Genomic DNA, 57,671 nt, shown 5'->3' on the forward strand with positions numbered 1-57,671 from the left:
TAGAAATGAAATGTCTGGAAATAGCTCCGTAAGCCGGGTACTTATTTTTCTGGAAAGATCAGCTTTTTGTTCTGTACTGCGTCCCTGCATAATATGCCCAAAGACATGCAGGAAATTATTTTTTTGCTCTCCTAATCGATAATATTGATAAGGATGAAGCCTTACTTTAATATCATTCACAGCAAACAGACTTGTGGATTCAGCTGCATTGTATACAGTATCCATGATTTCATTGGGAGTTCTTAGCTGGAGAATATCCTGAGAGCATTCTATAATGAAATGTGGCATGTGATATGATTTTTATCATATAAAAGTAAGGAAAATATGAATTTGTATTTCAAATAAAAACTCGCTGTATGATGAGCGAGTTTTTATATTTATTTTAAAGAGCAGATTTTTTTATACTGTATTGAGGTTTCATAGGATTAGACATATCCAATATAATATCATACTGACCATCTTCTGCTATGGGGAAATCATAGGCATTAAGAGCAACAGTCTTACCATCACTATTTAAGCCAAGATTATATCCCCAATCGTTATCGACTCTGAATTTTAAATTCCCTTTTTTGAGATGAAAATTTTTGAGGAAATAAAGATTAGGTTTTTGGGAATCTGTTTGCAATGGAGTATCTTTTCCATCCCAGCCGCCTGGTGTTGCATTTCCAATAATTCCCCATAGATAAGGACTTGTTGTTCTTGTTCCTGTTTTTATACTTCCATCACGAAGGGTTACCACTACAGAATTAATTTTTCCTGTTTCGTCCGGTTTAAAGATGAAGCTAAAATTTTCATCCAATTGAAATGAAGTATTACTGATAGGAAATAAAGAACATATTGAATTTCCTGTTTCCCTGAAAAGAACCTGACCATCTACAACTGTTACATAAAATTTAGTATCTCCTGTAGAATAAATACCTTCCAGCTTTTTTAATTCCTGAGCATTCACTTTTGGGACAGCAGGAATCTTATTCAGCTTATTGTACATTATATTTTCAATCTTGGGAATGATGAGATCTGTATGTGATAAAATAGAATTTGACATTGCTATGAAAGAGATATCATCATCCAGAATTCTATAGTAGATGCATCGATAGCCTGGCCCACCACCGCCATGTCCAATCCTTTTTTTGCCATCAACACTAAAAACATCACTGCCTAATCCATAGTGATCATTAAGATAAGGGGTAAACATTTTTTCGATGGTTTCGTGTTTAAGAATGGTATTTGTTTTAAAAGACTCATTGAATTTGAAGAGATCTTCCACAGTAGAATACATTGCTCCGGCAGCAAAAGGATGATCGGTTTTAAAAAGGAATGCTTCGTTGGAGGTGTTTTCTGACAAAAACTCATATCCTAAAGCTTTATTTTCATCGAAAACGGTATTAAAATGAAATCCTGTATGATTCATTTTCAGTGGCTTCAGGATGTAGCTTTCAATAGCTTTGTCATACTCCATGCCAGTGGCTTTTTTTATAATATATCCAAGAATATAATATCCGGAGTTGGAGTAGTCCCATTTTTTGCCCGGTGAAAAATTTAATGGTTTTGCAGAAATGAATTTGATAAATGTTTCTTCATCTACCGTATTTTCTGAACCTGTTTCATTGGGGATTCCTGAGGTGTGAGAAAGCAGGTTCGAAATGGTGCTACTGTCTCCTTTGGGGAAGTTTGGATAATATTTGGAAAGTTTGTCGTTGATCGATAATTTACCCTCTTCTTCCAGTTTCAGGATAACTGTGGCGGTGAACATTTTTGTGGTGGAGAAAATACGATAAAGGCTGTTATTTGTGTTTTTTTCTTTTTTCGGGCCATTTTTATAGCCATAACTTTTTTCAAAAATAATTTTTCCTTTCTCAGCGATAAGGATTGTTCCATTGAATTTACCTGCCTTGTCATAAGCTGCTAATAGCTGTTCTATTTGCTTAGCTTTTTGTGAAAAAACAGGATTGACTGCCAATAATACAATAAGGCAGGTTAGAAGAGTTCTCATGTATTTTTTTAGATAAGACAATTTTAAGATATACTTTATTACATCATATCTGAAGAATAATTGTATTATTTAATATGGTTTTGATGTAAGTGGTTGTAGTTCAGTGTGTAGTTGATTTTATGATGATTTTTAAAAGATATGCTATTTTTAAATTTTTCAGCATACGTATGTGCAAATTTTTCTTTTTCACTTTTGGGAAGGCTGAAATAGAGATCCATTCTTTTTTCTTTTTCATCATCTTCCTCGTTTTCGTTTCCGGGACGTTCTACAACTTCCAAATAATGAACATAATGCCCAAATTCATGAGGCAAAGTTCTGTAGAGCTGTGTGTTTCTTACCAAAGCAGGCTTGAACTCAGTCGTGAAATTTCTTTTGGTTTCGGTAAAAATATGTCCGTCTGTTTTTAATCTTTCAAATTCCTGCTGATCTTCAATACTTTGCTTTTTAGGCCAGGATAACTGTCTATCCAGATCAATGGCATCTAAAATAATAGCCGGATAATATTCATCTTCAAATTCATAACTATAAACGAGTCTTCCCCAGACAGGTGAAAGAATTTCTTCTTTTCGTTTTGGCTGTCTGAGAATGATAAATCTTAGGTCTCCATAATCTTCGGAGGGAATCTGTTCAATAATTTTCTGAATATCATCAATAGAGCAGGAATGAATAGAATGTTTCCGGGTTTCCTCAACAATAAATAAAAATTCATGGTTGTTGATTACTCGTATTTCTTTTCTATAATGGGTAAGCCGCTCGTAAAATGATTGTAGAGTTCCATAAGGTGAAGCAATCTTTAGTTTGTTATTCTGGCCGTACCCTTGGTTTTCGATTCCGATGTTTCTATTTCTTCTTGTTGGGTTGTACATATTAATGGTTATTTCGCCAATAAAAAATATTTTATTTTGAGATGCTTAATTCCAGCACCATTCTTTTTTTATTTTATCTACTATTTCATTGGCTTCTTTTTCCGTAATCCAATCTACAATTCTTGTTTCTCTATTTCTGTCTGCCAATACAACAGAATAGGTTGCTCCTGTCCATGAAAAATGATAGCGGACTCCGAATTTGTAGCTTTCCATTCTAAGATCTATTGTTTCAATTTTCTTAATTTCTTGTTTGTCAAATGTTTTTGGCTTTGTAAATAATTTATTTTTATATGTTATGATGATAGAATCAGACTTAATATTGAGAATGGTTTTTCCAAAGGTATTCCAGAGCCAGAAATATAATAAAAGGGTAAAAAATCCTGCAAAAGGAATGACTTTAATGATATAGCTGAATATAGATAAGAAATAACTTTCTTCAGCTGATATCAAAGGGACTATAATTAAAATAATAAAAAGACATACTATTAATGCTAACCCTATAATAAAGGTTATCAACCAATTCGTTCTATTTTTTATTTTAATAATCTCTAACATTTTTTTATCTTTTTTGAAGAATTGATGGAAATAAATAAAATATTAATGCAGCTAAAAGATTGTTATTTTTTTTCAAAATATTTTCCCGTAAACTGATAACGGATTTTTTTAGGAGTTATCTTAGAGTCTGTTTGTATTAAAGGAATACTGATGATTTTATTTTTAGGATCATATTCAATCTCATAATCTCTGCCTTCATAATTTCTGTTGGCTGAAGCCGTAAGATCTACTTCATATCCCAATTGGTTTTTTATTCCGCTTTGCGTTTTTATCAACTGAGCTTTATCATTCAATTGGCCGTTATCAATAGAAAAAACTTTGATGGCATGATAGCTCATTCCTGAACTAAGGATCGCTTTGCTCTGAGTAAGGTAGTAGCGTTTGTTTTCAGAAATAATATCATTAATCTGATAATAATAACATCCCGGATCACCTTCACTTTGAGTCTCCACGGCTTTAGAATGTATTTTTTTATCACTGGTTTCATACTGCAAGACATTCTTAAAAAAATGCATGGAGCCTCCTGTCCAGGTATCCCAGGAATAAATCCTGAATTTACCGTCTTCTGAAGTGGTAATAGAAAGTCTGCTTTTCTTCAGAGATTTGAAATCATGACTGATGGTTTGAGGATGAGAAGAAGTATACTGTACTAATATTTTTTCAAATTTTGTGTTGGCAGCACTCAGAGAGTCATAAGAATTTTTATCATCTCTGCCTTCTGAAGCCCAATAATCAATTTTTTGAAGGGCAGCATTCAGCTGTTTCTCTATGATAGAAATATTTTGCCCAAACAAAAAATGAGCGATGAATATTCCTATCAATACAAATATTTTCTTTGTTTTCATGGTATTAAACTTAATGGATTTTGAAAATAATAGTTTTTCAAAAAATTAAGTGAATTTTTTGGTTAAAAAAAACAGTTTCAATGGCTATTTTTTACATTTTAACTGAAATACATTTCCTTCAGGATCTGTTCCGTCGCATAACCAGAAATTATAGTTTTCAAAAGTTTTAATGGCTCTCATCTCAACTTTTTTTGACAGTAATTCATTCCTTGCGGATTCTATATCTGTATCTACTTCAAAAACAAGTTTAGTATTGTTATCGAATTGGTAACCGGCTTCTATTTTTTCCAGATATTGATCTCCAATTTTATGGAGTCCTATATTGATGGCTCCGGCGTTCATCAAGACCCAAATAGAATCTTCTTCAATCACTTTTAAATTAAAATTTTCAACATAAAAATTCTTGAGTAATGTAATATTTTGTACATATAGGATGATGGAGTCTAGTTTGATGTTCATGGCCTGTGAAGATATTTTATTTAAATTATATGCTATCCAATTAATTGTGTCGTTGGCTGTCATTGTATTGCCAAAGGACATTAATAATTTTCCATGATCCGTTTAGTTTTGTAAGATGCATATAATCTATCCATTCATCTGCAATTAATTTAACAGAAGCTGTTCTGTCAGAAACATCAAGCAATTTTATTTCTTTTTTTGGCGAAGCAGGAAATTTATCTCCGTTTTTATTGTAGCTTTCAGCCAGTAAAACCATAGATTCTGTATTGGTCTCCCGTACATAGTCTTTGCCTGTAGCTTTGTCTTTCCAAAAGGTGCGTTTTACCATTCGGGGATGTAAAGCGCGTTCCATTCTGCTTGGAGAGGGTGAATGTTGTGATTCTATATAATCAAGAGCTGCTTGTTTTATACTCAGAGTATCTTGTCTGGTTTGTGCCGGTATCCAATGAACCAATAAGAACAATAGAATAAAAAATGTATAATATTTCATAGTTGATTATAATTTATGGCTGATAAATAAGTTGTACTACACCGGATTTAAAAACATTTGTTTTAACGAGTTTTAGATTTAATCTTTCTTTCAAATCTTCAAAAAGAGGTTTTCCATTTCCTAAAGCCACCGGATGTACAGATATTCTGTAAACGTCAATCAAATTGTTTTGAATGAAAGTTTTAATAAGACTTGCACCACCATACAGCCAAATATCTTTTCCGCCTTGTTTTTTTATTTCTGAAACTTGTTCTATAAGATCAGAATGAATAAATGTTGCTTTATCATCTTCTCTATGTTGGCTGGAGAAGACAAATTTATTCTTTGTATGAATCGTTTTCCAGAATTCTACTTCTTCTGGTGCTGCATTTTCATCAGGCTGATAATTTCCCCATGCATCATAGCTTACCCGGCCATAAAAAATAGTGTCAATACCGGAGATAAAACCATCAAAATCCATGTCGTCATCCATAATACACCAATCGATTTCACCATTGGAACCTTCAATAAATCCGTCTAAAGTTGTTGCTAAATCCAGGATAATTTTTTTCATAATAAGAGTGAATAATAATAGGTGTTCATAATTTTTTAAGAGTAATGAAAGATAGGCATAATTTATTTTTTTGTAATTCCTATCATCACTCCAAAATCTCCATCGGTCTGTATCCAGTTTTTTTCAGGAAGATAGGTTCTGGAAACATAACCATCAAGGTATAGTGCATTTTTACAGTCCATTTCTTCAAAAAGTTGAGCAAGGCTATAGAAATTCACTTCCTTTTTAGACATCGCAAAAATAATGTCTCCATTTTCCAGAATGCCAACACCGTTTCTGATGTTTAGGTTTTTAGAATCTTTTTGAAAGAGAGGATTTATTTTACCGTCAATTAGCAACATTGGGCCGGATTGGGTGGCGTATTTGATTGATGGATTATATTTATATTTTTTTGTTTCAGAAATTTCCGGCTGATTGTTTTGGGTTAAATAAAAAACTCCGTTAGGCTGAAGGTAGAAATTTCCGGAACCTTGTAAGGTATCAATAGGTTTCAGAATTTTGAAGTTTTCAATATATAATCCTTTGGGAGCATTATTGGGTTCAAACATTCCACCGTTCATGGCGAAAATTAATTTTTCATGGTTGGATGCTGTTTCATTTTTGAGATTTCCGAGACTTTTCAGAATTTCATCTTTACTGTTTTTCCAATATAATTTTACTGTTTGCTTTTTAGGATTTACCTGATAGATGACAAAGTTATTTTTGTCCTGTACCTTTTTGCTACAGGAGATGGTAAGAAGGAATAAGAACGCTAGAAGATAGGTGTATTTTATCAAGATGTAAATTTTGTGTTGGTGTCTAGAATAAAAAGGAAATTAAATTTTAATGCCCTGTTATTCCTCTTTTTTAATACGTTTCCATTCTTTGTTTTGATACTGATAGGTTAACAATTCACTTTGAGCATTTACAGTACCCAAGTTATATAAAACAGCTGTTTTTACGATGTTGTCAACATGATTGCTGAATGTAAGATAAATGGAATTTGTATTTTTTAATGAAAAAGGTATTCCGGTGTAAGGCAGATAAAAATATTTTTGCTTATCAGCTTCTCCATGAGTTGTTGATAAAATGTATTGATAAACTTCTTTATTGGAAATTCTCATTTTTTCATTGATGAAATAGACGGTGTTGTTCACATCGCCTCTCAATCGTTTGAAAATAATATTTTTATGAGTAATATCTCCCAATTTCTTAATGGTTTTGATATCCCAAAAATCATTTTCACTATAATTAGGGTTGGTGATATTCAGATCATGGTGACATTCTTTCATGTAGTCAAAAGCACAGCCTCCGGTATTATTGATGATTCCAGTCATGATAATGATCAGATTATCGGAAGGAATATTCTTCAGGTTAATATCTTGTAAGACATATTTACTTAATGTACTGTAGTCAATGTTATTTTTTTCAGCAGTGAGCTTATCATAGTATATTTTCCCTTCTCTATAAAATTCAGTACAGTCAGGCATACCCAATGTATCTTTTGACTTTCTTTGTGCAAAAGAGAGCATGCTGATCAATAAAAATAAGAAGGTCAGGTTTTTCATAGGGATCTTGAAATTGCTAATCTACTTATTTTTTAATAGGTTTACTTTCCTGCGTAGAAACAAAATGATTATTAAAAGAAGAAGAGTAGCTCCTAAAGAATATACTATCATTTTTAATCTTTCATTTTCAATAGTAAGATCAGAAAGTTCTTTTTTAAGCTTCTTTATAACAGGATTTGTTACTTCGAAACTTGTATCAATTATTTCAACTATTTCAGTGGAAGTATTCGGTTTTGTTAATGCTCTTTGATAATCGGTACTAAGCTTTTGTAGTTCTTTTAATTCTTCAGAAGTAACCTGATCCCATCTTTTTTGTACGAAGCAATGAGACGAATAAAGGAGCCCGTTGTTTTCATCAATATAAGCGAATATCAAATATTTTCCCTTCTCCGAAAATGCGACATCACATGAGTTGTTGGGAGAATGAAAAAGGGTAGCATTCTCATTGTAAAAGTCATTATAATTATTAGACTTGTATATTGTAGTAATTTTAACTTTACTCAGGATATCTTGGGCTGTTTTGTAGCCATTGGGAACTTCAACAACATCATAAATCTCACCGATAAAAACAAATGAAGCTTCATCAAAAGAATTTTTTATGGCTGGAGTATAAGCACACTTACAGGCAAATATATGTAACGGAAGTAGAATGGATAGTAAAAAAAGCTTGTATTTCATTGGGTTTATTGCCTGTCTATAAAATGTTTTTAATTTCTTTTTGTAGAACTAAAACTTTTTGTGGAGTATCTATATGTTTTTCCAGATCTTTTACTTCTAACCGGTTGGTTCTGCTTTTATACATAAACCCTTTGAAAAAATATTTTTCAACTTCAAGAGGGAATGTATCCGGATTTTTTTCAATAATAGAGCGGGTAAGATCATCAATTATTGTTTTTATTTCCTTCAACGAGTTTTGTAGTTGATCTTTCCATTCCTTTAAATCACTCAGAAAACCAACGATTTCCTCTTCTTTAATATAGGAAAGTTTTGCGAGTTGCTTATCAATTTCCGTGAAGGTCATTTCGTTCCAGTTTTTATTTTTTAACACCGGAATTTGCCATTTTTTCTGCTCTTCAATCCAATAATCTTTTTGGGCTTTTACCTGATGAACCTGAAATGAGGGAAGTTCAATTGCTGTTAAATAATTTCCATGGCAGCTTCCTGTGTCTATTCCGTAAGTATTATTCAGAATTTTGGGATGGTCTCCTACTACATGATGACCGTAGATAACAGGTTTTTCACCTTTATAAAACTCGTTCCAATAAGTATTTTCGGGATATTTTTTCTCCAGATACCGATCTCCGGAAGTGGTGCCGGATAAAACTTCGTCTTTTTGTTCTTGCAGTTTCTTATCATGTTCAAAAAAAGCATGAACGATGATGGCATCTTCTGTTTCGTAATAATATTTCAGGTTTTTTACCCAGTCAATAAATTCAGAATATTCCTCTTCAAACTGTATTTTTACAATTTCCTGAGCGTAGCTTAAAGTTCCGTTCAGATGTTTTCTTTCATGGTTACCCATCAGAACTACTGAGTTTGGACGGTTTTTGAAATATTCGTAAACTTCTTTAGATTTATTGCCTCTGTCAACGAGATCTCCAAGGGAAATCAGCAGGTCTTCATCTTTTAAATTAATTTTTTTTGTCAGGGTTATGAGTTCATCATAACAACCGTGAATGTCTCCAATTACAAAGGTTCTCATGGGTTAGTTTATTGTTTTGCAAATATAATATCAATATATATTCCGATGGTATTATAGGTTTCAATTTTGAACTGTTGGGGTGATTCTATTTTATATTTTAAGGGATAAATTACATCACCTGAGTATACATCAATAGAATTGGTATCTAAAATATAAGGATATTGATGATTTTTTCCATTTTTTAAATGTATGGTAAAGTTTTCCTGATCCAGATCAATGTGATTGATCGAACTGATGGGAATATATAGCAACTTGTTAAATTCCGTACTCTTTAGAAATTCCTGATTAATAGGATCTTTTTGATCAGCATCACTGCGAAGTCTTTTTTCCAGTTTTATTATTTTCCAGGTTCCAATAAGTTGTTTCCTGTTTTTCTGAGCCTCTTCGAATTCGTTGATGGTAGAATCAATATTCTCCGGCTGAAACTTTTCTTTGATAAACCTTCCATAATATTCATTTCCTTTTACTTCAATAGTGAGGCTGTCGATAAGGTTGATGGAATAGATTTTTCCTTTAGCATCTGTAAACTGGTTTTTCTGAATATTCAGGTTTTTATTAAGGACATAATTTTGTCCCCACCATGTAGTTTGAGCAAGTAATTTTCCATTTTTAAAATATAAAAACTCACGCCAATGATCGTCATTTTTTACTTGTAAGGAATCAGATATCCATTCTCCATTCAGAAAAGATAAATCAGAATTTTTTTGGAGGCAGGAAATCTGAAATAGGGAAATGCAAAGGACAAGCATACTGGTTTTCACGGGATATTATTTTTTTCAATGTACAATTATTTCTGTTATTGAATAAAACAAAAACCGTTCAATCGTTCTGAACGGTTTAAGGAAATATATTTTTTTAGTTCTTCTTGGGTATTTATTGAGCTTGCAGTCTTATCCAGTTCAGTATAAAAAGCAAAACGAATGTTCCTGTGATATAAAACTGTACTTTATTGACTTTTTTGGTGCCAAATTTCCAGACACAAATTCTGTCTATAATGAGAATGAGAACTACTGGAATTAATCCCAATAATAGGTACATTCCTGTAAGTCCATCTGCTGCAGAAACACTGGTAAGGGCAGTGTAGGAAAAAAATAATCCGATAATAAGGGATACTATTCCTAAAATAAGGAATAGAGTAATTTTACGGGTAGTTTTATATGATGGCTGCATGGCTGGTATTAATGAAATTCATCCTCAAATTATAACTTTTGTTCATAACCATATTGTATAGCTGCTTCAAGGGTTTCGATGTTGATTTCTTTGAGATTTTTAAATTTTATACAATATCCTGTTATGTTTGCTTTTCCTATTTTGTCGCCAAAGGTTTTAGCTAAGTAAGTTTTATCTTCAATCCCTAAAATATAAACAGAAATTCCCGTAGTATTGGCACTCAAACCTATTTGATAAAAATCTTTTGTTTTTCCATCAGCATATCGAATAGTGGATAATCCATATCCAATATTAGGGTTGGAAACTGTCTTTCCTTCACTGTTTTTACCATCCAAAAACCACAATTTAGCATCTGGCATAAGCTTCTGAATGAGCCCGTGAAGTTCTTGCAGATCTCTACGCTTAGTTTCAGGCTGGCTATTGATATATTCTGATATTTGTTCCTGAGTGGTCATATCAATTTGGATAATGAAGTGAATTTGAAAGTAATATAATAAAAGAAATATTAATCTAATAAGTTGTTATTGTGTAAATAATCAAAAATTATTTTATCAACTTCCGAGATTTTATCTTTATCCGAATAACGAAGCCATTTTACTTCTTCAATTTCAGAATTTGCCTGTAATTCTCCTGAATATTCTCCTGAGTAACAGGTCATTTTTACAAGGATACCTTCTGCATGACTATGGGCTTGTGCTTCAAAGGTTCCAACATAATTAAGTGTTTTAGGGTCAATAGTAACACTTAATTCTTCACTTATTTCGCGAATCAGAGCCTGTTCATCAGTTTCTCCATCTTCTCTCTTTCCTCCGGGGATATAATATTTATCTTTTCCATAACTTTTTGTTGAAAGAATGGATTTGTTTTTTAATTCTATCCAGGCAAGCTTGTCAATGATTTTGTTGGTCATTATAGTTTAATATGTTTTTTTATTATCTACAGAATTATTTTATAAATGTAAAGGTATTTTTTATTTCTTGAAAATATCCTGTCTGTGCAATATTCCGATGATCGGTTTCTATATTTGTTGCAATTTTTGTATTCATTTAATAGTCTCCCGATATAAGGATATTGGTTTCTATATCTGTATTGTTTGGAACCATAATAGACACACCATATTTATTCTGAACAAATTTTAAATGGTCTCTGTTTAAGAAAGGTTCAATTTTTTTTCCGCATTGTTCTTCAGTGGTACCTTTACCACAGGGAATTCCATAAAAGTCAACTTCAGTTTCAACTTCTAGAGGTAAATTGTCGGAAAATATTTCATCTGCATAAATATGGCAGGTAGCTTTCATCTTTACAATGATCTTATTCCCTTGCTTTTTAAATTCAATTTCTGCATTTTCCACCTCATTATGTTCATAAACATAGAACAGTGCGTGGGGCTCTTGCTCATCTTCAGGATATTCTTTCCATTCAATTTTTTTTCCTGCAATATCCTGCCATTCTTTGATTTCGCCCGGATTGATTTTTAATAAGATTTCAGAATTAAAAAATAACTCATCCTCCGGAAAAAATAAACCGTCAGCATCATTGTCATCATCAGGACTTGAATCTGTTCCTGTAGCTTTAATCTGCAGCCCGAAAACCAATTGATGATCTGTATTGACAAAAGCGTCCAAATAAGCGTATTGTATGTCAAATAACTTGTCTTTAATTTTAAACATCTGTATTGATTATTTGTTTCCCTTTTTCAAAATAGCTGTAATCGCATCAGAAATGTCAAATAACTTTCCGTTATAATTATTCCCCAATAAAATAATGGTTGATTTTTCATTCAGGTCAGAAACTAAAAGAGCTTCATAATTTCCGGCTCTTCCATCATGAGAATGCTCTACTAATTTTTTATTTTTAAATATTGCTTCTCCCATGGAAGATTGAGTATCCGGTAAGTCAAAGTGCTGTCCCAATGTAAACAATGAGTTTTCATTGATTAGTTTTTTTGAATGAAGACAGTTTATGAATTTTAGTAAATCTGTTGTCGTTAAGAAAGTTCCGCCAACCAAAAAATCAGGTTTATCTTCTATTAATTTGTTATTAAATCCTTTTGCAATCAATTTTTCATCAACAATAGGTGTGATCTCAGACGAATTCATTTTACATGGCTTGAAAATATGTTGGCTGACATAATCTTTGTAAGCCACTCCTGTAATTTTTTCAACAATAAACTGCCTTAGAAAAACATTGTTCATGTTGTAATCGTATTGAGTTCCCGGAAGAAAATCAAGCTTGTCAATTAATTTTAAATCATCAAAAACATCCTGATTACTTTTAATTTTTTTCCAGTTTACATTGGGAAGTCCGCTTGTGTATTGCAATATATCTTTTATAGAAACTTCATTGGCCCATTGTGGTAACTCAGGAAAATATTGAGAAATAGGATCTTCTATTTTCAATTTTCCCTGCTCTTGTAATTGTAATAAGGCTACGCCGCTTAATTCTTTGGTAATAGAACCAATATTGAATTTGTAATCGGGTGTAAGTTTTTTTGTTTTTGTAGCATCGGTAAACCCAAAAGGAGCGTTGTAAATGATTTTATTATTTTTTGAAACTAAAATATTTCCATTAAAAACTCCGGATTGGTTTGCGGATCTCATTAAAGAGTCTATTTGTGCGATCTGCTTTTTCTGGGCAGATACAGAATTGAAGAGAAACAAAAAAATGGTAAATAATAAGGAGATCTGTTTGTGATAGAGCATATTGGGTTTTTTGTTGAGTTATTAGTTTTGTCTTGTAAAAGCAGATGTTTTATCTCAATACATCAAGAACATCAATAAATTTTTTTAGAACAGATTTATTTATTCTTTTGTCCGGGCAATTTTCATAATAATATTGGGGGGCATAGTAATGATATGAACTGTATTTATTATTCTGAACCAACATAAGTTTAGCTCCATTTTGATCTGAGATCATACACATGGGAGGAAAATCCTTTAATTCAGGAATTTCAGTCTTGAAATCTTCCTGTTTGTATTTTAAAAGTTCAGTTAATTGTCCAGAATTGATAAGGGTAAGTATTTTGTCTTTTAAGGCTGGAGTTGGTTCAATTGTTTTTATGGTTCTTTTTAATTGGTTGTTCTTTACATAAGCCTGTGGCCGCTCTTCCTTGTAAGCATTCAGCTCTCCATTTTTCTTTATAAAATAATAGTAAATAAAGTCATAAGCAGACCAGCCTCCGTTAATTTCATAGATCAGACAAATTTCATTCTGATTTAAACTTTGAGGAAGATCTACGACAGTTCCTTTAATTTTATTTTTGAGATTAAGATTTGGAATCTGTGCATATCCAATGAAACAAAAGCCGATAAGTATAATAAATAATATTTTTTTCATTTTTTACTTCTGATAAATGATGATGGGTATATTGGTTTTTAATCCCCATGTGTTTGCTGGGTTGTTTTCTTTATTAAAAAGTAATCTTTCATCAATTTTAGAAATGAATTTTTCCCAGCCATGCATGGAGTCATTGAGGATTATTTTTCCAAATAGGGTTTCAACCAATAATTCTGTGTGAATATTTTCCAAAACAGAAGTTTTCTGAACGGTTATTCTAAGGATTTCATACCATTCAATCATGGTTATGAAATCGTTGCTCCAAATATAGAAACCGGTATCAGTATACTCGAAGATTCCATCATCTTCTGATGTCTTGAGGAAAACTTTATGCTGACGTTTGTTTTTATCCGGATTTTTATCAGCATTTTTCGCGATCAACGCAAACAAAGAACATCCCAAAAAGTAGAAGCACAACCATATAAGTATATTTTTCTCAACCTTAAAGATGAGGATTGTAAAAATAACGAGTAAAACAGTATTTATTAGAATTAATTTTTTGGTCAAAGTCATATCCTTAATTATTGACTATTATTAGGTTTCTCAGGGCTTTTAAAATGGTAAGACTATACAAGAAACAGTATTTTTTTAAAGATTTCCATATACTACAATATACTCCGCATATACCAATTTATCATTGAGCCATTCAATCAGTTCATTTTTAAATTGTGCAACTTTCAATTCATCTGTTCTCACTTGGTTTATTCTATTGATGATTATTCTACAGGTATTTCTGTCAAAAAAATTATGTCCACAAGCATCAAAAGCATTCTCAATATACCCGTTCCAAGGGTTTGTCAAAGGGAAAACAGACTTAAATTCGTTGATAACATAATCAAAATCGGCGGTTGGAATGAAGGCATCGTTTCGTTTTACTGTTTTGTAATATTCTCCCTCTTTATTTTCTGGCCATAGAATAAATCCAATTTCATTTCTTGGAGAAAGACTATCCCTTGTAGTGATGATTATGGGTCTTGAATTGATTCTTTCAATCGCTTTTGTGATATCAAACAGACAGATTTCATAATTTTCTCTTGCTGTGTCAGGATCGCATTCTGTCGAAATACTGATCTCTCTTATGTTGTTATTGTGAAATTCCTGTTCACTGGCGTTGATATTACCATTGTTTTTCTTCAGTAGTTGTATGGCAACACTTAATGGAATTGTAATTTTATTTCGAAGTAATTTTATTTTCTCGTTATCCATTCTACGCGATTATATTTTTTTGCATTTTAGATTTTAGCCAATACTATTTTTATTCCTTCTAAAAGGTCACTTTTTAGTTTCCGTTTTTTTTAATCGAGAAACAACAAGAGCAATTCCCCAGACCAAAAATCCTATTAAAATACTGAATAGATAAGCATTTGAGGACGAAAAATTAAAAGCTGTTGGTCGCCCAAGTCCACTAAAAATAAGGATACCCAAATAAATGATATTATAAATTAGGACAGAAGTAGTGAAAGTAACGGATTTTTTAATTTTAATAATGAGTATAACTAGGAGGGCTGCCACTAAAGAAATTCCAGCTGCCATCATAAGACCGAATGGCATCATTCCAAATTCTCCCCCCGGCAGACGGGCAATGTCCATATAGCCGATAAAAATTAAAACATTGAGAAGCCCAATCAGGAAATAACTTCCCAGTATTTTTTCTATTTGTTTCATCTAATTTTGTATTCGTTTTTTTTTAATAGGATGAGTTAAAAAAATGAAAGGTTTCTAAAATATAACATTCTCTTATTTCTTAAACTTTGAATTTTTAAATGCTTTTATAAGTTTATCTGATTCTGAAGTAGGATAAACGTAGAAAATGGTAAAACCCGCTTCGTATCCATTTAATATGGTGCGGTATATGATAAAGTTTTGCGAGATGTTATTTTCCAAGTTCATTTTCAAATCTGTTTTATAAAAGTTGATATCATCCACTTTTTCTTGTATAGTTTTGCTCTCAAATTGAGCTTCAGGCTGACCTTTTTTAAACGACTCTATAAGCTCATCATTTTGTTCTTTTACGGTAGACTCTGTGAGAGCTTTATTTCCAGATAATGTTTTTTTGTAATGGACTAAAAAGTAGGTGTAATTTTTTCCTTGAAATCGAACTTCTTCGGATTTTTCTCTAGTTTTTGAAGCGTTGTTTACTTCCTTGTTATTTTTTGCGTCTACTACTTGAACTGGTTGCTTGATCAGGTTCATATTGGTGAAATTGTTGGGCATATCAATAGTCCAGCCTAGTTGCTCAACTTTGTACGTGTTAGATTTTTGTGCCTTGTAAAAAGTGGTTATAAGGAAAATGAATAGAATAGTCATTTTAATTTTCATGATCTATAGCTTCTTATAGTTTATGATACTCGGATTGAGCCTATTAGTTTTGTCTTTGTAAATTTAATTAAAATAGCTCATCTTTTCCCGAAAATGAAATGAGCATTATAATTTTGAAGCAAAAAAATACCGCTCTGTAAAACAGAACGGTACATTCAAAATTTATTTTTCGCCCATTATCTTATCTTTCTCCTTCTGAAATTCTTCTTCAGATAAAACACCGGAATCTTTTAATTCTTTAATCTTTTTCAGCTTATCATATTTGGTTTCTGAATTTTGATTTTGAGATTTTTCTTTAGGTAAAAACTCTTCAGGAATGATCAGCTCGCCGGATTTAATGGCATTCTCAATATCAATTTCATAATTCATAAGCCCACTTCCTATCTTAGCATAGTACACAAAACCATTTCGTTTGTTTCCTCTGGGCATGATTTTTTTAACCTTGAAAGTCAATCCTGAATTACTTCTTTTAAAAGAATTTGCCTGATTGGCCAATCCCTGATAACCTGTTGTAGAAGTGTAATTGAACATCGAGGATGCGTTGGTTCTGATAAATTTAAAATCACCATCATTCATGGAACCTGTCCCGATTTTTAAGTCTAACCCTTCATATACTTTAAACCCTGTGGTAGTGGTTAAGGTATCGTTCTCAAATTTTGGTGGATTTTGAGCAAAAGAAACCCCGAAAACTAAAAGGGTCAATAGAAATACTAGTCTGTTCATTGTTTTATTTTTTAATAATCAAATTGATCGTCAAAAGTAAAACAAGCTGTAGGAGCTACCTTACGGGAATCCTTATCTGTATATAATTTGTTTCAATACAAAATGTCTGCATCCGAATCTATAAGAAACAAAGCTTCAGAAAAAGTATCTGCAATCAACTCTGGCGTTTCACCACAATTCTTAAAGATTCCTTTTTCTCCTTTCAGAAATCCGATATGATGAGAATTGATTAAATAGTCTGCAAATATGATGAAGCTCTTATCAGTTTCGTTATGATATTCTTCCTGAATTCTTGCTAAAGGCCAGATCGAAAACATATTTTTTGTCCAGTCCCAGTCCATAAAACCGTCCATTTGTAAGTAAAATTCTTTAAAGTCATCAGGGAATTGAAATTGGATTATTTCTTCTGTTACTTTAATAGATTCTTCTGTTGCAGGCGGGCTAAGTTTTATATTTTCACTTGCCCATGTTTCTTTAAGCTTTTCAATCTTAATAATGATCATTCTAATGATATCGTCTAGAATTGATAATCAATTATTCTTTGTTTAAATTAAAGGTTCGCCATTGAGATCCGTAGTAAGAACTTCACTCATATAATCAAAGAAAGGTCGCATAGCTAGTAAGGTTTGTACCACTTCCTTTTGAAAATTTTCTGAGAAAACTTCTTGATCGGTAAACTGTCGCATGATGATGAATTGTTTTTTCCTGATAAGCTCTATAGCCGGATGATTTTTATCAAAACCTCGCGGAGCTGTTTTTACAGAATCTCCTTTGAGCTCTCCGAAATACTTTATAAAGGTTTCATCAGAAGTAATTTTGTTGATTTCTTTGGTGCCGAGTTCAAATTCTTGGCGGATGCGAAGTAAATCTTTGGCTTCAGGTCCCCAAAATCCACCCCCAACAAAACTGTTTCCAGGCTCCAGTTGAATATAATATCCACCTCTCAGCATAGGCTTTGAACGGGAATATCCAACTCCGAAATTGGTTTTGTATGGAGTCTGATCCTTAGAAAAACGAACATCTCTGTAAATTCTGAAAATATGGATCCCTTTTAGTTTATCGTATTCCTGAAGTTCAGAATAAATAGTATTAAAAAAAGCTTTGTTTTCTTTTACGATCAAATCATATTCAGATTTGTGTTGGGCAAACCAGTCCCGATTGTTGTTTTCTTTTAATTGCTTGAGGTATTCAAATGCTTTTTGCATATAGGTTTACAAGTATTTGATGTTATAAATCTTTACTCAATTTACATAAAGTATCCCGGTTTTGAGTAATAAGCAGCACATTAAAATACTGTTGGGAGACTTTTATTGCAGAAGATTTTATTTAAATGAATCTAGATCTTCATATACCATAAAATATATTGTTTCCTTTCCTTTTGAAAAGACATCAATTGTTCCGGTTTTTTGTAGCATTGTGCTTCTTTTGAATGTTCTGATATTTTTACCAAGAATACTTGCAATGAAATATTCTTCACCTATCGAATTTACTTTAAAGGCGGTGGCTTCTGTTTTTCCATCACCATTTTTTAAAATACAATCTACAATTGTTTTTGCTTGTAAAGAATATAATAAGATATTTTTGGATTCTTTATCCTTCTTTTTGTATGCCATTTCCATATAGGCAAGAACCTCCGGATTGGTTGGATCTTTTTCCAAATATTTTTCTCCGGAAATGATGGCTTTTTTTAAATTTCCCTGTGAGAGACTTTTAGTGAAATCTAAATAATCTGTATCAAAAAAGGAAGGTTTATATTTTGAGAATTTTTTTCCATAATATAAATTTTTTACTTCTTCATCTGATAAGGTTGTGGGGTCAAATTTAAATTTATAGATCAGCTTTTCATAATAGAAATCCGAATTTTCATTCTGAACATTGACCTTGATGGAGTCCAGATTTATATTTTGTCCGAAAATACAAAATGAAAAAAGAGAGAAAATTGTTGTTAAGTATATTTTAGATGGTATAGTAGAAAGAAAGATTTTTTTCATAGAGTTGTTTATTTCACAAAAGTTTGTTCAAGAAGTGCAATCGCTTCCGTTTCTGTTAATGGTGGTGTTTTATCAGTATTATTTGTTAGGTTTAAAGAAATAAGGTTATTATTTCTTACGGCATAAAGTAAATATGATGTTTTGTCTTTATTAGAATCCTGACTATTTTTCAGGATGATTTTCCAAACGATATAATTTTTTTCTTTGTCCCGTTTTATTTCAGCAACTTCAGCTTTTATTCCATTGGAAGTTGCCCAATAATCATATTCCCACTTATAAAATTTTTCCAGCAATTCTTCTTCAGATAAACCTTCTTTATAAAACTCAAATTTTTCAGGTTTTCTTACTGAAATTAATAAGTTTATTTTTTCGTTTTTATTGGTGAGGTGAAACTGTCCCGAATTTTTCAACTGATTTTTATATTCCCATTTTCCAGGAACCTCAAATAATTCTCCATTGATTTGAAAAGGAGTTTTCTTTTGTGCAAAAGTAGAAAAAGAGATTAGGAAAAGGATTAAAATCGAAAAAAGTTTAATGTTTAATTTCATTTTTAAGTGTAAGTTTCTTGATAGATTATTAGTTTTTGAATCAATCGCTCCAGTCTGGTTATTATTTTATTTTTTTGTTTTGCATATTTGTGTATGCTCTAGAAACAAATATAGGTAAAAGTTGGGGATAGGAAGTGGAGTATAAATAATCCAAAGTCGGGAGACTTTGTGTAGTAGAGAATTTTGATTAAAAAGATTTTAATCACGTTCCATTATCCGGTACCAATTTTTTTCTAACTTCCAATTATGTTCAGGTTTTACTTTTATTTGTTCTTCGTATTGCTTTTTTGTCTCGTTATTATTTGTAAATATAAAATAAGTTTGTGGGGCATCGAAAAAGCCACGAGAAATCCAAAATTTGATTGTTTTTGTACCTTTTGTTTTATTTTGATAGATCCAAATATCATTTCCGCCATTTGAAACAATAGGGAAGTCAAATGAAAGTTTACAAATACCATTATTCATTTTTGTATTTGGTTTCAATTTTTCGGTCAAAACTTCTTTTACTATTTGATTACGTTTATGGTAAGAAATATTCCAGTCTATTTTTTCAATAATTGAGCTGGGAATTTTGTTGAAATTGTAAAATGTTAGAAATAATAAAACCAATGTTATTAAAAGGTTTACTATTCTGTTTGTTTGTATGTTCTTCCTTTCTTTAAATAATTTTATTATTTGTCTTACTGCTAAAATTAGCAAGATTATACAGACTAAAAGCCAAGAAAATGGTTGAACAAAATAGGGGAGATAAAAGTAGTCAGCAAAAGCGAAAATTAGCCAGATGATTACCAAAATTGCTATTTTTTTTGTCATTCAATTTTTATTAGGTTTTGTCTACAACGTTGACTCATTGGATTACCAATAACTTCCATTCTCGGCATCATTGATTTTACTTTGGAAATTTAGACTTTTTAATATTCAAGGCTTTCTGCTTTATCCATTGTACAGCAATATCAACAGGAGCTGTATCATTGCTGGAAGAAGTATTGTGACCCAGGTTGGAAAAAAAGGTATATTCAAAAGGTTTGCCTTGAGCTTTAAGTGTATTTAATTGCTCTATACATAATTTTACCGGAATCTGTATATCTTTTTCACCAAAAAGCCAAAGCCCGGGACTGGAAAGGGTATTTAAATAAGTCTTGGGATCAGTTGCCGTAAATTGGTACTTGTCCGGATCGTTTTTGGTGTGTTCAATGGCATCTGCTTCTGTATGATTTTCCCAAAAACTACTGTTTCCATTAGTATAAAACTGAAATCGAAGCTGCTCCAGAGTTGTAATGGTAGGGCAGCTGAATAAAACCATAAATTCAATTTGTGGATTTTTACTTGCCGCAATGGGGATTATCCATCCTGCCTGACTGAATCCTACTAACCCAATGGGTGTTTTTTTATCTTTCAAATAGGTCTGAAATGTTTTTACGGCTGCATTGGCATCCTGAGCCAATAAATCAAGATTTGTCGGGTCAATATTATTGGTGCCAACAGACGGCCCTACATACACTCCTCCAGATTCTCCAACGCCACGTTTGTCGTATGTTAATACGGAAATTCCTTCTTTAGCAAGACGTTTTGCAAACTCCATTTCTCTTTTTACAGGATCAGACCCGTGAACAATTACAACAGCAGCAACGGGTTTTTTAGGTTCTAAAATTGAGCCTGCAAGAGTGATACCCTGACTTTCAAATTTTATATCCTGAATGGTAAAATCGGCAACTTGTGAAAATACCATTTGGGGAAAAGCTATTAATAATAACCAAATAAATAGGTTAGAAAAGAAATTGATTTTCATTTTGGATTTTTATTTTGTTTGCTAAAAGTCGGGAGACTTTGAGCAGCGGAGTAGATGATGATATATGGAAAATAGATATTTTACTTAAAATTTTCCCCCACTTATTTGTTTTCTGCCAATAATTTTAGGGAAATTAAATAATCTGTATCAAAATCAATTTTTCTTACTTTATCCTTCATAAATTCTCTGTTTCCTGTCCAATTTGCATTCAGATCAATCCAGGTTAGGACAATTTTCTTTTCAGTAAGTTTTTTTAATTTTCCAGGATACATGACGTTATCTTTTTTCTTAAACAAACTAAAAATACCGAAGTTTTTGTTGACGTTGTCAATTATTGAATCAAAACTTTGGAGTGGTAGTTTCTGTATTTTTTTATCCACTGAAACCCCTTTTAATTTCATTGCTTTTTCTATAAATTCAGTTTCATCATTGGTCGAAATATTCTTGATGTTATGATTCTTTACCGCACAATATCCATCCAGAATAAAATCAACAGGATTAGATTTTAGCAAGATCCAATCTTTACTATAATTAATTAAAATTCCTTTTTCAGATTCTTTATCTTCAAATTCAATGATAATAAGCTTATTTAATAATTTTTTCATGGGTATAATTTAGGGAAAATGTGAAAGTAAGTTATTAAAAAAAGTAAAAAGGTTAGATTATAATGAAAGGTAAATCGGTGCGGTAGCGAGGTTTTTGCAGAGAGTACATTTTAGTTAATATCAGCCACTTGTATGTTTTTAATGGCCGAGCTGGTGAGAGACGTTGCACTTCCGCCGATGATGTAGAGTTTATTGTTATAGACTTCCGCAGTAGCATGTCTTCTGGGAATCATATTGGATGATAACTGATGCAATGTATTGGTTGTAGTATCAAAATAGGCCAGAAAACTTTGATTATTCACCCCACCTGCAATAAAAATCTTATTACCGGATACGGCTAATGAGTGTCCGTATATACCAGCAGGCATTGTATATTGACTGACCCAAAGATTAGTTTTGAGATCGTAAACATTGATCAGGCGAGATGGAGTACCGTTAAAACCACCAATGACATACAGTTTATCATTCACAATTTTGCCCTTTGTTTCTCTGGCTGTGGGCATATTGGGTAAGGAATTCCATGTATTGGAAGCAATATCATAATACTGGAATTTATCAGAGAATACAGTGGTTTTGGCTCCGCTTAATCCGCTGCCCCCAAACACATATATTTTACCATTATAGAGGGCGGAACCTGCATTTCCTGTATAGAAACGATTAACAGCTCCCTTCGTTACGGTATTGGTGGCAAGGTCTACAATTTCAAGATGGCTGTTTCCCCAACCGTTAAAAATATAGATTTTATTATCGTAAGTCTCCGAATTAGCAAATTTTTTAGTAAGTAGGGTAGAATTGAGAATACTCCAGCTGTTACCAGTAATATTATATTTTTCAATATACTTTGCGTCACCTCCTTTTTCCTGATATCCATTGCTCACATAGATATTATCATTCACGATTACACTGCTTATGCCACCTCTGCCCGCAGACATATTGGCGAGACTTTTAAAATAAAGTGTTTGTGCGTGGGCTAAGAATGAACCCAAGAGTGAAAGGAATAATAATTTTGTTTTCAATGGTGTTAATGCTTAATATTTATTTAAGTATTGAATAGCGTGGTTTAAAGATAGGAAAAAGTTGTAGAGTTTTTTTGGGGTTTATTTTTAACTAGATTAAGCTCTATTTAAGTTTTACTCTGTATTTTAATTCTCACGTTGTGTAAACTTTTTTAAGGTTCAAGATCGAGCTTTTTATTTTTCATTTTTAACTTAATCACTTTCCCTTCTTTGTCTTTTATCTGTTCAGTTTTTAAAGGAATGAATCCTTCAATCTTTTCAGTGGCATTAAAGAAATTATTTTTATCAACAGCATATTTATAGTTTCCATCAATAATTTTAAAGGTATTGACATCCGCGTGCTCTACTTTTGTAATTTGCCATCCTCCGCTTGTAGGTCTGGAATAATATATATTTTTATGGTCTTTTGCAAACCAGGAGTTTCCTATCTGTTGAAATGAATTCGGATCAATTTCCTGTGAAATAATCCCATTAAAATATTCAACATCTTTTAATTCTCCGTTAAATTCTCTTTGGGCGGTAGTTTTTTCGTATAGAAACCCAAATTGGTTTCGGTAGAACTCATTTTTAATAGGAGTGAGGTGTATGCTGTCTGGTAATTCATATTGTGCGGGATATTTTTCAGATTTTCTATGATCTTGCTGCGAAATGGTTTCTGTAACGGGTTTTGAATATTCAACTTTAGATTTATTCTCAAAACAGGCCACGAAGAAAAATAATAAATACAATTTTAAAATACCTCTGAAATGCATAGAATGTGTTTTGAGGTAAAAGATATAATTTATATTTGGTTTCACCATAACCTCTGTATACCTGCTATTGAACGATTTTATTGTATGGTAGCAATGAAATACAAAGTTACTTTTGTTATAAACAGGACGGTTCCTACTCATATTCTGCATTTAATCATCAGATACAGTTACCCCCTTACCTAAGGGGGTAGAAGGGGTTGCATAAGGGGCTATAGGCAATTATCTAACAGCCTGCAGGCTATACTGAAGGCCATAAAACCACTTATGTAAGTGGTTAAAGCTACTTATATAAGGGTCTAAAGTGACTTTATAAAGTAGCTATAGGGAGTTAGGAAGGGGCTGGAACCCCTTGGTGAAGTTGTAGCAGAGGGGTATGAAAGAGGGTAGAGGTACTTTATTACCCAAAATATGAGATTTTAGATGATTTATTGTATTTCCGCAAAGTCGGGAGACTTTGCGGAGCAGGTTACTGTCTTCTACAATAGTGCAAACTCATGTTTGTAACAGGTATTATTTTAATTGAATTTCAATCTTTTTATCTTCCATAAATAACTTTATCCAATTCGGATCCTCATTATTTCTTGGAATGCATTCAATTAAGCTTTTATTCTTTTTATAATTTTCTATAGCTTTTTTCCCGAACTTGATTTTCATTTCATAAATTTCATTGCCACCATATCCAATCCAAGCTTTTGTTATTATTTGCCTGTTTTTTTCAATATTATTATAAAGCAGAGATTTTGTGTCTTCTGGTAAATGTTTTATACCATCACACCAAAAAGTCTTCGTATAATATTTTATATTTTCATTTTCAATGTTTTGAAAATCTAAAGACCATTCTAAATGACTGCAAAATTCTGAATTAAACATGGGTTCATTAAGATTATAATTAAAAGCACCACACTCTGGACATTCAATATATTCTCCATTCAATTTTTCAAACTCACATTCTGCACATCTGCCATTTCTATTGTTTAAATGTTGAATAATAATTTTTGCTTCATTTTTGTCTAAATTGAATTCGTCAATTAATTTTTTTTCAGCCAATACTTTTAAATCGTTTTGCATCAAAATATAAAGATCAAGCTTTTGTTCTTCAGAAAAGTTTATAGTAATAACTTCATTTTTACATTTGTTGCAATTAGTTTTCATTCTTAATTTGTTTTTTGTTATAGCATCTAAATTTAGATATTAAATTAAGATTATAGAGTATCTATATGTGCAATTTTAAATAGAGAGCATTTGAAAAAAGTTGTTCTTTTTAGAATAGCTTTTATATTTTCCCTTTCCTTTCAATAATAAGATACGCCGCATCCAGCATTTTAAGCAGATGAATATATGGATTTATCATATTTCTTTCTGGTAGCTTGTCATAGATTCCCATCGAGAAATAAACCATTCCGGAAATAAAATAATCAAATTCTTTGATGCTGTATTCTTTGAATGCTTTTTTAAAGACCAGCAGAGGATTTTGGTATTCTTTCTCCGAAAGCAAGCCAAGAGCCAACGGAGAAACCTCTTCCCACTGAGTATTAACCACCAATTTCTTTTCCTTCAGCATAATGAAGTAGCCTGCACGAACAAATGAACGCATCTCCTGATGAAAATGATAAATAACAGACGGATCTTCTTTTATCCAGCTATTTCTCTTAAGAGCATAGCTCATAACGTTGTTTAAAAGTTCTTTGGATGCTGTAAGATTATTTAGCTGAAAAAATGTTTCCATCCGTTGTAAGCCGTAATGCTTTTTCCGGCCTTTCCCAAGCCGGGGTTGAATGTCTGTTCTGATTTTTTTCATGAGTGTGTATTTTTAATAATTTTTTTAAACCATTAAGAGCTTTTTAAGTCATTAAGAATAGTTAAGATCATAGCTGAAGCTATGTATTTATCAGGCTGCTTCATCCATCTTTGATGGATCTTAACTTATCTTATTCTCTTCATTTTTCTTAATGGTTTTATTTTTTTGTTTTATTGTACGATTTTACCGGCCATAAATGAAAAAGTCCTTAACAAGCCGAATGAATATGATAGAATTTGTGTTTTCTAAAAGCCCTAAAGCCGCAATGGATTGTACACCCCATTGTACCGTATCATGATACTTTATGTGGTAAAGCAGGCTTAGAAAAAGATGATTGTAGAAAAGCAGAACAGCATGAAAATAAAAACGGCATGAGACTCTACAATATCTGTACTAGAGGTACTGGTATACCGTGCAACAGATAAGAGAGCCCACGCCTAGGTCGTGAGCTTCATACTTATCATCTTGTTGCTTTAAAATTACCAGTTTTCTAGTACAAGATTCTAAGCAATAGCTTCTATATTTCTTTGAAGTATCGCAAAATTACTCTAATGAGTAATCTTTTCCAAATATAATAATATTTTCAATATACAGGACTATAGTCCTTAGTTTTTTATTTTGTTTTTAGCTCACTTTGTCATTATGCATGATTCTTTAGACGAAATAGAGCGATATATAATTTCAAAAGTGAAAGAAATAAGAGAACAGAGAGGTATTAGTCAAACTTCACTTTCGTTAGCTATTGGTAAGAGTACAAGTTATATTTCAGATATTGAAGCACATTCCAAAACAGCAAAATATAATATTAAAAGCCTCAACTTAATATCAAAAGCTTTGGGATGTTCTCCAAAAGACTTCTGGCCAGAACAGCCAGTTTTGGAAGAGAAATACGAATTTGTAAGAGAAATAGAAATAAAGAAAAGATCCTAGCGATAGCTAGGATTTGTCTTTATTATTCTATTATAAAATAACAGATTACATATTGGAGCTGATGAGCATTTGTCAATATAATGTTACTAGTTGGATTTATTCATTATCTTCAGCTAATCTTTGTCTAGCTTCTTCTAACCATTCTCTGTCAATATTAATTATTGTAAAAGGAGCTTCTGGATTATTTCTTTGGTTAAAAACAAAAATCTTAGAGAAGAACTCCTGCTTTATATCAAGAGCAACTGATTTGTCTAAGTTGAATGACTTCCAATGACTAAATATTCTTTTAGGAATATAGAAGTCGAAGTCTGTTGATTGCCTCCTATCTCGTGGATTGTAAACAGTAAGTCTCCAAACATTCGCACTGTCTCCATTCCAATGAATTTCTGCTTTTAACGTAGAAAATGTTCCGTAATTATTTTGGCTGTTTAGAATGTTTTCTTCTGTCCTTGTTCTTGAAAATAAAAAAATCATATCGCCAGTTTCCAACAATCCAACATAAGAATATCTTAAAACTGTATTTGAAAATGTTACAATATCACCAATAATGTTGTCATCTACCAACAAGTTATAAGCTCTGTTGTACTTTTCAGCGTGTAAGTCACCTTCTCTATCCTTTAAAAAATCATATAGATTTTGAATCTCTTCAGTCTGAAAACTATCAATTAATGGTTGGTCAATTCTATTAAAGTCCCGAATTGTATTTGCACTTAAAAACCAACTAAGTGAAAGCAATGGAATTTTGTTGTTAGATGCGAACTCTACAGCTGGTTTACTAAAGTCATTTACAGAAGCAACGCCTACTTGATATAAAAATCTCGTTCTTGTATCAATCGCATAGGCTGCTCGTCTATTATTTTGCCTTTTAAGAATACTGTCTCTAGTTACAATTTCAAAATCATTCAAATCATTTCTTAAGCCAATTGCATTCCTTACAAATGGCAGATTTGCAATTGACCCATAAGCTTTACATTCAAATAGTAGTTGGGTTGGATAAGCAAATGGCATTTGAATAGGAGGGTTCATTATTATGTCTGCATCATGAGCTGCACCTTTTCCATTTATGAAGAAAAGTCCACCTCTTTCAAATGAAAATAGATTATCAGCTCTGACATTTGTAAATCCGCAATTTTTCAATAATTGTCGAACAATATATTCAAGTAATGCCCCTTTTATATTTCCTGCTTTCATTTTGTTATTGTTTTATAGTTTTTACAAATGTTGAATTTTGTGTTTACCCTCACATTTTGCGAATACAGTGTTATTAACTAGTTGCTCCAATGTATTTTTACATTTTGAAAAATCTTGTGGACAATTTAAAATTGCTTCTCTATATAAATGATGTTCATTTTCAAATAAATTTTCTTTTCTATATAGAGTTGGTTTTAGTTTAAAATTTTCAACATCTGAATGATCTCTGAAAAAAAATATTTGCTTTTAGATATATATAGTGTTAAAGCATCAGTAAATTCGCTTACGTGATCTATTATCATTGGTATTGGTTTTATAATTATATATAATGTTTTCGAGCTTTGCATTCGAGCGGGTTTCGGAGCATAAAGTTTCAACTTATTATATTCATTAGAAGCACAATGCTCCAAGTTTGTATGTCAGCCCTTCTGACGCAAAGTTCGTGTTATCTGCCTGTTTTTCTTTTTGCTTTGTAATCATTTCTAGTTTTTGAAAAATGCCATCTATAAAACTTAAGTGTCCAGAGTTCATAAAATCTTGGTGTTCTACCACTTAAATAACACTTACGAATACAATTATCTAAACTGTCTCCCAATCTAGTCCCTCTCTTAACAACTTTCTTTGCAACTTCAATATCCTCCAATGTGTAAAGAGTAAAGTCTGGAAGTCGTGTTAAGTAAAGAATATTGTCTTCAAGTCCCCAAAGAGGATATCTTATTTTAGGTCTAATATCTTTCAATTTATCCTTTGCATCTTCCGCCTTTTGCCTCCAGTTTCCTCGGCTTTCTTCTGTTTTGTTTTTGAGTAGTATATTACTAATTGCAATCAATTGGTGAATAGTGTCTGATAAGTCAGGAATATAAGCTTCAAGTGTTTTCCTATTTGCTGCTCTTATTTCTGTTGGTCTTGTTGATAGTAATGTCAGTAAGGAAAATATAGCAGCGATTATTGCAGCAGCTAAAGTTGCAGTTCCTTCGTCAATATTTATTTGCAGTATTGTTATCATTAAATGGCTATTAGCTTTCTAATTTGCGTATTGCGTCAATAATGACAATAGATGTTGCGCCAATGCTATTTTGATTTTAGCGATCTATTGTCAATCATTAAAATTAAAATATAAATATACTATTTCCTTATGGGAAACCATAATCCAAACAAAAAAACCTGTTACCGCACGAATCCTTTCGTGTGGTTATAATATTATAAATCAAACATTCTAATGATATAATGTAAAATCGGAAGCCATACTATACAATCGTGCGGTAGCGGGGGCTTACACCAGCGGGTTATTTTAAATAAAAAGCTGTACAAAAATATTATTCCAATCAGCTTTTTGAAAATTTATATTCAAGTTTATATTTGAAACTGCCCATTTTTTTAACTCTTCAATTTCAACTTCTCCCGGGCTTACCTGCCAATTGCAAATTGTATTTCTTAAATATTGTAGTTTTTCATTATTTACAATTAGCCATTCAATTACCTGATTTGTTTCATTATTATTTAATTCAATATCCGCAGTTTTTGCTAAATTTTTAAAATATTCAAAATCCATCATATTATAATCTGGTGAATAAAGAACATCTACTAATAATTTAACATCAGAGAAAATAATATTTTCATTAGTCTCATCAAAAAACTCTTGTTCTAACCAAGGGGCTATATAATGGAATTTTGGTTCTATATTATTGTTTATAAGATTTCCATTTTTTATTATCTTTTGTGGGTGGTAAACCCAATCTCTTTTAAGGTCAAGAGATATGAATAGATTTTTTTCGGATTTTTTTTTCTTACAATTTAGAATTATATCTTTCCAGATTAATAAATCACCATATTTATTGCTTATTTTTGTGTTGTCTTCAAATCCAGGTGGTATTTGGTGAGAGAATCTAAAATCAAAATTTTTAGTTTTATTTAAAAGGTCTTTTATTTTTGTATTACTACAATTTTTTGTTATAAGTTCTTCTATGTATTCTCGTCGTTTTTCATTTTTGAAATTATTTTTGTCATTTAAAATTCGAATCTTCTTTTTCAATGACTCTGTTTCTGATTGAATCTCTTTAATGAATTCTCGCTTATTAGGGAAACCGTGCTTTTTGGAAAACTCATTGTCCGCTAATAACCTTGCTATTTCAGTTAAATTATTTATATCCGAATCTAAAGTCTTTAAACGCTTTTTGAAAGGGAAGAATACTATTTCTGAATTGGTAATCAATAAATTATTATATTCATGAACTACCCATGTTGGAATTATTAATGATTCTTGTGAAGATAGTTCATTAAGGAATTTTGAGAATTCATTAAAAGATTCATTATTTAAACGATAAAGCCAAATTAGAATATTTGTATCAATAAATACAAGGCTATTTTGATCCGGATGAATTATTATTTCAGCTAATTCATGATAATATTTATCTACATTAATGGTTTCTTTAAGGACTTTCATTGGTTATTGGTAGATTTTAATTTAACAAGAAATTTGTTATTATCAAAATATATAAAATTTCCTTGCTAAATTAAGATATTCTTTTGTATTTCTTTACGGAAAACCATAACTCAAATAAAAAACCGCTCCACAAAAGCAGAACGGTTTATATATTAAATTTGTCTTAGCGACTTGCTACTACATCATTCCTTGCATTCCACTACCCATTGGCATAGCTGGTTCAGCGCTCTTTACCTCAGTGATAACACATTCAGTTGTTAAAAGCATTCCAGATATAGAAGCTGCGTTTTCAAGGGTAACTCTTGTTACTTTAATCTTTATAAATTGCTAATATTATTTGATCGAACCCACCTTTTCCCTTAAAACGAAATAGATAGGCATTCAATTTTTGACTCTTCCATTTTATATCGTCTCTTACTGTTTCTTCTTTAGATTTTTCTAAATCTTCATATCCTTCCAGGTATGGTTGCCCAAGGTTTTCAGTTAAATATTTTTTTATTTCGTGGAACTTTTCGTTAAACATTTCATGAGAAGTTTCAATTTTTTCATTTTCATTCCATTCATAAAACTTGAATTTGACTTGCTCATCTTTTGTGAAAAAATAATCTACTTTAAGAATGAAGTTATTTTCGTTTCTTTGAAATGATCTGGGAATTTCAAACTTATATTTTTCAAAAGCTGGATAGATATCTTCTCCAATTCCCCAAAAATACCCAAGGGTGATATCTTTTGATTTTTTATCAATTTCTTTTTTTTTAATTTCACTGAAGCTTTTAAAGGAAAGATCAATTTCATTTTGAACTGGAACGTTATTGAATCTACCAAATGAACAGCTATAAGATATTAGTATAATAAGGACAAAGAGAATTGTGTTTTTCATTATTGCCTATGTTGTTTTGATTTTATATATAGTTTTTTGCACCTATAATTAAAGTTACTTATGATAACCCAATATACAAAACAACTTGATATAAATTTAAAAATAAAAAAACCGTTCCACAAAAGCAGAACGGTTTATATATTAAATTTGTCTTAGCGACTTGCTACTACATCATTCCTGGCATTTCACCATACATTGGCATAGCTGGTTCAGCGCTCTTTACTTCAGTGATAACATATTCTGTTATAAGAAATATTCGCGCTGACTTTTATTCATTTAGTTTAACCAAATGAATCTTTTGCCTTACAATTTGAAATTATGGACAATAGAAAAGTGAATAAAAACTCTCATTTTCTAGTTTTTTAAAGCACAGCATTTTTAAATTCTGAAGTTACTTTCCACAGTCTATATTCTACAGTCCACTTTTCAGGAATATAGAAGGGAATTGCAAAATGTCCATTGTATTCTTTAAAAATGTTCTGGGAACTTAAAACTTTCTTTTTTACCTTTTTGCTTTTATCACAATCAGATTGTTTATTAAGAGAAATTATATCTACCGGGATTTCTTTGGGTAAAACATAATAAGGGAATCTATAAGGAGCAATTGCATATTTCTCTTCTAAGTTTTTAATATTAAAACTAAAATCATTAATTTCTGAGCACTCAGAAACTTCCATTTCCATGGCAAATTTTATTTCCACTTTATAGTCTTTGTCATTCTCAATTTTAGGAAGTTTAAGGTCAACTCTTTTCATTCCTTTGTCAGGCTCTGGATAATTGGGGTTATTTTGACCCGATAAGAATGAAAAATTCAAGACTAAGAAAAATATTAGATAGGGTAGTATTTTTTTCATGGTTAGATTTTTGCGTCTATTATTAATAGTTTCTGATAACACCCAAATATACAAAACATTCATTATAAATCTAAAAACAAAAAAACCGTCCTACAAAGCAGAACGGTTTATATATTAAATTTGTCTTAGCGACTTGCTACTACATCATTCCTGGCATTCCACCACCCATTGGCATAGCTGGTTCAGCGCTCTTTACTTCAGTGATAACACATTCAGTTGTAAGAAGCATTCCAGATACAGAAGCAGCGTTTTCAAGGGCAACTCTTGTTACTTTAGTTGGGTCAATGATTCCTGCTTCAAGCATTTGAACATACTCGTCAGTTTTAGCATTGTATCCGAAGTCTCCTGTTCCTTCTGCTACTTTAGCAACGATTACAGAACCTTCACCACCTGCGTTAGCAACGATTTGTCTTAATGGCTCCTCGATAGCTCTCTTAACGATTTTGATCCCTGTGTTTTCGTCAGCGTTAGCACCAGAAAGTTCGTTTAATGAAGAGATTGCTCTTACTAAAGCAACACCACCACCTGCAACAATACCTTCTTCAACAGCTGCTCTTGTAGCGTGAAGTGCATCATCAACTCTGTCTTTTTTCTCTTTCATTTCTACTTCAGAAGCAGCACCTACGTACAGTACAGCAACACCACCAGCTAACTTAGCTAATCTTTCCTGAAGTTTCTCTCTGTCGTAGTCAGAAGTTGTCGTTTCCATCTGAGCTTTGATCTGAGCTACTCTTCCTTTGATTTTCGCTTCGTCACCACCACCGTTTACAACAGTTGTGTTGTCTTTGTCGATTGTTACTTTCTCAGCAGTTCCAAGCATATCTAAAGAGATGTTTTCCATAGTGAAACCTTGCTCTTCAGAGATCACTTGTCCACCTGTAAGGATAGCGATATCTTCTAACATTGCTTTTCTTCTGTCTCCGAATCCTGGAGCTTTTACAGCAGCAATTTTAAGAGAACCTCTTAATTTGTTTACAACTAAAGTAGCTAAAGCTTCACCTTCAACTTCTTCAGAGATAATTAATAGAGACTTACCACCTTGTGCAATTGGCTCAAGAACTGGAAGTAATTCTTTCATTGAAGAAATTTTCTTCTCTACTAAAAGGATATATGGGTTTTCTAGTTCAGCTAACATTTTCTCAGGGTTAGTCACGAAGTAAGGTGACTGGTACCCTCTGTCGAACTGCATACCTTCTACAACATCTACTGTTGTATCGATACCTTTAGCTTCTTCTACAGTGATTACACCTTCTTTTCCAACTTTTCCGAAAGCTTCAGCGATCAAAGCACCGATCGTTTCGTCATTGTTAGCAGATACAGAAGCAACTTGCTTTACTTTATCTGTAGAATCTCCAACAGCCTGAGACTGAGTTTTAAGGTTTTCAACAACAGCAGTTACCGCTTTGTCAATACCTCTTTTAAGATCCATTGGGTTAGCACCAGCAGCTACGTTCTTAAGACCTTCTCTTACGATAGCTTGTGCTAAAACAGTAGCGGTAGTAGTACCATCTCCTGCGATATCATTAGTTTTGGAAGCAACTTCTTTTACCATTTGCGCTCCCATATTTTCTACTCTGTCTTCAAGTTCGATTTCTTTTGCAACAGACACACCATCCTTAGTTACGTGTGGAGCACCGAAAGATTTTTCGATAACTACATTTCTCCCTTTAGGACCTAAAGTTACTTTCACTGCATTAGCCAATGCATCAACTCCTCTCTTTAGAGCGTCTCTTGATTCAATATCGAATTTTATTTCTTTTGCCATGTTTGTTTAGCTTTTGGCGATTTGCTTTTTGCCTTTAGCTTTTGCAATTCGCGTGTTTAACTTTAATTTTTAATTTCCATTGAGCCTGTTCCACAAAGTAACAAGCTTCTTTTTTAATATTGTTAGCTCTTCTAAAGTATTTTGATATTCATTTTCATGAATATATCCTAAATCTTTAGCAAGAATTAATTGGTTTTCGGCTTCATTAGAAGATCCTAATGCAATATTGATGAAGTTGGCAAATTCTTTATCTGAATTTCTGCCGCTTCCTTCAGAAATATTATAGCCTATTGATGCAAATGACCTTCTGATTTGAGAGGTGAGCCCAAAAATTTCCTCTTTTGGAAAACTTCTGGTTGAAGTATAGATTTTCAAAGTCAATTGATGACTTAGTTGCCAAACTTCAAATTTTTTAAAATCTCTCATATATTAGTTTTGATGTAGAAAGAAGCCATTTGCTAGAAGCCAATAGCCAGAAGCTTACCCAATAACTCCTAATAAATCAGCTTCTCTTACGATCAAATAATCTTTACCTTCCAACTTCAATTCAGAACCTGAATATTTTCCATAAAGAACTTTGTCACCTACCTGAACAGTTGTAGGCTCGTCTTTTTTACCTGGGCCTACTGCCACTACAGTACCTTCTTGCGGCTTTTCCTTTGCAGTATCCGGGATAATGATTCCTGAAGCTGTTTTAGTTTCTGCTGCGATTGGCTCTACCAGAACTCTGTCTGCCAATGGTTTAAAGTTTACTGACATAATATATTTATTTTTTAATTATTTCTGTGTTGTAATTCTCTAAATGTATGCCATGAGACGGTGATGGCTGAAATGGCAGACTTTTATTGAGGAATGTGAAAATTTGGCAGAAAAATTATTTTTTGCGGGCTGGAAATCCAAAGAGATAGCTTGTTGCTACAGGAACAACAAATAAAAGAACAGTGATAATGGAAACCAAAATCTCCATAGTATGGCTGGCTAAAAATTGAGCAAATGCCGTAGTAGGGTAGAAGTGTTCATATAATGATAAACTTAGTTTAACTCCTAAAATAGCAATGACAATAAAAGCTGCCGTTTCCAGAAAAGGAAATACCTGCATAAGACGAACAAACCATTGCGCAATAAATCTCATTGCCAAAATTCCTATAAAAACGCCAATGGTAATCAAAAGTAAATTGTCGGAGAAGGCTACTGCCACAAAAACATTATCTATGGAGAAAGCAAGATCCATCACTTCTACAATCGCCACTGTTGCCCAGAATTGTCCCAGCAGACCGATTGAATTTTTATACAGCCAACTGGATTCTTTGTCCGGATTTTCCTCTGCATTTTCTTCATTGTCTTTATTTTTAATCTTTTTAATAAACCAGTCCAAAGAAATATAAATCAAATACAATCCTCCTAACGGCTTTAGCCACCATACAGAAATCAGTACGGAAGCGAAAATAAGAGCCAGTCCGCGAAATACATAGGCTCCGATAATTCCGTATTTCAGGGCTTTTTTTCTTTGATGTTCGGGCAAATCCATTACGATGGTAGCCAGTACTGCAGCATTGTCTACAGAGAGAAGGCTTTCGATAAGGATAAGATTGCCGATAATGGCTATTGATTTTGCAGGGTTTTGTAATAGATCATTTAAAAGGTGGGTAAAATCAGGAAACATCATTTTTTAAAGGAATAGTATTGTGGTTAAGTTTTGAGATAATAGCGGCAGAAACTGAAATACCGATGAAATTGGTCACCGATCGAGCTTCATTCATAAATCGGTCTATGCTGTATAAAAGGGCAAGATCTGTGGTAGGAATTTTTCCAAACCTACTTAAAGTAAACATCAAGGCAAGGAAGCCCGATCCAGGGACTCCCGAAGCTGTTTTTGAAGCAATGGAAATGGTGATGAAAAGCCAGAAATAATCTGTTATCGTAAGCGGAATATTATAAAACTGAATCAGAAAAATACATGAAATGGAAAGATAAATGCATGCCCCCGCCAGATTAAAATTGTACCCAAGAGGTATCACGAGTCGAAGAATCTTCCGGTCGTAACCCTGTGATTCCATTTTATCAAAGATCATTGGGAATGCCATTTTTGAAGAAGAAGTGGCCACTACAAGAATGATTTCTTCTTTAATGCTGATCAGAAAATCCCAAAGATTGATTTTAAAATATGCGGTGATCACTCCTAATATTCCGAAAATAAAAAACACACTGGTAAGATATACCGTAGCGACAACCTTACTTAGCGGCAATAATGTATTAATTCCGTATACTGAAATTCCGTAAGCGATATTGGAAAAAATAACAATCGGAAGAAATATATAAACATATTTGATAAGCTTGAAAAATAAATTTCTTCCAGAGTCTAAAACTTTAAAGATCACGTTTCTTTTCTTCGAAAGACCAATCAGGATACCCGCCGATATTGATAGGAAAAGAAAAACGAGATAGTTGCTAATGTGTAAAGGATTTGTGGTCTTTGCCAGAAATCTTTCGGGAAGTGCTTTATGTGAAGAAATAATAATTCCCGTATTGGCTCCCGGTTTTAAGAGTAACCCGGAACCAATCCCAAGAACAATACTTATAGAGGTGATGATTAAAAAATAGACAACCATCTGGGTTACAATTTTAAAAACATTTTTGGTGCTGAAAATATAGCTTATCCCATAAGTGACAGCAATAAAAATAACAGGAACAATTAACACTTCAAGAAGCATGAAAAAGTAACTGCTTACTTTTTCCAGATTTTTACTGACCTCCGGAAAATAATAACCGGTTAATGCCCCACAGATGATCGCTGTAAATACATAAAGCGTAAGGTTTCTTAAATAGGAGTCTGTAAATGTTTTTTGCTTAAAAGGTTTCATCATCCACTTTTTATATGATAAGATTGAGAAGTTCAAAGATATAACCTTATATAATACCGAGAATCAAAGCACCTAGTAACATCACAATGGATGATCCTATAGCCCATTTTAAGGTAAATTTCAAATGGTCGGAAAATTCAACACCTGCAAGTGAGACCAACAAATATGTGGAGGGCACTAAAGGACTTAATAAATGAGAAGCTTGTCCCACAAGACTAGCACGTCCCAAAATATCAGGAGGTATATTCAATTGGCTACCTGTAGCTGTAATGACAGGTAATATTCCGAAATAATAAGCATCATTAGTCAGGAAAAAGGTAAGTGGAACACTGAATATAGCAGTGATTATATTCAAATAGCCACCCCAAGTTTTAGGAACAATACTGATAATACTGTTTCCCATAGCATTCATAATTCCGGTTCCATTCAGGATTCCTGTGAAAATTCCTGCTCCGAAGATCATTCCCGCCACCGATAAAGCATTTCCTGCATGCTTTGAAATAATTTTCTGCTGGTCTTTCAGTTTCGGATAATTGATCAGGGAAGCAATACAGAACGCAATCATAAAAGCAATTCCCAAAGGGATAATATCGAGAATCATAACAGTCAATAGAATAATTGTCAGGATCAGGTTGATTATGATAAGTTTCGGTCGTCTTAATGCTGGGTCATCTTCACCGGCAATATCCTGTCCGCTGTATTTAGTGTATTTCCCATGTTTGGCAATTCTTTTTTTCTCCCGCACTCCCAGAATATAGGCAACGAAAAATACCCAAACGAGTCCGATCAGCATAACCGGGATCATAGGGACAAATATTTCAGTATGCCCCAATTTAAGAGAACTCATCACTCTCGCAGTAGGCCCTCCCCATGGTAAGATGTTCATAATACCTCCTGCAAGCATAATGATACAGGTTAAAACCAAAGGATTCATACCCTGTTTTTTATAAAGTGGGAGTAATGCAGCCACTACAATAATGTAAGTGGAAGAGCCATCACCGTCTAAAGAAACTAAAGTGGTGAGAAGAGCAGTTCCGATGGTTGTTTTTACAGGATTATCCCCTACAGCTTTTAATATAGCATTCACAAGAGGTTCAAAAAGCCCGGTGTCAATCATCAGACTGAAATACAGGATGGCAAAAATCAGCATCACCCCCGTAAGTGCTATTTCTTTTACGCCCTCTTTCATCATTTTACCAAGATCTGGCCCGAATCCTGCGACTACGGCAATAAGAACAGGTACTAGAACCAAAGCGGTAAGCGGAGTCATCTTTTTGTTCATGATGAGAATCATAAAGATGAATATCATTAAAAAACCAAGAAATGTAAGCATAGTGTAGTGTAAATAGTATTGAGGTTATTGTTGTTTCTTTTTTCTCCAGTCAAAACTGTTTCTGAAACCTATAAATCCATAATTACTTGTTTTTTGGGTTTCCATCTGATTGATAAAAGCAAGTTCTAAAGCAGAATTTTTTCCCACCTTTATCCCCAAACCTGCTGTAATACGGTTGCTGTCGAAAGGCTCAAGTCTATCAACATTCATCCTGATTTCATTTTTAAGAATACCATAGAGCTTTTCTTTTTCTCCTTTTTTATTGAAAGGAATTCTGACAGAGATCAGATATCGGATCCTGACTTCAAACTCATCAGGATTGCTGAGAAAACGCTCCTCCACTCTAAGGCGGTTGGAGATGGAGGTTCTGCCGATAAAATAATCAGCGGTTACTTGTTGGAACGGTCTTTTTTCATATCTTATCTTTTTAGAATCGTCTGCATTATAAGATTCGAGTACCAAAAACATAAAACCTGCGGCAGGTCTTATATTTTCTGCTACTTCATAATCTACATAAGCATTGACAAGGAAAAGCCTTGTGTCGTAGGCCAGATCGAAGGAACGGTATTGGGTAAGTGCTGTTAAATTACTTTTATCAGTAAGCTTTGCCGACATGAGGTACTGGAACCACATATTGTAATTGTCTTTACTCTGACCATATAAAAGACCATTAAGCAGGCAAAATGATAAAATAAGGGTTAATTGTATGTTAAGTTTCATGTAATATTTGATTAATATTGCGATTTCTCAAATATATTTATTCGAAAGAGCGGAGTTGGATTTTTTCAATCAATGACAGTTTTTCTCAACGAACTGCATTTTGAGACAAAAAGATATTATATTTGATGCGTTTCAAAATAAGGTATGGGCTATGTTTTTAATCATTAATTTTATTATTATATTATTGATTATCAGAATTTTATTTAGTGGTAAGATTCTGAAAAGCCTCATGGAGTACCGTTGGAAATTTTTGTTGAGGTTTCAACATATATTTTTCCTTTTTATCTTCATTTTGATGACTTATTTCACCGAAAACTACTTCCTGGATTCCACTCAGTTGGTGATAAGCATTATTTTGAATACAATTTTCAATGTGGGAATTTACTATCTGGTCTACTATTATCTGGTACCCAGATTCTATTTATCCAATAAGTATCCGGAATTTATTCTTTATGCTTTAATCTGTTTTTTGGTATCCAGTCTTTTCAGAATTCTATGGGAACCGGCTGTTTTTCAGATTGATTTTAGCGAAAAAAGTTATCATGTTGGTTTTCTGTACAACATATACATCTCGCAGGGCGTAATTATTCTTGTGGCTTCTTTTTTGGGAATTACGAAAGACAAATTTTTAATAGAACAGGATGTGATCAACCTTGGTGAAGAAAAAGATCAGCTTTACCTTGATTTACTGAAGTCTAAGCTGAACCCTCATTTTTTACTGAATACTCTTAATAATATATATGCCAACAGCTTTACTCATTCTGAGAAAACCTCGGATTCTATTTTGCAGTTAAGCAAGCTTCTGAAATATATTATTTATGACAGTGGAAAAGAAAAAGTAGCGGTTTCTCAGGAATTTTCTTCATTGAAAGCCCTTGCCGCTTTGTATCAGCTTAAATATAATAATCAGCTTGATATTATTATGGGTATTGAAGATCAGGATGAATTTGACATTGCAGAAATTCCGTCCGCAATATTTCTTACTTTATTTGAAAATGCTTTAAAACATTCAGCAATTGGAGAAGATCCTCATGGTTTTATAAAATTATTCTGTAATATTGAGCGCTCTGAATTGTATTTTGAAATTATAAATTCTGTAGGGAAAGATAGAATTCATGTAGTTGAATCTAATTATCATGGATTGGGCAATGAAGCAATTATTCATATATTGGAAAAATTTTATCCGGATCAGTATGAGTTTTATTCAGGGCCTAAAGAGAATGATCAATATAAAATTGCTTTAACAATTACTATCAATGGCTAATCTGACTATCGTTAATGTAGATGATGAATATCCTGCATTGCAGCTTATAAAACAATATTGCGATCAGCTTGAGGGGGTTGAATTGCTGGCTTCATTTCAGAAACCGGAAGAAGCACTGGCTTTCCTCAAAGCAAATAAAGTGGATCTGGTTGTGTTTGATATCAATATGCCGGGAATCAATGGTGTAGAACTTTTACAGCAGCTTCCCGATCCGCCGTTATGTATTTTCGTTACATTAGAAACAAAATATGCAGTGAAGGCATTTGAATTGGACGTTGTTCATTATCTTATCAAGCCTGTAGATTTTGATACCTTTAAAAAAGCAGTCAATAAAGCAAGAGATTTTGTTCAATTTAAAAGCTCTGCCAACAGTCAGCATCAGGAGGATTATATTATGTTCAAATCCAATTATGTGATGAATAAAGTCTTTCTTAAAGATATTCTTTGGATACAGGGGTTCGGTGAGTATATTGTTTTGATGACCCCTCTGAAAAAATACATGATTTTGGAAAGGATGTCCAATTTTGAGGAGAAATTTCAACATTTTGGATTTATCAGAATTCACAAATCTTATATCGTATTGTCAAAACATATCAACTCTTATAACTCCGGCCATGTTTTTTTGAAGAATGGAGAAGAACTTCCATTGGGGAGAACATATAAAAAGAATTTGAAAGCGTATTTAGGCTAATGAATAAAGCCGGAAAAACTTCCGGCTTTATTGTGATTTGTTATAAGATCTTTTAATTAAGGGCAAGATTGTCCATCAGTAATCCAGATGATACATTGTCCCTTGTAGTTGTATTCACAACAATAGCGTCCTGCAGCTCCGCCATTGATTGATTTCTGAGCGTCTCTGCTTAATGATTTAGCATTTTTCATAGTTAATAATATTTTGATTTGTACATCCCTGAACATTTAAAGTCAATCAGGATTTTGACATTTGGTGTAAAAGAAGTGAATCAAAGATACTATTTTTCCTTTTTGTGTGATATAATTTATTTGCTTTTTTTTGAAATAAATTTTTGATTATCAGTAGATAATGGTGTGTGTGATAAAAATATAAACAGATAAAGCCGGAAGATTCCGGCTTTATTCTTAATAGTTATCAGGTCATCGAACTAAGGACAGTTGTATCCCGGGCCGATCCATAAAATACATTTTCCGTTGTCATCGCGTTCACAGCATACAAGTCTGCCCGCAACTCCACCATTAAAGGTTTTTTGAGCATCTCTGTTTAGTAATTTGGCATTTTTCATAAGTAATATTTTGATTTGTGCGTTCCTGAACATTTATAGTCAATCAGGTTTTTGACATTGGGTATTTGTTGTGATTCAAATATAGAACTTTTTAAGCCAAATTGGGATGCTTTATATAGACTGGATTGAGTTGTTTGTGTTTGATTTTCAGTAGATTATTGAATTGTTTCCATGAGCATTTTTCTTCCGCCCATGTCTATGTCCTGTTTTACAATTTTTCTCGTTATAGGATCAATATAGTAGGTTACTATAGTTGATTTGTTGTTGATGTCATCAGTTGTTTTTACCATCCATACTGGTTTTCCTTTATATTCAGATTTCTGTGTTTCTAGAATGTAAGCTTTCATCATTCCTTTTTTCTCGGATTTTGGATTGTAATCAAAAATGGAAATTTCGGAAGTGTAGTGTTCTTTCAGAGGAAGAAATCTTATGAGCATGACATAACTGCTGCTGTCAAAATAATGGGTGGCCGGGAGATCGATAATATCTTTTTTCTGCGATTTTTTATCAAGATAATATCCTGTAACCTTGTCTTTACCGGATTTGAGCGCCATATCTCTCATAGAGTTGTAAGAAGAATGATATATAGGACTGAAGTCTGACGATTTTACAATGGTAGAATCTGTCCATTTAGCATCCGGAGTTTGTTTCAGCTTAACCATTGTTTTGATGAGGAGTTCTGTCTTATTCAGTTTCTTGAGCTCTGTGGTAATACTTCCGATTTCTATTTTTGTGCCGGCATTTTCAGCATACCAGAGCATTTCAGAAGTTTCATCTTGGATTAATTTTGAATCAATACCTGAATTTTTAGGAGTAAGCAGGTTTTGTGAAAAAAAATGAGTACTGCTTAGTAGTAAAAGGCAAAGAAATGTTCTCATGGTTTTTTTACTAATAAGTAGAGGAATACAGATTAAAAGTTACAACCTTTTGATATTTAATTGTTTTCGGTTTTAAAATTAGTGGTTATAAAAAGAAAAAGTTCACCATGTGGGTGAACTTTTGATTTAAGTTTATTGACAAGTTTGTTTATAATCATCAATGAGCTTTTTATACATTTTAGTATATAGCTCAGTTTTGTAATGCATATTGATTTTTGCGGCTTCTGCACCTTTTTTTCCTTTAACTAAAGCCTTTCTTTCAGCATCAGATTCCTTTTTATTTTCTTTGAAGGTCTTATTGGAAAAATAATCGTTTTTTCTTGCTTCATCTACCTTTTTCAAAAACTCAGGACAATCGGCACCAGCAATTTCGTACGCTTTATAAAACTTTTTATAGAGCGTTTTCATATTAAATAGAGCCAATGGACTTAATGAGCTAAAATCTACAGGTGCAACTGCAACCGTTTCATTGGGTTTACTAAGGTAAATCATGACATACATCAACTGGCAAGTATCTTCGTTTCCGTCAAATCCTGTAGCAAAGTTATTTCCAAAATTTGCTCTGCATGTCATGCTTCTGTAACCATAGAGGTTGATCGGGCCTTTTTCCATTAGAGGAAGCATTAATACTTTCCCTTTTGATTCCATTTCCAAATCATTATTGATTTCCTTTACAACTCGCTTATCCAGTTGAAACGTCTCATTAGTATCCTCGTTGGTATAAATAAGACTTTTAATGTCTGATACCGGAACCAGTTGTATATTTTTATCATCCTTAGATGATTTGAATTTGACTTCTTTTCTGTCTAAATGAGCATTTTTCTCGCTGTTTCCTCCTATAAATTGAAAAGTAGCAACATCCGGAAGCATAAAATCCTGAGCAAATCCTTTTTTGGTACTTCCATCCTCCATAAGAATTTCAATAGGGAGGAAATCTCTTTTGCCCGTGTAAAATTGTAATGATTGGGCACATAGAGTAGGAGCTGTTGCAATAAACAGCAATAATGCAGTAAGTTTTTTCATGGTTATTGTTAAGATTGTATTAGCTTTTTCCTGCCGCCTGCATTGGGTTTACCTTTCCGTTTGAACTTCCTCTTGCGGAGTTCCCTTCTTGTTTTTGTTTAAAGAGTTGGAATTTTGAAGTCTCACCACCAGAACCATTGCTTGTCCATAAATTATTGGTAGTATCAATATCAGCTGTTTCTCTCATTGGGTCTAGCTGAATTGATTTTAACTTCTTGTCAAAATAATAAGTTTTAGAAACTTTTTGTTCGTTCAATCTCCAGATTTGTGCAGAGGATTTATCATATAATTTTGAACCATCTTCAAAGGTGAATTCAAGGATGATAGGCATTACCAATCCGCCTTTGTTTAGGAAGTCTATCTGATAAGCAGTAATGTTTTTGAATTTCTCTTTATCCTTAGCATCTAAAGGAAGAGTAGCATCTACTTTAGAAGTAAATTCTTTAGTGTTTATTTTTTCCTGGCCTCTGTCATATCGGTAATAAAAGTCTTGTGCTTCTTTATCCTGATCAACATAGAATGTAATATTCTTATCTTCCCTGTTTCTGATTTTCGAAAGATCTTCAAAACTGCTTACCAAAGGTTTATCCACCTGATACTTTACTTCAGTAGCTGCTTTTGGATCTGTATCAAGATTTGGGATTGCTACGGTTACTTTATCAATGGCAATATCTACAGGGTCTGTTCCATAGAACCATCCTCTCCAGAACCAGTCAAGGTCTTCGCCGCTGGCATCTTCCATGGTACGGAAAAGATCCGCAGGTTCAGGATGTTTGAAAGCCCATCTTTTAGCATAAGTTTTAAAAGCTTTATCAAAAAGTTCTCTTCCCATAATAGTTTCACGAAGAATATTCAATCCTGTAGCAGGTTTTGAATAAGCATTCGGGCCATATTGAACAATATTTTCCGAGTTACTCATGATTGGCTCAAGTTGATCTTTCGGAAGTTTCATATAATCTACAATTGTCCATGCCGGGCCTCTTTTTGAAGGGAATTTGTTGTCCCACTTTTCTTCCGTAAGATATTCTGTGAAAGTATTTAGCCCTTCATCCATCCATGCCCATTGTCTTTCGTCAGAATTAATGATCATTGGAAAGAAGTTGTGTCCTACTTCATGGATAATTACTCCGATCATTCCGTTTTTAGTTCCTTCAGAATAAGTTCCGTCTTTTTCTGTTCTTCCGAAATTGAAACAGATCATTGGATATTCCATTCCACTGGCAGCTTCTACAGACTGAGCCACTGGGTATGGATAAGGAATGGTAAATTCGGAGTACGTTTTAATGGTATGAGCTACAGCTTTTGTGGAAAACTTTCTGTAAAGTCCGTAAGATTCCTTAGGGTAAAAGCTCATTGCCATTACTTTATTATTGTTTTCAGGAATGGTAACACGCATTCCGTCCCAAACAAATTTTCTTGAAGAAGTCCATGCAAAATCTCTTACATCATTCGCTTCGAAAACCCAGGTTTTTCTTTGTTTTGAATGATTCTTTTCTGCTTTTTTAGCTTCATCTAAGGTGACGATTTCTATAGGTTCAGAAGCATTTTCTGCTTTTCTATATCTCGAAAGCTGATCGGATGTTAATACCTGATCATAATTTTTACATTCTCCCGTTCCTCCTACAATATGATCTGCAGGGACATTCATAGAAACTTTAAAGTTTCCGAAAACCAAAGCAAATTCCCCTCTTCCTGTGAACTGATGGTTTTGCCAGCCCTGGAAATCACTGTATACACACATTCTTGGATACCATTGAGTCATGGTGTACAGATCATTACCATCTTCAGGGAAGTTTTCATAACCACCACGGCCGCCCATCTTCATTCTGTTGGAAATATTGTAGTTCCAGTCTACTTTGAAAACGAATTTTTCTCCCTTTTTCAAAGCTTTTGGAAGATCAATACGCATCATGGTTTTGTTGACAGTATATTTTAGAGGTGTTCCTGAAGCATCCGTTACTTTTTCCAGAATGACTCCATAACCGTTATCCTTTACAGGAAGTTCCGTTACCTTAAGCTGCTGATCTGTTGTAGAAGGACGAAGGATTGATGAAGTATCATATCCCGCATTCCTTATACTTGAATGCTCGTTTTCATCCAACTGAAGCCAGATATAATCCAGTTCATCAGGAGAATTGTTGTAATAGGTAACCGTTTCCGATCCTTTCAGATTTCTTTTATCCTCATCAAGGAAGGCGGTAATGTTGTAATCAGCTCTGTTTTGCCAGTAGGCGTGTCCTGGCGCTCCGGAAGCTGTTCTGTAGATATTGGGTGTTGGTAGAATAGTTCCCAGTTGCTCAAACTTGTTTCCATGATTGCTGCCCGGGTTATTCTGAATATTTTGTGCGGTGAAACCTGTATATGCAAATACAGAAAGTGAAAGTATAACAACTTTTAGTTTCATAACCGAAATGATTTAATAATTATCAAAGATAGTAATAAGCTGTTGAAAAAATGAAAATATTTCACGTTTAGAAAGGAATTCTTTCCAAAGTCATTTTTAAGGATAGTGCAAAGACTCCGGATGAGACAAACAGAATCCAATCTTTCTTATTTACCTTAAAAATAGTAAGCAGAATAAACAATAATATAAGGATAGCACTCACAATGACGATTTGCCCTAATTCTAATCCGATATTAAAGCCTAATAGTGGAACAGCAATGCTTTGGCTTTTAGCAATCATCACTCTGGCTGTATTGGCAAATCCCATTCCATGAACCAATCCAAAGATGAGTGCCAGGTAGTAATTGGCCCGCATTAATGTCTGTTTCTGGTTTTTCATAATGATATTATCCAGGGATGTCAGAACAATAGTGAGAGGAATTAAAAACTCAACCCAATCGGAAGGAACTCTGAAAACATCAAGAATACTTAATGCTAATGTAATCGAATGTCCAATGGTGAATGCGGTGACAAGGATCAGAATTTTTTTCCAATCACTATAAGAATAAACAGCGATCAGAGCCAAAACAAAAAGCTGATGATCTAAAGCATCCAGGGAAATAATGTGTTCCCATCCAAGGTTTAAATAAAATAGAAAATCCTGCATCATAAAGTAAAATATAATGCGTACGAAAATAATGATTAATTTCGTACACATTATTTAAATGTCAGGGTTTATGAAGAAATTATGGCTGTTTTTGCTCCCGATTGTTTTTTTACTGTCTTTTACTACTGCGTGGCACCCTTATCATGTAGGTTCTGTGGAGATCAACTATAGTTCTAAGTCTAAAACATTTGAAGTCACAGGCAGATTTTTCCTTGATGATCTTGAGAATGGTCTTGGAAAAAAATATGGTGGAACTTTTCATTTCAATGATGATAAATATAAAGTAAAGCTTAATGAAGCATTACAAAAATATTGTCAGGAATATTTTAAATTAAAGACAGATAATAAGTTTCTTAAAGTAAATTATGTGGGCTATGAGGAGGATCAGGAATCTGTAAATGTCTATATGGAATCTGAACCTGTTGCCAATCCTAAAAAAGTAGAAACTGCCGTAAGTTTTTTGTACAATCTTTTCGATGATCAGATTAATATTGTTCACATTATTGTTAACGGAGACCGAAAAAGTGAAAAATTGACATATCCGAACCGTTATCTCTATAAACAGTTCTAATTATCCAGCTGAATCAGTGTGTTGATTCCTTTAGCATGTGCTAATAAATCAGGAAAAAAATCATCATAACATTCCTGAAGGAAAGCTTTATTATTTAAAAAAGCCTCAAAAACGGGAATATCTTTATCCAGATATTTTGCTTTGTTCAAGACATTTTGAATACTGAATTTAATTCCCCAGTCTTCACGGTAATTGTAAAGCCAGTCATCCTGTTCCATTTTGATCAGCATTTTTTTGAAATTTTCCGGTAACCATTGTTTATGAGCGTTCAAAACGCTGTAAACCTTTAGGGAGTGAGCCTTCCATTCTGCTAAGGAATGCAGAGAAAGATCATTGGCAACAAAATAATCCATAGAAACATCTACAAATGCTCCGGCATAGAGTCTTACCAAAGGAGTAAAAACTTTTTTAGCTTCATGAATAGCAGGGTGGGAATCGGTAAAAGTATCAATGGCTCTGTGTAAGGTAATTCCATCCTGAATTTCCTTTGGGAAGGAAAAACGATCTCGGTTTCGGATAAAATCTTCCAAAAACTGGCCGACAATTTGTCCGTCAGTAAAAGTGAGAAAGGAATGAGCCAGATAATTCATAAACGAATATAAAAATTTTTAAACAAAGTTTGGCCATTACTTAGCGTTTCTACCCAAACCCCTTTTTCAATTTCATGGTATTTAAATTCAATCTCATTTAAAATTACTTTCTCGGGGGTAATAAGGCTGAGATGCAATTCATCATCGTTGATAAGACACTTCAACTGAATAGGAAATGAAAAAGAGTTCTGAATTTGAAGGTCTTTATAGCCATAAACTACCGTACAATCCGAACCCAAAGGAGTAAAACGTTCATCTTCTTTATAAATATCCATTGAATGTGGATATCTTTCCAAAATCTTTAATCCCGATTGAAGTGATACATAATAGAGAATAGACGAGAACTGGCAGATTCCACCACCAAAATCGCTTGAAATAGTACTGTTGATGAGGTTTCGACCTTCTTTAAAATTGTTTTTTTTATTAGGTTTTCCAATCATCTTCCAGAAAGAAAACACCTCACCAGGATGGATGACCAGATTATTGATTTTACTCCCAACTACTTTTAAATTGTGAATTTTATTATGATGAAAAGATCCGTTTTTAATAATCTGCCGGAGTTGAACTGAATGTTCTCCGATATGTTCCGAGCAATATTCCTTAGGATAAGTAGGCTTGTTTCTTTGTTCATGAAGATATCGCTGCAAAAGTTTTATCTGCAGTTTCCACGAATGAGGAATCCAATTTTTCAGTTGCTGTTTCATCTCTTTTCCAAAACACAAATGTGATACGAAGCCCATTTTTTCAGAAAAGTGCGGCAAAGAAAATTATCCAATGGCAGAAAGAATTTTCTTATGGCTTTAGGGATTCTGTGGATGGGAAAGAATAATACTCCGGTTGTATTTGTAATATTCCATTGATCTTTAGAAAGCTCTGCAATATCCGAAATAGAAAAACTATTGCCGGCATGCCATTCTTCTTGAGGAGAAATTGTTTTTTTTCGGCTTTTTACAGGATGATCAAATATTAAAATCCCATGCTTGTCTAATTTTTGATAACACTCATTTAAAAATGCTTTTGTTTCCTCCTGATTCTGGTGCATGATAACATGGAAGCAGAAGATACATTCAAACTTTTCATGAAAAGGTATTCCCGAAATTTCACCTACAGCCAATTTTTTTTCAGGATATTTTTCACGGGCAATATTCAGCATATTTTCACTAAAATCTGTTCCATGGGTAGCAAAGTTCAATAGTCTGCCAGTTCCACAGCCAAGATCCAAAACTTTTGTATACTTTTTATTCTTAAAAAAAGAAGTTAGAAAAATTCTTTCCTGTTGGTCAATATATTTCCCATAAGAGTTTCCGAATCGGTTCTCATCATAAGATTCAGCGAGATTGCTGTAATATTCTAGAATACTTGTTTTCATCATTTGAAAAATCTTCGGTTAAGATCTTCAATTTTATTGATTCTTAGAATTTCTATTTTCTTTTTTTGATTTTTTCAAAAAAAACAACCTTAGAATTGTTTATCTGGTCGTTTTTATTATCTTAAAAAAGCCTTTCGTGGAAATCTTCAATTTTGCTTACCTCTTCAATCTTGATTCCAAATTTTCTTTTCGGAATTTTATTAAGATTGGAAACGAATATCTTTTCATACCCCAATTTCTCAGCTTCTGTAATTCTTTGTTCGACCTGAGCAATGGGACGAATTTCTCCACTTAACCCAATTTCTCCAGCAAAGCAATAATGTTCTGAAATGGCTATATCTTCATTGGAAGAAAGAACAGAAGCAATAACAGCCAGATCCAAAGCAGGATCATCCGTTTTTATTCCTCCGGTAATATTAAGGAAAACGTCTTTAGCTCCTAATTGGAATCCCGCTCTTTTTTCCAATACAGCCAGAAGCATATTCAGTCTTTTAGAATCAAATCCGGTACAGCTTCTTTGTGGAGTACCATACACAGCGGTACTTACCAGAGCTTGAATTTCCAGAAGCATAGGTCTGTTTCCTTCTAAGGTTACCGCAACAGAATTTCCGGAAAGTTCCTCGAATTTTTTTGTAATAAGGATTTCTGACGGATTTTTAATTTCCTTTAATCCCTGAGAGATCATTTCGTATATTCCAATTTCGGAAGTAGAACCAAAACGGTTTTTATTGGCTCTTAATAACCTGAAAAGATGATTTCGGTCGCCATCAAAATTTAAAACGACATCTACCATGTGTTCTAATACTTTCGGGCCTGCAATTTGACCGTCTTTGGTAATATGACCTACCAAAAAAACAGGAATGCTGTTTTCCTTAGCATATTTAATGATCTCATTGGAGCATTCTCTGATTTGGGAAACTGTTCCTGGTGAACTTTCGATCAATTGAGACTGAAGGGTCTGAATAGAGTCGATAATCATAAAATCAGGTTCTAGTTTTTTGGCTTCGTGAAGGATTTTTTCCAGCGATGTTTCTGTAAATAGAAAGCAATTTGGGTTTTGAATATCCGTTAATCTATCTGCTCTCATTTTAATCTGAGAGGCACTTTCTTCCCCGGAAACATAGAATATTTTTTTCTTCATTTTTAAGGCAAGCTGAAGCAGAAGGGTAGATTTTCCGATTCCCGGTTCACCACCGATCAGAGTCACAGACCCTAAAACAATTCCGCCTCCCAGAACACGGTTCAGTTCTTCAGATGGAGTTTTTAGTCTTGGTTCTTCACTGGTTTCTACCTCAATGATATTGATGACATGTTGTTTGGTTTTTGAGAAAGGTACCGATTTGCTGTTCGGTTTTTCCACTACTTCTTCCACCAGAGTGTTCCATTGTCCACAATTTTTGCATTGTCCCATCCATTGGGAATATTGGGTTCCGCAGTTTTGACAGAAATATGCCGTTTTCAATTTTGCCATACTGCGAAGTTATAAAAAAAGCATTTTTTTTCCGAGATATAAATGCATTTAAATATCAAATAATAACATAGATCAACGATAGAAATATCTTTATATCTTAGCTTTGTTGAAATTAAAATATTAATGTAAAATATAATTACAATGAAAAAACTATTTTTATCCTTCGTATTGGTTCTTTTTAGCACTTTCTCTTTTGCACAAAATACTTGGAGTATAGATCAGATGCATTCTTCGGTAAACTTTACTGTTGAGCATATGGGAATCAGCTTCGTTCAGGGAAGATTTGATAAATTCACCGGAAGTTTGAAAACAAAAGGTAATAGTCTTGATAATGCAGTTTTTGATATCAGTATCCATCCTGAAAGTATTAATACAGGAGTGGAGATGAGAGATAAGCATCTTAAAAGCAAAGATTTTTTTGCTACAGAAGAATATAGTGAGATCAAATTTACAACAGCTTCTATTTCAAAAGAAAAAGATGGATCCTATGTATTTACAGGTAAACTAACGATTAAAGATGTTACTAAAGAAATTAGTGTTCCTGTGATATTAGGAGGTATTACAAAGAATAAGGAAGGGAAAGAGATTATGGGAATGCAGGCAAAATTCTCTATCAGTCGTTTTGATTATGGGTTGAATTATGATCCTACAGCTGCTGGTATTGCTAAGCATGTAGAGATTACGACCTATCTTGAATTAGTTAAAAGATAATTCGTATATAGATAAGTTTAAAAAAGTGGCTCTGGAGAAATTCAGAGCCACTTTTTTATATTTGAGAGCCTACTTTTGTTGAGAACTATTCTTAAAAATAAAAAGGAAGAGAATCGCTTTTTGCTGAGTGTTCCTTATTTAATACAGATAAAAAATTTAATGAGGGTTTATAGTTGTTTGAAGCACGTTTTCGTATTTTCAAAATGTAAAAAATTGCTTTGTATTTCTTTTTCCCATAACTTTGCACAAACCTAATCTAATGAGTAAAAAGAATACAAAATACATCTTTGTGACAGGAGGTGTTACTTCATCTTTGGGAAAAGGAATCGTTTCTGCTTCTCTGGGACTATTGCTAAAATCACGCGGTTTTAACGTAACGATCCAAAAACTTGATCCTTATATCAATATCGACCCGGGAACTTTGAATCCTTATGAACACGGAGAGTGTTATGTGACTGAAGATGGTGCGGAGACGGATCTGGATTTAGGTCACTATGAGCGTTACCTTGATGCTCCTACATCCCAAAACAACAACGTTACTACAGGAAAAATCTACCAGACTGTAATTGAAAAAGAAAGAAAAGGAGACTTCCTTGGAAAAACAGTACAGGTAATTCCTCATATTACTAACGAAATTAAACGTAGAATTAAAATCCTTTCTAAACAAAACTACGATATCATCATTACTGAGATCGGAGGAACAGTAGGGGATATTGAATCTTTACCATACATTGAAACTGTTCGTCAGTTGAAATGGGAATTGGGAGAGAACAATTCTATGGTGATCCACCTTACTTTGTTGCCTTACCTGGCTTCAAGTGGTGAGTTAAAAACAAAACCATCTCAGCACTCCGTTCGTCAGTTGATGGAAAGCGGAATTATGGCTGATGTCTTGGTTTGCAGAACAGAACATAAAATTCCAAAAGATCAGAGAGCAAAATTGGCTCAGTTCTGTAACGTTCCATTAGAAAACGTTATCGAATGTAAGGATATGGAAACGATCTATGAGGTTCCAATGTACCTTCAGAAACAAAACTTCGACGATGTAGTACTAAAAGAACTGGATCTGAAGAGTGATAAAGATGCTGATCTTAAAGACTGGAAAACTTTTGTGAAAAAATTCCAGAACCCTAAGAAAACTGTTGAAATTGCATTGGTTGGAAAATATGTATCCCTTCAGGATTCTTATATTTCTATTGCTGAAGCATTCAAACATGCAGGAGCAGACCTTGAAACTGAAGTAAAAGTAAGATGGGTATACAGTGGTGATATTACAGAAGATAATATTAAAGAAACACTGAAAGGGGTGAATGGTATCCTTGTAGCTCCAGGTTTTGGAGACAGAGGAATTGAAGGAAAAGTTCTTACAGCAAAATATGCAAGAGAAAACAAAATTCCTATGTTGGGAATCTGTTTAGGAATGCAGATCATGACCATTGAATTTGCAAGAAATGTTTTAGGACATACGAAAGCAAACTCTATGGAATTTGATACTGCAACTCCGGATCCTGTAATTTCAATCATGGAAGAGCAGAAAAACGTAATTGATAAAGGTGGAACAATGCGTCTTGGAGCATGGAAATGTGCGTTGAAAAACGGATCTAAGCTGCATGATATCTATGGAAGCAAAAATATTTCTGAAAGACACCGTCACCGTTATGAGTTCAACAGTGATTATCTTCAGGATTTTGAAAAGAACGGCTTCTTGGCTACAGGAACAAACCCGGAAACAGGATTGGTAGAAGCACTGGAATTACCAGGACATCCTTTCTATGTAGGAGTACAGTATCACCCGGAATATAAGAGTACGGTAGCAACACCGCATCCTTTATTCAGAGCTTTTATCAAAGCTTGTGAAACTTCTAAATAAGAAATTTTAGGATGGGAAGAGTGTAATATTCAACCCAAACGATACAAATAAGGTAATTTTTTACCGTAAACGTCTACAAATAAACTCAGGTTGATTTTTCTCAGCCTGAGTTTATTATATACTAATGTATTATAGTATAGAGTTTTGATAAAAAAACAGTATTTTTGTCAGCTCAAATTACGTACTGGTGTACGTACATTTTAAGTTTAAAATTTTAATCTAAAATAAAATGCAACAAAACAACGGAATCGATAAGAAGCAGATGATTAGTTTCGCGGTTTTATGCCTGATTCTCTTCGGTGCAATGTTCTATTTCCAGAACAAGCAGATGAAGGAGGAAGAGTTAAAAGCTCAGCAGCAGAAAACTGAACAGGTGAAAAATGCCGTAAAACAAACTCAGGCCACCAATATCAATCCAAATGTAACTCCTAATGCGATTCAGACAGCTAATTTGTCTAACAAAGAATTGAATATTGAATTTTCAAGTTTAGGAGGACAGGTTTCTAAAGTTCAGCTTTCAGAATACAAAGCATACAATACTAAAACAGATCATGCAGATCTTCCGCTTTATCTGATCAACAAAAATAATTCAAACTACGGCTTTCAGTTTAAAGATAAAACAGGAAAGGTTATTAATACTAAAGATTTAGTTTTTGCGCCTACTGTTAACGGAAATGCGGTGACTATGACAGCGAACTATAATGGTGCTGTTATCCAGTTTATTTATACATTGCTTCCAAAATATACCCTTGATTTTAAAGTAAGAACTCAAGGTCTTTCTGCGGTTACTTCTGATAATAAAGCAGATTTTATTTGGGATTATAACGTAAGAAACCTTGAAAAAGGTAGAGCTCAGGAGCAGTCTCACTCAGAATTCTCTTATGCTTTCAATAATTATAAAGATTATGATTATGATGGAAGAACAACGATGACTGAAGAAAAGGAAACACTTAACTGGATCGGAGTAAAACAACAGTTCTTCTCTTCAGTGATTGAAGCTAAGAATGGATTTACTCAAAGTAAAGGTAACCAGGAGAACGTAGAAGAAGGTGAATACCTGAAGAAATTCAACTATGAAGGTTTCGTTCAGATGACCGGAAGTGAGCTGAACCAGGATTTTACTTGGTATTTTATGCCATTGGATTTACCATTATTGAAATCTTACGATAAAAACTTTGATGAGATTCTTCCTTTAGGTTGGTCATTCATTGGAGCGATGAACCGTTATTTCTTCATGTGGCTATATGCTATTATTGCAGGTTGGGGATTATCAGCAGGTTGGGTGATCTTTGTAATGACGATCATTGTAAAACTGATCTTATCACCAATTATGTATAAGCAGCACAAGCTGAGTGCAATGATGAAAGTGATTCGTCCGGAAATTGATGAGGTAAATGCTAAATTCAAGGATGCAGATCCAATGAAGAAACAACAGGCAACCATGGAGGTGTACAGAAAAGCCGGAGTAAATCAGATGGCTGGATGTTTACCGGCATTAGTGCAAATTCCAATTTTCTATGCGCTATTCCGTTTCTTCCCGAACTTTATTGATCTGAGAGGACAAGGATTCTGGTTTGCAAAAGATTTAACGGCTTATGATGATTTGATTAAATTACCATTCAAAGTTCCTTTCTTAGGAGATCACTTAAGTATCTTTGCATTGGCTTGTACAATCGTTATTTTGATTTATACAGTAATGACTTCAGGAAACATGCAGCAGCCACAACAGGAAGGAATGCCAAATATGAAAGTATTAATGTATATCTTCCCGATTACATTCTTATTCTTCTTGAATACTTCGGCATCAGGTCTTTCATGGTATTATTTTGTATCGAATGCAATTAACATTCTAATCATTCTTGTGATTAAATATGTAATTCTGGATGAAAAGAAAATTCATGCTCAGATTCAGGCGAATAAAAAAAAGCCAAAAACGGAAGGTAAATTCCAGAAGAAGATGAGAGAAATGATGGAGCAGGCTCAACAGCAGCAGCAAGCTCAGGAAAAAAATAAAAAGAAATAATTGATTAATCAATTGAATATAAAAAAGAGAAGCAAATTGCTTCTCTTTTTTTGTTTATATAAATTTTAAAAGTTCCTCGTTAGTCGTATTTTAATCTGAAAGATTGCCTGTGATGTATTGTTGGGCCATGTTTGATGAGGGCTTCCTGGTGCTTTTTTGTGGCATATCCGAAGTTGGTGTTCCAACCATATTCAGGAAATTCTTCGTGAAGCTCGATCATTAATTTATCCCTGTAGTTTTTAGCAAGAATAGAGGCTGCAGCAATAGATAAAACTTTTGAATCTCCTTTTATAATACACTGATGAGGAATGTAATTATAGGGATGGAATTTATTTCCATCTACTAAGATGAGTTCCGGTGTTATAGCTAGTTTATCTAATGCACGATGCATAGCATGAATACTGGCATTAAGTATATTATGCTCATCTATGAAAGAAGGAGGAAGCTCTGCAATGGAGTAGCTTTTTACATTGTCTCTGATGTAACTGTCTAGATCCATTCTTGTTTTAAATGTTAATTGTTTAGAGTCGTTGATCAGGTTTTGTTCAAAATTTTCATCAAGAATAACCGCAGCAGCAACTACCGGCCCACTTAAACATCCTCTTCCTACTTCATCACATCCTGCTTCGACGTAAATATTTGACCAGCTTTTTATTAAGTCCATAATTCTTTTTCTAAGGTTGCAAAAATATATTTTTTTTCTAAATAATGTATTTTATGCATATTATGTTATTTCGTGATAATATGTGAAATTTCCCTTTATAATAGCGGTTTTTTGATTATTTATCTTTATCTTGTTTTTGTGAATTATTTGTAATTTTATCAGTTGTTTTATTGAATTTATGAAAGTTATTTTTAATATTTTAACAAATTGTTTGGTAATTTTAAAAAACTTTAACATATTTGTATCCAATAAAAAATTAATTGATTCATGAAGAAATTAACAACGAGTGTTTTGATTGTTGCACTCTCTGCTTCTTTTTTTAATGTGAATGCCCAAAAAAAAGGGAGTGATACATTAAATACCCAGAATATCGGAGAGATTGTGGTAACTGGAGCATTAGGGATTAAGAAAAAACAAGATGCAATTACGGCAAGTACAGCCCTTGTAAAAACTGAAGAACTTACGAAAGCAGGTAACCCGAATGCTGTTCAGGCATTAACAGGTAAAGTATCCGGTCTTTATATTAACGTTCCTAATAGTTCAGTAAATGGACAGGCAACGATTAACTTAAGAGGACAGAGATCTTTAACAGGGGATAACAGTGCATTAATCGTTATTGATGGAGCGCCTTCTACAGCTGCTATTTTCCAGCAGTTGCCTCCTGATGTTATTGAGAGTGTTAACGTGTTTAAAGGGCAGCAGGGAGCTGCACTATACGGTGAAAGAGGATCAAACGGTGTGATTGTTGTTACAACTAAGAAAGGAACAAGATCTGAAAAGATTCAGTTTACCCTAACTTCAAACATAGATGCTTCTTCTGTTTATAAGTTACCTATTATTCAGGATAAGTATGGCCAGGGAGCACCTGGTGGAGACTTTACACCAGGACTTCCTGAAATGGGAGGTACTACCTGGATTCCTTATGAAAATACCTCTTGGGGACCACTTTATTCGGATCCTCTTATTGCAGGAAAAGATTTAATTATTGGAACACCTGATGCGAACGGACAGTTTGTTATGGGGAAGTATGCTCCTAGAAAAAATCATTTTGCTGATTTTTTTAAAACAGGGCTATTGTATCAAAATGGTTTGACAATGAATGTGGGGGGAAGTGATGCTTATGCATTCTTATCAATCAACAGAACTCAAAATGATTTCGTTGTAGATAAGGACAGATTAAACAGAAATAATATTTTATTTAAGGCTGGTAAGAAACTAGGTAAATTAAGAGTAGATGGTACTTTCAATTTGGTAGATCAACAAACTTCTGAAACAAGTTCTGATACTTATTATAACTTACTTCAAATGCCTTCAAATGTTGATATCAGAGCTTTTTCTAAGCCTGATGCAGAACATTATTTTACTACTTATGCAGATAATCCTTATTGGACAATAGATAACGTAAGATATAATAATAAAAGTACTACATTCAGTGGTATTGTAAACCTTGAATATACATTTAACGAACATATTAGCTTATCCTATTTAGGGAATGTATTAAGCATTTCTGCATTAGGAGAAAGTTATAACAATGGCTGGAGGTTTGGTAAAATATTTGCTCCTACAGGAACAGCTTATGACGGTACATCGTTTCTAACTTATCAGCATAGTAATATTGAATCGAGCTATTATAAAAGTGTAAGCAGAAGATTCAATTACTATGGCGATATCATGTTGAATTTTAATTATAAGCTTACGGATGATTTAGGCTTGAAATTGAATGTCGGAAACAACGTAAGAGATGATTCGTTTACAGTAGCTACTGTGGGGGGAACCAATCTTCAGATTCCAGGTTTCTACCATATTAATAATGTTGGAAATCCTACATCGTTTTCTGAACTTCAGAACACACAAACTCGTATAAGAAGTATTGCAGGTTTTGCCAATTTAGATTTAGCTTTCAGAGATTATCTATTTTTAAACTCAACAGTTAGAGTTGAAAAGAGTTCTGTGTTATCTACACGTGATACTTATACTCAAGAGCTTACTAATAAACCATATACATATTATTCAGCAGGTCTTTCATTTATACCAACTAAAGCTTTTGAAGCATTGAAGGGAGGGATCTTGAATTATGCAAAAATTACAGCATCTTACACGAAAGTAGGAAGTACATCCGCTATTTCTCCTTATGCAACTGATGAGGTAACTGGATTGATTCCGACTGGGTTTCCAATGAACTATTCCTCATATTTAATTAATAGAAACCCAACAAATCCTAATATTAGACCAGAATTTACCTCTACTCAGGAAGCTTCAATACAGTTAGGGTTCTTTGAAGATAGAATTACTATGGGAGCATCAGTGTTTAGATCTGGAGTTACCGATTTGATCACTAACTCATCAATTGCTAATAGTGCTGGTATTACAACTTTAAGAGATAATATTGGTGACGCAGTCAATAAAGGGATAGAATTAGATCTTGGACTTACTCCGATAAGAACTCAAGATTTTGAATGGAATATTAGAGCTTCATACAGTAGCTATAAATCTAAAGTGACAGATCTTCAGAATGGGGTAACGGAAATTCAGTTATTGCCAGTAAGCCGTCCAGCTGCAGGTATTTATGTTCAGAAAGGGGAGGAGTATCCTCTAATTAAAGGAACAAAGTATCAAAGAGATGATCAGGGTAGGATTATTGTAGGTAAGAATGGAGTGCCTTTAGCGACATCAGGTTTTGAGATATTAGGTAAAGTAAATCCGGATTATATCTTAGGGTTTAGTACTTCTTTCCGCTATAAAGGATTTAGACTTTCGGGTACTGCTGATTACAGAACCGGAAATAGCTTTTTATCTATTACGAAACAATTGTTAGGATTTACCGGAGCTTTAGAGAAATCTGCTGATTATGACAGAAGCCAGGGGTATGTGGTACCTAACTCTGTACAGAATGT

The 57,671-nt window shown here is 33.3% G+C and carries 66 protein-coding genes (2 of these 66 only partly in view); 8 read left to right on the top strand and 58 right to left on the bottom strand.

The window, feature by feature from the left end:
• The 35 genes from GTR01_RS01100 to GTR01_RS01270 all read right to left on the bottom strand — a co-directional run.
• Positions 1–288, bottom strand: partial view of a 5-carboxymethyl-2-hydroxymuconate Delta-isomerase gene (locus GTR01_RS01100; protein WP_160136033.1) — the 5' portion only. 96 nt of this gene lie to the left of the window's left edge; 288 of the gene's 384 nt are visible here — the first part of the coding sequence; it begins with the start codon at positions 286–288; the stop codon falls past the left edge of the window.
• Positions 289–382: 94 nt separating this feature from the next.
• Positions 383–1,993, bottom strand: coding sequence for a serine hydrolase (locus GTR01_RS01105; protein ID WP_160136034.1), 1,611 nt, complete (start codon positions 1,991–1,993; stop codon positions 383–385).
• A 65-nt stretch (positions 1,994–2,058) separates the two neighbouring features.
• Complete coding sequence (locus tag GTR01_RS01110; RefSeq protein ID WP_160136035.1) at positions 2,059–2,859, bottom strand: hypothetical protein; 801 nt, start codon at positions 2,857–2,859, stop codon at positions 2,059–2,061.
• Positions 2,860–2,904: 45 nt separating this feature from the next.
• Entirely contained in the window at positions 2,905–3,414 is a 510-nt protein-coding gene (locus GTR01_RS01115; RefSeq protein WP_160136036.1) for a hypothetical protein, read from the bottom strand.
• Between the two features lie 62 nt (positions 3,415–3,476).
• Complete coding sequence (locus GTR01_RS01120) at positions 3,477–4,259, bottom strand: hypothetical protein (protein ID WP_160136037.1); 783 nt, start codon at positions 4,257–4,259, stop codon at positions 3,477–3,479.
• Positions 4,260–4,343: 84 nt separating this feature from the next.
• The gene (locus tag GTR01_RS01125; protein ID WP_160136038.1) at positions 4,344–4,718 is read right to left on the bottom strand and encodes a VOC family protein; all 375 of its coding nucleotides are present in this window, start codon (positions 4,716–4,718) and stop codon (positions 4,344–4,346) included.
• Between the two features lie 40 nt (positions 4,719–4,758).
• A complete protein-coding gene (locus tag GTR01_RS01130) occupies positions 4,759–5,208 on the bottom strand; it encodes a nuclear transport factor 2 family protein (protein WP_160136039.1) in 450 nt (149 codons plus the stop codon).
• A 13-nt stretch (positions 5,209–5,221) separates the two neighbouring features.
• Positions 5,222–5,761: a dihydrofolate reductase family protein gene (locus GTR01_RS01135; protein ID WP_160136040.1), complete on the bottom strand. Its 540-nt coding sequence runs from the start codon at positions 5,759–5,761 to the stop codon at positions 5,222–5,224.
• Between the two features lie 62 nt (positions 5,762–5,823).
• Positions 5,824–6,537, bottom strand: a complete 714-nt coding sequence (locus GTR01_RS01140; protein ID WP_160136041.1) for a phosphodiester glycosidase family protein — start codon at positions 6,535–6,537, stop codon at positions 5,824–5,826.
• Positions 6,538–6,594: 57 nt separating this feature from the next.
• On the bottom strand, positions 6,595–7,308 hold the full coding sequence (locus tag GTR01_RS01145) for a hypothetical protein (protein WP_160136042.1): 714 nt from the start codon (positions 7,306–7,308) through the stop codon (positions 6,595–6,597).
• 21 nt (positions 7,309–7,329) lie between these two features.
• Positions 7,330–7,986 carry a hypothetical protein gene (locus tag GTR01_RS01150; protein ID WP_160136043.1) on the bottom strand — a complete coding sequence of 219 codons (657 nt, stop codon included), beginning with the start codon at positions 7,984–7,986 and terminating at the stop codon, positions 7,330–7,332.
• Positions 7,987–8,002: 16 nt separating this feature from the next.
• The gene (locus tag GTR01_RS01155; RefSeq protein ID WP_160136044.1) at positions 8,003–9,010 is read right to left on the bottom strand and encodes a metallophosphoesterase; all 1,008 of its coding nucleotides are present in this window, start codon (positions 9,008–9,010) and stop codon (positions 8,003–8,005) included.
• Between the two features lie 8 nt (positions 9,011–9,018).
• Positions 9,019–9,771 (bottom strand): hypothetical protein, encoded by a 753-nt coding sequence (locus GTR01_RS01160; protein ID WP_160136045.1) that lies wholly within the window; start codon positions 9,769–9,771, stop codon positions 9,019–9,021.
• A 112-nt stretch (positions 9,772–9,883) separates the two neighbouring features.
• A complete protein-coding gene (locus GTR01_RS01165; protein ID WP_160136046.1) occupies positions 9,884–10,180 on the bottom strand; it encodes a hypothetical protein in 297 nt (98 codons plus the stop codon).
• Between the two features lie 29 nt (positions 10,181–10,209).
• Positions 10,210–10,635, bottom strand: coding sequence for a DUF1801 domain-containing protein (locus GTR01_RS01170; protein ID WP_160136047.1), 426 nt, complete (start codon positions 10,633–10,635; stop codon positions 10,210–10,212).
• A 50-nt stretch (positions 10,636–10,685) separates the two neighbouring features.
• On the bottom strand, positions 10,686–11,090 hold the full coding sequence (locus GTR01_RS01175; RefSeq protein ID WP_160136048.1) for an NUDIX hydrolase: 405 nt from the start codon (positions 11,088–11,090) through the stop codon (positions 10,686–10,688).
• Positions 11,091–11,226: 136 nt separating this feature from the next.
• A complete protein-coding gene (locus GTR01_RS01180; protein WP_160136049.1) occupies positions 11,227–11,850 on the bottom strand; it encodes a hypothetical protein in 624 nt (207 codons plus the stop codon).
• A 9-nt stretch (positions 11,851–11,859) separates the two neighbouring features.
• Entirely contained in the window at positions 11,860–12,882 is a 1,023-nt protein-coding gene (locus GTR01_RS01185; protein ID WP_160136050.1) for a serine hydrolase domain-containing protein, read from the bottom strand.
• A gap of 49 nt (positions 12,883–12,931) precedes the next feature.
• Complete coding sequence (locus GTR01_RS01190; protein ID WP_160136051.1) at positions 12,932–13,516, bottom strand: hypothetical protein; 585 nt, start codon at positions 13,514–13,516, stop codon at positions 12,932–12,934.
• A gap of 3 nt (positions 13,517–13,519) precedes the next feature.
• Positions 13,520–14,029, bottom strand: coding sequence for a hypothetical protein (locus GTR01_RS01195; protein WP_160136052.1), 510 nt, complete (start codon positions 14,027–14,029; stop codon positions 13,520–13,522).
• Between the two features lie 75 nt (positions 14,030–14,104).
• The gene (locus GTR01_RS01200; protein WP_160136053.1) at positions 14,105–14,722 is read right to left on the bottom strand and encodes a hypothetical protein; all 618 of its coding nucleotides are present in this window, start codon (positions 14,720–14,722) and stop codon (positions 14,105–14,107) included.
• Positions 14,723–14,788: 66 nt separating this feature from the next.
• Positions 14,789–15,181, bottom strand: a complete 393-nt coding sequence (locus tag GTR01_RS01205) for a hypothetical protein (protein ID WP_160136054.1) — start codon at positions 15,179–15,181, stop codon at positions 14,789–14,791.
• Positions 15,182–15,253: 72 nt separating this feature from the next.
• On the bottom strand, positions 15,254–15,709 hold the full coding sequence (locus tag GTR01_RS01210) for a hypothetical protein (RefSeq protein ID WP_160136055.1): 456 nt from the start codon (positions 15,707–15,709) through the stop codon (positions 15,254–15,256).
• Between the two features lie 288 nt (positions 15,710–15,997).
• Complete coding sequence (locus GTR01_RS01215) at positions 15,998–16,558, bottom strand: SHOCT domain-containing protein (protein ID WP_160136056.1); 561 nt, start codon at positions 16,556–16,558, stop codon at positions 15,998–16,000.
• A gap of 92 nt (positions 16,559–16,650) precedes the next feature.
• On the bottom strand, positions 16,651–17,061 hold the full coding sequence (locus GTR01_RS01220; RefSeq protein ID WP_160136057.1) for an SMI1/KNR4 family protein: 411 nt from the start codon (positions 17,059–17,061) through the stop codon (positions 16,651–16,653).
• 42 nt (positions 17,062–17,103) lie between these two features.
• On the bottom strand, positions 17,104–17,763 hold the full coding sequence (locus tag GTR01_RS01225) for a DUF2461 domain-containing protein (protein ID WP_160136058.1): 660 nt from the start codon (positions 17,761–17,763) through the stop codon (positions 17,104–17,106).
• Between the two features lie 117 nt (positions 17,764–17,880).
• Positions 17,881–18,549, bottom strand: coding sequence for a DUF4919 domain-containing protein (locus tag GTR01_RS01230; RefSeq protein WP_160136059.1), 669 nt, complete (start codon positions 18,547–18,549; stop codon positions 17,881–17,883).
• An 8-nt stretch (positions 18,550–18,557) separates the two neighbouring features.
• Complete coding sequence (locus tag GTR01_RS01235) at positions 18,558–19,097, bottom strand: hypothetical protein (protein WP_160136060.1); 540 nt, start codon at positions 19,095–19,097, stop codon at positions 18,558–18,560.
• Between the two features lie 198 nt (positions 19,098–19,295).
• Positions 19,296–19,910, bottom strand: coding sequence for a hypothetical protein (locus GTR01_RS01240; RefSeq protein WP_160136061.1), 615 nt, complete (start codon positions 19,908–19,910; stop codon positions 19,296–19,298).
• A 76-nt stretch (positions 19,911–19,986) separates the two neighbouring features.
• Positions 19,987–20,886, bottom strand: a complete 900-nt coding sequence (locus tag GTR01_RS01245) for an alpha/beta hydrolase family protein (RefSeq protein ID WP_160136062.1) — start codon at positions 20,884–20,886, stop codon at positions 19,987–19,989.
• Positions 20,887–20,987: 101 nt separating this feature from the next.
• Positions 20,988–21,491, bottom strand: a complete 504-nt coding sequence (locus GTR01_RS01250) for a hypothetical protein (protein ID WP_160136063.1) — start codon at positions 21,489–21,491, stop codon at positions 20,988–20,990.
• Positions 21,492–21,601: 110 nt separating this feature from the next.
• Positions 21,602–22,507, bottom strand: coding sequence for a Kelch repeat-containing protein (locus GTR01_RS01255; RefSeq protein WP_160136064.1), 906 nt, complete (start codon positions 22,505–22,507; stop codon positions 21,602–21,604).
• A 152-nt stretch (positions 22,508–22,659) separates the two neighbouring features.
• The gene (locus tag GTR01_RS01260; RefSeq protein WP_160136065.1) at positions 22,660–23,259 is read right to left on the bottom strand and encodes a DKNYY domain-containing protein; all 600 of its coding nucleotides are present in this window, start codon (positions 23,257–23,259) and stop codon (positions 22,660–22,662) included.
• A gap of 510 nt (positions 23,260–23,769) precedes the next feature.
• Positions 23,770–24,411, bottom strand: a complete 642-nt coding sequence (locus GTR01_RS01265; protein ID WP_160136066.1) for a hypothetical protein — start codon at positions 24,409–24,411, stop codon at positions 23,770–23,772.
• 121 nt (positions 24,412–24,532) lie between these two features.
• Positions 24,533–25,057, bottom strand: a complete 525-nt coding sequence (locus tag GTR01_RS01270) for a hypothetical protein (protein ID WP_160136067.1) — start codon at positions 25,055–25,057, stop codon at positions 24,533–24,535.
• A 642-nt stretch (positions 25,058–25,699) separates the two neighbouring features.
• Between GTR01_RS01270 and GTR01_RS01275 the strand changes: the two genes are divergently transcribed.
• Positions 25,700–25,987: a helix-turn-helix domain-containing protein gene (locus GTR01_RS01275; RefSeq protein WP_160136068.1), complete on the top strand. Its 288-nt coding sequence runs from the start codon at positions 25,700–25,702 to the stop codon at positions 25,985–25,987.
• A 96-nt stretch (positions 25,988–26,083) separates the two neighbouring features.
• Here GTR01_RS01275 and GTR01_RS01280 read toward each other — a convergent pair whose 3' ends face one another.
• From GTR01_RS01280 to GTR01_RS01335, 12 genes are all read right to left on the bottom strand, one after another.
• Complete coding sequence (locus tag GTR01_RS01280) at positions 26,084–27,178, bottom strand: hypothetical protein (protein ID WP_160136069.1); 1,095 nt, start codon at positions 27,176–27,178, stop codon at positions 26,084–26,086.
• 445 nt (positions 27,179–27,623) lie between these two features.
• Positions 27,624–28,184 carry a hypothetical protein gene (locus tag GTR01_RS01285; protein ID WP_160136070.1) on the bottom strand — a complete coding sequence of 187 codons (561 nt, stop codon included), beginning with the start codon at positions 28,182–28,184 and terminating at the stop codon, positions 27,624–27,626.
• 285 nt (positions 28,185–28,469) lie between these two features.
• On the bottom strand, positions 28,470–29,621 hold the full coding sequence (locus GTR01_RS01290; protein WP_160136071.1) for a PIN-like domain-containing protein: 1,152 nt from the start codon (positions 29,619–29,621) through the stop codon (positions 28,470–28,472).
• A 310-nt stretch (positions 29,622–29,931) separates the two neighbouring features.
• Complete coding sequence (locus GTR01_RS01295; RefSeq protein WP_160136072.1) at positions 29,932–30,501, bottom strand: hypothetical protein; 570 nt, start codon at positions 30,499–30,501, stop codon at positions 29,932–29,934.
• A gap of 362 nt (positions 30,502–30,863) precedes the next feature.
• Positions 30,864–31,355 (bottom strand): ecotin family protein, encoded by a 492-nt coding sequence (locus GTR01_RS01300; protein WP_160136073.1) that lies wholly within the window; start codon positions 31,353–31,355, stop codon positions 30,864–30,866.
• 139 nt (positions 31,356–31,494) lie between these two features.
• Positions 31,495–33,120 (bottom strand): chaperonin GroEL, encoded by a 1,626-nt coding sequence (groL, locus tag GTR01_RS01305; protein ID WP_160136074.1) that lies wholly within the window; start codon positions 33,118–33,120, stop codon positions 31,495–31,497.
• Positions 33,121–33,189: 69 nt separating this feature from the next.
• Positions 33,190–33,546 carry a four helix bundle protein gene (locus tag GTR01_RS01310; protein ID WP_160136075.1) on the bottom strand — a complete coding sequence of 119 codons (357 nt, stop codon included), beginning with the start codon at positions 33,544–33,546 and terminating at the stop codon, positions 33,190–33,192.
• Between the two features lie 54 nt (positions 33,547–33,600).
• Entirely contained in the window at positions 33,601–33,879 is a 279-nt protein-coding gene (gene groES, locus GTR01_RS01315) for a co-chaperone GroES (RefSeq protein WP_160136076.1), read from the bottom strand.
• 115 nt (positions 33,880–33,994) lie between these two features.
• Entirely contained in the window at positions 33,995–34,786 is a 792-nt protein-coding gene (locus GTR01_RS01320; protein WP_160136077.1) for a TerC family protein, read from the bottom strand.
• Positions 34,773–35,984, bottom strand: a complete 1,212-nt coding sequence (locus tag GTR01_RS01325; RefSeq protein WP_228452129.1) for a cation:dicarboxylate symporter family transporter — start codon at positions 35,982–35,984, stop codon at positions 34,773–34,775. Before GTR01_RS01325 ends, GTR01_RS01320 begins: the two co-directional genes overlap by 14 nt.
• 43 nt (positions 35,985–36,027) lie before the next feature.
• Positions 36,028–37,314: a CitMHS family transporter gene (locus GTR01_RS01330; protein WP_160136078.1), complete on the bottom strand. Its 1,287-nt coding sequence runs from the start codon at positions 37,312–37,314 to the stop codon at positions 36,028–36,030.
• 24 nt (positions 37,315–37,338) lie between these two features.
• On the bottom strand, positions 37,339–38,034 hold the full coding sequence (locus GTR01_RS01335; protein ID WP_160136079.1) for a DUF2490 domain-containing protein: 696 nt from the start codon (positions 38,032–38,034) through the stop codon (positions 37,339–37,341).
• A gap of 295 nt (positions 38,035–38,329) precedes the next feature.
• Here GTR01_RS01335 and GTR01_RS01340 point away from each other — a divergent pair, with 295 nt between their 5' ends.
• On the top strand, positions 38,330–39,298 hold the full coding sequence (locus tag GTR01_RS01340; RefSeq protein WP_228452130.1) for a sensor histidine kinase: 969 nt from the start codon (positions 38,330–38,332) through the stop codon (positions 39,296–39,298).
• The gene (locus GTR01_RS01345) at positions 39,291–39,989 is read left to right on the top strand and encodes a LytR/AlgR family response regulator transcription factor (RefSeq protein ID WP_160136080.1); all 699 of its coding nucleotides are present in this window, start codon (positions 39,291–39,293) and stop codon (positions 39,987–39,989) included. Before GTR01_RS01340 ends, GTR01_RS01345 begins: the two co-directional genes overlap by 8 nt.
• Before the next feature lie 56 nt (positions 39,990–40,045).
• On the opposite strand, the gene GTR01_RS24730 is transcribed toward GTR01_RS01345, so the two are convergent.
• The 6 genes from GTR01_RS24730 to GTR01_RS01365 form a co-directional block, all read right to left on the bottom strand.
• Entirely contained in the window at positions 40,046–40,180 is a 135-nt protein-coding gene (locus tag GTR01_RS24730) for a hypothetical protein (protein ID WP_262885734.1), read from the bottom strand.
• A 239-nt stretch (positions 40,181–40,419) separates the two neighbouring features.
• Positions 40,420–40,557, bottom strand: a complete 138-nt coding sequence (locus GTR01_RS24470) for a hypothetical protein (protein WP_185155081.1) — start codon at positions 40,555–40,557, stop codon at positions 40,420–40,422.
• Between the two features lie 155 nt (positions 40,558–40,712).
• Entirely contained in the window at positions 40,713–41,435 is a 723-nt protein-coding gene (locus tag GTR01_RS01350) for a hypothetical protein (RefSeq protein ID WP_160136081.1), read from the bottom strand.
• A gap of 132 nt (positions 41,436–41,567) precedes the next feature.
• On the bottom strand, positions 41,568–42,458 hold the full coding sequence (locus GTR01_RS01355) for a hypothetical protein (RefSeq protein ID WP_160136082.1): 891 nt from the start codon (positions 42,456–42,458) through the stop codon (positions 41,568–41,570).
• 19 nt (positions 42,459–42,477) lie between these two features.
• Positions 42,478–44,862, bottom strand: a complete 2,385-nt coding sequence (locus GTR01_RS01360) for a M1 family metallopeptidase (protein WP_160136083.1) — start codon at positions 44,860–44,862, stop codon at positions 42,478–42,480.
• A gap of 67 nt (positions 44,863–44,929) precedes the next feature.
• Complete coding sequence (locus GTR01_RS01365) at positions 44,930–45,508, bottom strand: HupE/UreJ family protein (RefSeq protein ID WP_160136635.1); 579 nt, start codon at positions 45,506–45,508, stop codon at positions 44,930–44,932.
• 70 nt (positions 45,509–45,578) lie between these two features.
• Here GTR01_RS01365 and GTR01_RS01370 point away from each other — a divergent pair, with 70 nt between their 5' ends.
• Complete coding sequence (locus GTR01_RS01370) at positions 45,579–46,079, top strand: DUF6702 family protein (protein ID WP_185155082.1); 501 nt, start codon at positions 45,579–45,581, stop codon at positions 46,077–46,079.
• On the opposite strand, the gene GTR01_RS01375 is transcribed toward GTR01_RS01370, so the two are convergent.
• The 4 genes from GTR01_RS01375 to radA form a co-directional block, all read right to left on the bottom strand.
• Positions 46,076–46,669 carry an ACP phosphodiesterase gene (locus GTR01_RS01375; RefSeq protein WP_160136085.1) on the bottom strand — a complete coding sequence of 198 codons (594 nt, stop codon included), beginning with the start codon at positions 46,667–46,669 and terminating at the stop codon, positions 46,076–46,078. The two genes, GTR01_RS01370 and GTR01_RS01375, sit on opposite strands and share 4 nt — an antisense overlap.
• Complete coding sequence (locus tag GTR01_RS01380; RefSeq protein ID WP_160136086.1) at positions 46,666–47,373, bottom strand: VanW family protein; 708 nt, start codon at positions 47,371–47,373, stop codon at positions 46,666–46,668. Before GTR01_RS01380 ends, GTR01_RS01375 begins: the two co-directional genes overlap by 4 nt.
• Complete coding sequence (locus GTR01_RS01385) at positions 47,370–48,038, bottom strand: class I SAM-dependent DNA methyltransferase (RefSeq protein WP_228452131.1); 669 nt, start codon at positions 48,036–48,038, stop codon at positions 47,370–47,372. The genes GTR01_RS01380 and GTR01_RS01385 overlap by 4 nt, the downstream gene beginning before the upstream one ends.
• A gap of 121 nt (positions 48,039–48,159) precedes the next feature.
• Positions 48,160–49,509 carry a DNA repair protein RadA gene (radA, locus tag GTR01_RS01390; protein ID WP_160136088.1) on the bottom strand — a complete coding sequence of 450 codons (1,350 nt, stop codon included), beginning with the start codon at positions 49,507–49,509 and terminating at the stop codon, positions 48,160–48,162.
• Between the two features lie 141 nt (positions 49,510–49,650).
• Between radA and GTR01_RS01395 the strand changes: the two genes are divergently transcribed.
• The 3 genes from GTR01_RS01395 (at position 49,651) to yidC (ending at position 54,113) form a co-directional block, all read left to right on the top strand.
• Complete coding sequence (locus GTR01_RS01395) at positions 49,651–50,220, top strand: YceI family protein (RefSeq protein WP_160136089.1); 570 nt, start codon at positions 49,651–49,653, stop codon at positions 50,218–50,220.
• Positions 50,221–50,479: 259 nt separating this feature from the next.
• Positions 50,480–52,090 carry a CTP synthase gene (locus tag GTR01_RS01400; protein WP_160136090.1) on the top strand — a complete coding sequence of 537 codons (1,611 nt, stop codon included), beginning with the start codon at positions 50,480–50,482 and terminating at the stop codon, positions 52,088–52,090.
• A gap of 229 nt (positions 52,091–52,319) precedes the next feature.
• Positions 52,320–54,113 (top strand): membrane protein insertase YidC, encoded by a 1,794-nt coding sequence (yidC, locus tag GTR01_RS01405; RefSeq protein ID WP_160136091.1) that lies wholly within the window; start codon positions 52,320–52,322, stop codon positions 54,111–54,113.
• Positions 54,114–54,192: 79 nt separating this feature from the next.
• Here the strand turns inward: yidC and GTR01_RS01410 are convergent, their stop codons facing one another.
• On the bottom strand, positions 54,193–54,777 hold the full coding sequence (locus GTR01_RS01410; RefSeq protein ID WP_160136092.1) for a ribonuclease HII: 585 nt from the start codon (positions 54,775–54,777) through the stop codon (positions 54,193–54,195).
• Positions 54,778–55,044: 267 nt separating this feature from the next.
• Here GTR01_RS01410 and GTR01_RS01415 point away from each other — a divergent pair, with 267 nt between their 5' ends.
• Positions 55,045–57,671 carry the 5' portion of a SusC/RagA family TonB-linked outer membrane protein gene (locus GTR01_RS01415; RefSeq protein ID WP_160136093.1) on the top strand. Its footprint extends 427 nt past the window's final position, so only the first 2,627 of its 3,054 coding nucleotides appear in the window; the start codon lies at positions 55,045–55,047; its stop codon lies beyond the right edge, outside the window.

Origin of the sequence: Chryseobacterium sp. c4a (assembly GCF_009900745.1) — a bacterium.
In the GTDB taxonomy this organism is placed as follows: domain Bacteria; phylum Bacteroidota; class Bacteroidia; order Flavobacteriales; family Weeksellaceae; genus Chryseobacterium.

Bases quoted from the DNA above. Each gene is read 5' to 3' on its own strand.
- GTR01_RS01365 (WP_160136635.1), bottom strand. From the start codon at position 45,508: ATGCAGGATTTTCTATTTTATTTAAACCTTGGATGGGAACACATTATT.
- GTR01_RS01375 (WP_160136085.1), bottom strand. From the start codon at position 46,669: ATGAATTATCTGGCTCATTCCTTTCTCACTTTTACTGACGGACAAATT.
- GTR01_RS01210 (WP_160136055.1), bottom strand. From the start codon at position 15,709: ATGAACCTGATCAAGCAACCAGTTCAAGTAGTAGACGCAAAAAATAAC.
- GTR01_RS01110 (WP_160136035.1), bottom strand. From the start codon at position 2,859: ATGTACAACCCAACAAGAAGAAATAGAAACATCGGAATCGAAAACCAA.
- GTR01_RS01325 (WP_228452129.1), bottom strand. From the start codon at position 35,984: ATGATGAAACCTTTTAAGCAAAAAACATTTACAGACTCCTATTTAAGA.
- GTR01_RS01145 (WP_160136042.1), bottom strand. From the start codon at position 7,308: ATGAAAAACCTGACCTTCTTATTTTTATTGATCAGCATGCTCTCTTTT.
- GTR01_RS01380 (WP_160136086.1), bottom strand. From the start codon at position 47,373: ATGAAACAGCAACTGAAAAATTGGATTCCTCATTCGTGGAAACTGCAG.
- GTR01_RS01290 (WP_160136071.1), bottom strand. From the start codon at position 29,621: ATGAAAGTCCTTAAAGAAACCATTAATGTAGATAAATATTATCATGAA.
- GTR01_RS01200 (WP_160136053.1), bottom strand. From the start codon at position 14,722: ATGGATAACGAGAAAATAAAATTACTTCGAAATAAAATTACAATTCCA.
- yidC (WP_160136091.1), top strand. From the start codon at position 52,320: ATGCAACAAAACAACGGAATCGATAAGAAGCAGATGATTAGTTTCGCG.
- radA (WP_160136088.1), bottom strand. From the start codon at position 49,509: ATGGCAAAATTGAAAACGGCATATTTCTGTCAAAACTGCGGAACCCAA.
- GTR01_RS01180 (WP_160136049.1), bottom strand. From the start codon at position 11,850: ATGTTTAAAATTAAAGACAAGTTATTTGACATACAATACGCTTATTTG.
- GTR01_RS01350 (WP_160136081.1), bottom strand. From the start codon at position 41,435: ATGAGAACATTTCTTTGCCTTTTACTACTAAGCAGTACTCATTTTTTT.
- GTR01_RS01370 (WP_185155082.1), top strand. From the start codon at position 45,579: ATGAAGAAATTATGGCTGTTTTTGCTCCCGATTGTTTTTTTACTGTCT.
- GTR01_RS01400 (WP_160136090.1), top strand. From the start codon at position 50,480: ATGAGTAAAAAGAATACAAAATACATCTTTGTGACAGGAGGTGTTACT.
- GTR01_RS01250 (WP_160136063.1), bottom strand. From the start codon at position 21,491: ATGAAAAAATTATTAAATAAGCTTATTATCATTGAATTTGAAGATAAA.
- GTR01_RS01170 (WP_160136047.1), bottom strand. From the start codon at position 10,635: ATGACCACTCAGGAACAAATATCAGAATATATCAATAGCCAGCCTGAA.
- GTR01_RS01330 (WP_160136078.1), bottom strand. From the start codon at position 37,314: ATGCTTACATTTCTTGGTTTTTTAATGATATTCATCTTTATGATTCTC.
- GTR01_RS01270 (WP_160136067.1), bottom strand. From the start codon at position 25,057: ATGAAAAAAATCAGAACAGACATTCAACCCCGGCTTGGGAAAGGCCGG.
- GTR01_RS01230 (WP_160136059.1), bottom strand. From the start codon at position 18,549: ATGAAAAAAATCTTTCTTTCTACTATACCATCTAAAATATACTTAACA.
- GTR01_RS01260 (WP_160136065.1), bottom strand. From the start codon at position 23,259: ATGCATTTCAGAGGTATTTTAAAATTGTATTTATTATTTTTCTTCGTG.
- GTR01_RS01185 (WP_160136050.1), bottom strand. From the start codon at position 12,882: ATGCTCTATCACAAACAGATCTCCTTATTATTTACCATTTTTTTGTTT.
- GTR01_RS01280 (WP_160136069.1), bottom strand. From the start codon at position 27,178: ATGAAAGCAGGAAATATAAAAGGGGCATTACTTGAATATATTGTTCGA.
- GTR01_RS01195 (WP_160136052.1), bottom strand. From the start codon at position 14,029: ATGACTTTGACCAAAAAATTAATTCTAATAAATACTGTTTTACTCGTT.
- GTR01_RS01135 (WP_160136040.1), bottom strand. From the start codon at position 5,761: ATGAAAAAAATTATCCTGGATTTAGCAACAACTTTAGACGGATTTATT.
- GTR01_RS01120 (WP_160136037.1), bottom strand. From the start codon at position 4,259: ATGAAAACAAAGAAAATATTTGTATTGATAGGAATATTCATCGCTCAT.
- GTR01_RS24730 (WP_262885734.1), bottom strand. From the start codon at position 40,180: ATGAAAAATGCTAAATCATTAAGCAGAGACGCTCAGAAATCAATCAAT.
- GTR01_RS01125 (WP_160136038.1), bottom strand. From the start codon at position 4,718: ATGAACATCAAACTAGACTCCATCATCCTATATGTACAAAATATTACA.
- GTR01_RS01345 (WP_160136080.1), top strand. From the start codon at position 39,291: ATGGCTAATCTGACTATCGTTAATGTAGATGATGAATATCCTGCATTG.
- GTR01_RS01385 (WP_228452131.1), bottom strand. From the start codon at position 48,038: ATGAAAACAAGTATTCTAGAATATTACAGCAATCTCGCTGAATCTTAT.
- GTR01_RS01360 (WP_160136083.1), bottom strand. From the start codon at position 44,862: ATGAAACTAAAAGTTGTTATACTTTCACTTTCTGTATTTGCATATACA.
- GTR01_RS01245 (WP_160136062.1), bottom strand. From the start codon at position 20,886: ATGAAAATCAATTTCTTTTCTAACCTATTTATTTGGTTATTATTAATA.
- GTR01_RS01395 (WP_160136089.1), top strand. From the start codon at position 49,651: ATGAAAAAACTATTTTTATCCTTCGTATTGGTTCTTTTTAGCACTTTC.
- GTR01_RS24470 (WP_185155081.1), bottom strand. From the start codon at position 40,557: ATGAAAAATGCCAAATTACTAAACAGAGATGCTCAAAAAACCTTTAAT.
- GTR01_RS01130 (WP_160136039.1), bottom strand. From the start codon at position 5,208: ATGAAATATTATACATTTTTTATTCTATTGTTCTTATTGGTTCATTGG.
- GTR01_RS01275 (WP_160136068.1), top strand. From the start codon at position 25,700: ATGCATGATTCTTTAGACGAAATAGAGCGATATATAATTTCAAAAGTG.
- GTR01_RS01265 (WP_160136066.1), bottom strand. From the start codon at position 24,411: ATGAAAACTAATTGCAACAAATGTAAAAATGAAGTTATTACTATAAAC.
- GTR01_RS01310 (WP_160136075.1), bottom strand. From the start codon at position 33,546: ATGAGAGATTTTAAAAAATTTGAAGTTTGGCAACTAAGTCATCAATTG.
- GTR01_RS01340 (WP_228452130.1), top strand. From the start codon at position 38,330: ATGACTTATTTCACCGAAAACTACTTCCTGGATTCCACTCAGTTGGTG.
- GTR01_RS01240 (WP_160136061.1), bottom strand. From the start codon at position 19,910: ATGACAAAAAAAATAGCAATTTTGGTAATCATCTGGCTAATTTTCGCT.
- GTR01_RS01355 (WP_160136082.1), bottom strand. From the start codon at position 42,458: ATGAAAAAACTTACTGCATTATTGCTGTTTATTGCAACAGCTCCTACT.
- GTR01_RS01285 (WP_160136070.1), bottom strand. From the start codon at position 28,184: ATGATAACAATACTGCAAATAAATATTGACGAAGGAACTGCAACTTTA.
- GTR01_RS01205 (WP_160136054.1), bottom strand. From the start codon at position 15,181: ATGAAACAAATAGAAAAAATACTGGGAAGTTATTTCCTGATTGGGCTT.
- GTR01_RS01115 (WP_160136036.1), bottom strand. From the start codon at position 3,414: ATGTTAGAGATTATTAAAATAAAAAATAGAACGAATTGGTTGATAACC.
- GTR01_RS01295 (WP_160136072.1), bottom strand. From the start codon at position 30,501: ATGAAAAACACAATTCTCTTTGTCCTTATTATACTAATATCTTATAGC.
- GTR01_RS01220 (WP_160136057.1), bottom strand. From the start codon at position 17,061: ATGATCATTATTAAGATTGAAAAGCTTAAAGAAACATGGGCAAGTGAA.
- GTR01_RS01165 (WP_160136046.1), bottom strand. From the start codon at position 10,180: ATGCAGCCATCATATAAAACTACCCGTAAAATTACTCTATTCCTTATT.
- GTR01_RS01105 (WP_160136034.1), bottom strand. From the start codon at position 1,993: ATGAGAACTCTTCTAACCTGCCTTATTGTATTATTGGCAGTCAATCCT.
- GTR01_RS01320 (WP_160136077.1), bottom strand. From the start codon at position 34,786: ATGATGTTTCCTGATTTTACCCACCTTTTAAATGATCTATTACAAAAC.
- GTR01_RS01410 (WP_160136092.1), bottom strand. From the start codon at position 54,777: ATGGACTTAATAAAAAGCTGGTCAAATATTTACGTCGAAGCAGGATGT.
- GTR01_RS01190 (WP_160136051.1), bottom strand. From the start codon at position 13,516: ATGAAAAAAATATTATTTATTATACTTATCGGCTTTTGTTTCATTGGA.
- GTR01_RS01235 (WP_160136060.1), bottom strand. From the start codon at position 19,097: ATGAAATTAAACATTAAACTTTTTTCGATTTTAATCCTTTTCCTAATC.
- GTR01_RS01335 (WP_160136079.1), bottom strand. From the start codon at position 38,034: ATGAAACTTAACATACAATTAACCCTTATTTTATCATTTTGCCTGCTT.
- GTR01_RS01150 (WP_160136043.1), bottom strand. From the start codon at position 7,986: ATGAAATACAAGCTTTTTTTACTATCCATTCTACTTCCGTTACATATA.
- GTR01_RS01300 (WP_160136073.1), bottom strand. From the start codon at position 31,355: ATGAAAAAAATACTACCCTATCTAATATTTTTCTTAGTCTTGAATTTT.
- groES (WP_160136076.1), bottom strand. From the start codon at position 33,879: ATGTCAGTAAACTTTAAACCATTGGCAGACAGAGTTCTGGTAGAGCCA.
- GTR01_RS01175 (WP_160136048.1), bottom strand. From the start codon at position 11,090: ATGACCAACAAAATCATTGACAAGCTTGCCTGGATAGAATTAAAAAAC.
- GTR01_RS01225 (WP_160136058.1), bottom strand. From the start codon at position 17,763: ATGCAAAAAGCATTTGAATACCTCAAGCAATTAAAAGAAAACAACAAT.
- groL (WP_160136074.1), bottom strand. From the start codon at position 33,120: ATGGCAAAAGAAATAAAATTCGATATTGAATCAAGAGACGCTCTAAAG.
- GTR01_RS01215 (WP_160136056.1), bottom strand. From the start codon at position 16,558: ATGAACAGACTAGTATTTCTATTGACCCTTTTAGTTTTCGGGGTTTCT.
- GTR01_RS01155 (WP_160136044.1), bottom strand. From the start codon at position 9,010: ATGAGAACCTTTGTAATTGGAGACATTCACGGTTGTTATGATGAACTC.